At 69.6% G+C, this 56,020-nt stretch carries 60 protein-coding genes (1 of these 60 cut by a window edge); 49 read left to right on the top strand and 11 right to left on the bottom strand.

Going from position 1 to position 56,020, the window contains the following annotated elements; all coding sequences use genetic code 11:
- From ABZ027_RS32005 to ABZ027_RS31940, 14 genes are all read left to right on the top strand, one after another.
- Nucleotides 1–220 carry the 3' portion of a hypothetical protein gene (locus tag ABZ027_RS32005; RefSeq protein WP_356774399.1) on the top strand. It extends 65 nt beyond the left edge of the window, so only the last 220 of its 285 coding nucleotides appear in the window; its start codon lies off the left edge, out of view; it ends in the stop codon at nucleotides 218–220.
- Entirely contained in the window at nucleotides 217–1,413 is a 1,197-nt protein-coding gene (locus tag ABZ027_RS32000; RefSeq protein WP_356774397.1) for a DNA cytosine methyltransferase, read from the top strand. Before ABZ027_RS32005 ends, ABZ027_RS32000 begins: the two co-directional genes overlap by 4 nt.
- Nucleotides 1,410–1,832, top strand: a complete 423-nt coding sequence (locus ABZ027_RS31995) for a DUF4326 domain-containing protein (protein WP_356774395.1) — start codon at nucleotides 1,410–1,412, stop codon at nucleotides 1,830–1,832. The genes ABZ027_RS32000 and ABZ027_RS31995 overlap by 4 nt, the downstream gene beginning before the upstream one ends.
- Nucleotides 1,829–2,383, top strand: coding sequence for a DUF1643 domain-containing protein (locus ABZ027_RS31990; RefSeq protein WP_356774393.1), 555 nt, complete (start codon nucleotides 1,829–1,831; stop codon nucleotides 2,381–2,383). The genes ABZ027_RS31995 and ABZ027_RS31990 overlap by 4 nt, the downstream gene beginning before the upstream one ends.
- Nucleotides 2,380–3,468, top strand: coding sequence for a DnaB-like helicase N-terminal domain-containing protein (locus tag ABZ027_RS31985; protein WP_356774391.1), 1,089 nt, complete (start codon nucleotides 2,380–2,382; stop codon nucleotides 3,466–3,468). The genes ABZ027_RS31990 and ABZ027_RS31985 overlap by 4 nt, the downstream gene beginning before the upstream one ends.
- Before the next feature lie 4 nt (nucleotides 3,469–3,472).
- A complete protein-coding gene (locus ABZ027_RS31980; protein WP_356774389.1) occupies nucleotides 3,473–4,234 on the top strand; it encodes a hypothetical protein in 762 nt (253 codons plus the stop codon).
- The gene (locus tag ABZ027_RS31975; RefSeq protein WP_356774387.1) at nucleotides 4,231–4,629 is read left to right on the top strand and encodes a hypothetical protein; all 399 of its coding nucleotides are present in this window, start codon (nucleotides 4,231–4,233) and stop codon (nucleotides 4,627–4,629) included. The genes ABZ027_RS31980 and ABZ027_RS31975 overlap by 4 nt, the downstream gene beginning before the upstream one ends.
- Before the next feature lie 25 nt (nucleotides 4,630–4,654).
- Nucleotides 4,655–5,041: a hypothetical protein gene (locus ABZ027_RS31970; RefSeq protein ID WP_356774385.1), complete on the top strand. Its 387-nt coding sequence runs from the start codon at nucleotides 4,655–4,657 to the stop codon at nucleotides 5,039–5,041.
- Complete coding sequence (locus tag ABZ027_RS31965; RefSeq protein ID WP_356774383.1) at nucleotides 5,038–5,586, top strand: hypothetical protein; 549 nt, start codon at nucleotides 5,038–5,040, stop codon at nucleotides 5,584–5,586. Before ABZ027_RS31970 ends, ABZ027_RS31965 begins: the two co-directional genes overlap by 4 nt.
- 82 nt (nucleotides 5,587–5,668) lie before the next feature.
- Nucleotides 5,669–7,174: a hypothetical protein gene (locus ABZ027_RS31960; RefSeq protein WP_356774381.1), complete on the top strand. Its 1,506-nt coding sequence runs from the start codon at nucleotides 5,669–5,671 to the stop codon at nucleotides 7,172–7,174.
- A gap of 24 nt (nucleotides 7,175–7,198) precedes the next feature.
- The gene (locus ABZ027_RS31955; RefSeq protein WP_356774378.1) at nucleotides 7,199–7,495 is read left to right on the top strand and encodes a hypothetical protein; all 297 of its coding nucleotides are present in this window, start codon (nucleotides 7,199–7,201) and stop codon (nucleotides 7,493–7,495) included.
- Nucleotides 7,496–7,605: 110 nt separating this feature from the next.
- On the top strand, nucleotides 7,606–7,809 hold the full coding sequence (locus ABZ027_RS31950; RefSeq protein ID WP_356774376.1) for a hypothetical protein: 204 nt from the start codon (nucleotides 7,606–7,608) through the stop codon (nucleotides 7,807–7,809).
- Nucleotides 7,810–7,930: 121 nt separating this feature from the next.
- Nucleotides 7,931–8,398 carry a hypothetical protein gene (locus ABZ027_RS31945; protein WP_356774374.1) on the top strand — a complete coding sequence of 156 codons (468 nt, stop codon included), beginning with the start codon at nucleotides 7,931–7,933 and terminating at the stop codon, nucleotides 8,396–8,398.
- A gap of 162 nt (nucleotides 8,399–8,560) precedes the next feature.
- Entirely contained in the window at nucleotides 8,561–9,940 is a 1,380-nt protein-coding gene (locus tag ABZ027_RS31940) for a LysM peptidoglycan-binding domain-containing protein (protein WP_356774372.1), read from the top strand.
- A gap of 416 nt (nucleotides 9,941–10,356) precedes the next feature.
- Here the strand turns inward: ABZ027_RS31940 and ABZ027_RS31935 are convergent, their stop codons facing one another.
- Both ABZ027_RS31935 and ABZ027_RS31930 read right to left on the bottom strand, forming a co-directional pair.
- Nucleotides 10,357–11,256 (bottom strand): hypothetical protein, encoded by a 900-nt coding sequence (locus tag ABZ027_RS31935; RefSeq protein ID WP_356774370.1) that lies wholly within the window; start codon nucleotides 11,254–11,256, stop codon nucleotides 10,357–10,359.
- Nucleotides 11,257–11,450: 194 nt separating this feature from the next.
- Nucleotides 11,451–12,155 carry a hypothetical protein gene (locus ABZ027_RS31930; protein ID WP_356774368.1) on the bottom strand — a complete coding sequence of 235 codons (705 nt, stop codon included), beginning with the start codon at nucleotides 12,153–12,155 and terminating at the stop codon, nucleotides 11,451–11,453.
- A 1,158-nt stretch (nucleotides 12,156–13,313) separates the two neighbouring features.
- Here ABZ027_RS31930 and ABZ027_RS31925 point away from each other — a divergent pair.
- From ABZ027_RS31925 to ABZ027_RS31910, 4 genes are all read left to right on the top strand, one after another.
- A complete protein-coding gene (locus tag ABZ027_RS31925) occupies nucleotides 13,314–14,099 on the top strand; it encodes a hypothetical protein (protein WP_356774366.1) in 786 nt (261 codons plus the stop codon).
- A 717-nt stretch (nucleotides 14,100–14,816) separates the two neighbouring features.
- The gene (locus ABZ027_RS31920) at nucleotides 14,817–15,641 is read left to right on the top strand and encodes a hypothetical protein (RefSeq protein WP_356774364.1); all 825 of its coding nucleotides are present in this window, start codon (nucleotides 14,817–14,819) and stop codon (nucleotides 15,639–15,641) included.
- Complete coding sequence (locus tag ABZ027_RS31915) at nucleotides 15,634–16,848, top strand: XRE family transcriptional regulator (protein ID WP_356774362.1); 1,215 nt, start codon at nucleotides 15,634–15,636, stop codon at nucleotides 16,846–16,848. The genes ABZ027_RS31920 and ABZ027_RS31915 overlap by 8 nt, the downstream gene beginning before the upstream one ends.
- A gap of 280 nt (nucleotides 16,849–17,128) precedes the next feature.
- Nucleotides 17,129–17,713 (top strand): hypothetical protein, encoded by a 585-nt coding sequence (locus ABZ027_RS31910; protein WP_356774360.1) that lies wholly within the window; start codon nucleotides 17,129–17,131, stop codon nucleotides 17,711–17,713.
- Nucleotides 17,714–17,850: 137 nt separating this feature from the next.
- On the opposite strand, the gene ABZ027_RS31905 is transcribed toward ABZ027_RS31910, so the two are convergent.
- On the bottom strand, nucleotides 17,851–18,024 hold the full coding sequence (locus ABZ027_RS31905) for a hypothetical protein (protein ID WP_356774358.1): 174 nt from the start codon (nucleotides 18,022–18,024) through the stop codon (nucleotides 17,851–17,853).
- A complete protein-coding gene (locus tag ABZ027_RS31900; RefSeq protein WP_356774356.1) occupies nucleotides 18,021–18,803 on the bottom strand; it encodes a hypothetical protein in 783 nt (260 codons plus the stop codon). The genes ABZ027_RS31905 and ABZ027_RS31900 overlap by 4 nt, the downstream gene beginning before the upstream one ends.
- Before the next feature lie 373 nt (nucleotides 18,804–19,176).
- On the opposite strand from ABZ027_RS31900, the gene ABZ027_RS31895 reads away from it, so the two are divergent.
- A complete protein-coding gene (locus tag ABZ027_RS31895) occupies nucleotides 19,177–20,226 on the top strand; it encodes an integrase (RefSeq protein WP_356774354.1) in 1,050 nt (349 codons plus the stop codon).
- Between the two features lie 34 nt (nucleotides 20,227–20,260).
- Here ABZ027_RS31895 and ABZ027_RS31890 read toward each other — a convergent pair whose 3' ends face one another.
- On the bottom strand, nucleotides 20,261–21,724 hold the full coding sequence (locus ABZ027_RS31890; RefSeq protein WP_356774350.1) for a pentapeptide repeat-containing protein: 1,464 nt from the start codon (nucleotides 21,722–21,724) through the stop codon (nucleotides 20,261–20,263).
- Nucleotides 21,725–21,861: 137 nt separating this feature from the next.
- Between ABZ027_RS31890 and ABZ027_RS31885 the strand changes: the two genes are divergently transcribed.
- The 3 genes from ABZ027_RS31885 to ABZ027_RS31875 all read left to right on the top strand — a co-directional run bounded on the left by ABZ027_RS31885 (nucleotide 21,862) and on the right by ABZ027_RS31875 (nucleotide 24,207).
- Nucleotides 21,862–22,956 carry an integrase gene (locus tag ABZ027_RS31885; RefSeq protein ID WP_356774348.1) on the top strand — a complete coding sequence of 365 codons (1,095 nt, stop codon included), beginning with the start codon at nucleotides 21,862–21,864 and terminating at the stop codon, nucleotides 22,954–22,956.
- A 63-nt stretch (nucleotides 22,957–23,019) separates the two neighbouring features.
- The gene (locus ABZ027_RS31880) at nucleotides 23,020–23,844 is read left to right on the top strand and encodes a hypothetical protein (protein ID WP_356774346.1); all 825 of its coding nucleotides are present in this window, start codon (nucleotides 23,020–23,022) and stop codon (nucleotides 23,842–23,844) included.
- A gap of 93 nt (nucleotides 23,845–23,937) precedes the next feature.
- On the top strand, nucleotides 23,938–24,207 hold the full coding sequence (locus ABZ027_RS31875) for a hypothetical protein (RefSeq protein WP_356774344.1): 270 nt from the start codon (nucleotides 23,938–23,940) through the stop codon (nucleotides 24,205–24,207).
- A gap of 138 nt (nucleotides 24,208–24,345) precedes the next feature.
- Here ABZ027_RS31875 and ABZ027_RS31870 read toward each other — a convergent pair whose 3' ends face one another.
- Nucleotides 24,346–24,795, bottom strand: a complete 450-nt coding sequence (locus ABZ027_RS31870) for a hypothetical protein (RefSeq protein WP_356774342.1) — start codon at nucleotides 24,793–24,795, stop codon at nucleotides 24,346–24,348.
- A gap of 95 nt (nucleotides 24,796–24,890) precedes the next feature.
- Nucleotides 24,891–25,556 carry a restriction endonuclease gene (locus tag ABZ027_RS31865; RefSeq protein WP_356774340.1) on the bottom strand — a complete coding sequence of 222 codons (666 nt, stop codon included), beginning with the start codon at nucleotides 25,554–25,556 and terminating at the stop codon, nucleotides 24,891–24,893.
- Between the two features lie 324 nt (nucleotides 25,557–25,880).
- On the opposite strand from ABZ027_RS31865, the gene ABZ027_RS31860 reads away from it, so the two are divergent.
- From ABZ027_RS31860 to ABZ027_RS31850, 3 genes are all read left to right on the top strand, one after another.
- Nucleotides 25,881–26,249, top strand: a complete 369-nt coding sequence (locus tag ABZ027_RS31860) for a hypothetical protein (RefSeq protein WP_356774338.1) — start codon at nucleotides 25,881–25,883, stop codon at nucleotides 26,247–26,249.
- A 173-nt stretch (nucleotides 26,250–26,422) separates the two neighbouring features.
- The gene (locus ABZ027_RS31855) at nucleotides 26,423–27,397 is read left to right on the top strand and encodes a hypothetical protein (RefSeq protein ID WP_356774336.1); all 975 of its coding nucleotides are present in this window, start codon (nucleotides 26,423–26,425) and stop codon (nucleotides 27,395–27,397) included.
- Nucleotides 27,398–27,411: 14 nt separating this feature from the next.
- Nucleotides 27,412–29,250: a zeta toxin family protein gene (locus tag ABZ027_RS31850; protein WP_356774334.1), complete on the top strand. Its 1,839-nt coding sequence runs from the start codon at nucleotides 27,412–27,414 to the stop codon at nucleotides 29,248–29,250.
- On the opposite strand, the gene ABZ027_RS31845 is transcribed toward ABZ027_RS31850, so the two are convergent.
- Nucleotides 29,214–29,459 carry a hypothetical protein gene (locus tag ABZ027_RS31845; RefSeq protein WP_356774332.1) on the bottom strand — a complete coding sequence of 82 codons (246 nt, stop codon included), beginning with the start codon at nucleotides 29,457–29,459 and terminating at the stop codon, nucleotides 29,214–29,216. The genes ABZ027_RS31850 and ABZ027_RS31845 overlap by 37 nt on opposite strands.
- Nucleotides 29,460–29,584: 125 nt before the next feature.
- Here ABZ027_RS31845 and ABZ027_RS31840 point away from each other — a divergent pair, with 125 nt between their 5' ends.
- From ABZ027_RS31840 to ABZ027_RS31830, 3 genes are all read left to right on the top strand, one after another.
- On the top strand, nucleotides 29,585–32,275 hold the full coding sequence (locus tag ABZ027_RS31840; RefSeq protein ID WP_356774441.1) for an ATP/GTP-binding protein: 2,691 nt from the start codon (nucleotides 29,585–29,587) through the stop codon (nucleotides 32,273–32,275).
- 137 nt (nucleotides 32,276–32,412) lie between these two features.
- On the top strand, nucleotides 32,413–33,201 hold the full coding sequence (locus ABZ027_RS31835) for a hypothetical protein (protein WP_356774330.1): 789 nt from the start codon (nucleotides 32,413–32,415) through the stop codon (nucleotides 33,199–33,201).
- Between the two features lie 119 nt (nucleotides 33,202–33,320).
- A complete protein-coding gene (locus tag ABZ027_RS31830) occupies nucleotides 33,321–33,554 on the top strand; it encodes a hypothetical protein (RefSeq protein ID WP_356774328.1) in 234 nt (77 codons plus the stop codon).
- 126 nt (nucleotides 33,555–33,680) lie between these two features.
- Here the strand turns inward: ABZ027_RS31830 and ABZ027_RS31825 are convergent, their stop codons facing one another.
- Nucleotides 33,681–34,940, bottom strand: coding sequence for a hypothetical protein (locus ABZ027_RS31825; RefSeq protein WP_356774326.1), 1,260 nt, complete (start codon nucleotides 34,938–34,940; stop codon nucleotides 33,681–33,683).
- A gap of 164 nt (nucleotides 34,941–35,104) precedes the next feature.
- Between ABZ027_RS31825 and ABZ027_RS31820 the strand changes: the two genes are divergently transcribed.
- From ABZ027_RS31820 to ABZ027_RS31800, 5 genes are all read left to right on the top strand, one after another.
- Nucleotides 35,105–35,776, top strand: coding sequence for a hypothetical protein (locus ABZ027_RS31820; RefSeq protein WP_356774324.1), 672 nt, complete (start codon nucleotides 35,105–35,107; stop codon nucleotides 35,774–35,776).
- 186 nt (nucleotides 35,777–35,962) lie between these two features.
- Nucleotides 35,963–36,754 carry a hypothetical protein gene (locus ABZ027_RS31815; RefSeq protein ID WP_356774322.1) on the top strand — a complete coding sequence of 264 codons (792 nt, stop codon included), beginning with the start codon at nucleotides 35,963–35,965 and terminating at the stop codon, nucleotides 36,752–36,754.
- Between the two features lie 38 nt (nucleotides 36,755–36,792).
- Complete coding sequence (locus tag ABZ027_RS31810; RefSeq protein ID WP_356774320.1) at nucleotides 36,793–37,689, top strand: hypothetical protein; 897 nt, start codon at nucleotides 36,793–36,795, stop codon at nucleotides 37,687–37,689.
- Nucleotides 37,686–38,324: a P-loop ATPase gene (locus ABZ027_RS31805; RefSeq protein ID WP_356774318.1), complete on the top strand. Its 639-nt coding sequence runs from the start codon at nucleotides 37,686–37,688 to the stop codon at nucleotides 38,322–38,324. The genes ABZ027_RS31810 and ABZ027_RS31805 overlap by 4 nt, the downstream gene beginning before the upstream one ends.
- A 150-nt stretch (nucleotides 38,325–38,474) precedes the next feature.
- Nucleotides 38,475–38,870, top strand: coding sequence for a DUF6233 domain-containing protein (locus tag ABZ027_RS31800; protein WP_356774316.1), 396 nt, complete (start codon nucleotides 38,475–38,477; stop codon nucleotides 38,868–38,870).
- A 207-nt stretch (nucleotides 38,871–39,077) separates the two neighbouring features.
- Here ABZ027_RS31800 and ABZ027_RS31795 read toward each other — a convergent pair whose 3' ends face one another.
- Together ABZ027_RS31795 and ABZ027_RS31790 are read right to left on the bottom strand one after the other, a co-directional pair.
- On the bottom strand, nucleotides 39,078–39,467 hold the full coding sequence (locus ABZ027_RS31795) for a hypothetical protein (RefSeq protein ID WP_356774314.1): 390 nt from the start codon (nucleotides 39,465–39,467) through the stop codon (nucleotides 39,078–39,080).
- Nucleotides 39,468–39,765: 298 nt separating this feature from the next.
- A complete protein-coding gene (locus ABZ027_RS31790) occupies nucleotides 39,766–41,070 on the bottom strand; it encodes an XRE family transcriptional regulator (protein ID WP_356774312.1) in 1,305 nt (434 codons plus the stop codon).
- A gap of 222 nt (nucleotides 41,071–41,292) precedes the next feature.
- Between ABZ027_RS31790 and ABZ027_RS31785 the strand changes: the two genes are divergently transcribed.
- The 16 genes from ABZ027_RS31785 to ABZ027_RS31710 all read left to right on the top strand — a co-directional run bounded on the left by ABZ027_RS31785 (nucleotide 41,293) and on the right by ABZ027_RS31710 (nucleotide 55,915).
- The gene (locus ABZ027_RS31785; protein ID WP_356774310.1) at nucleotides 41,293–42,384 is read left to right on the top strand and encodes a glycosyltransferase family 4 protein; all 1,092 of its coding nucleotides are present in this window, start codon (nucleotides 41,293–41,295) and stop codon (nucleotides 42,382–42,384) included.
- On the top strand, nucleotides 42,381–43,085 hold the full coding sequence (locus ABZ027_RS31780) for a hypothetical protein (RefSeq protein ID WP_356774308.1): 705 nt from the start codon (nucleotides 42,381–42,383) through the stop codon (nucleotides 43,083–43,085). The genes ABZ027_RS31785 and ABZ027_RS31780 overlap by 4 nt, the downstream gene beginning before the upstream one ends.
- Nucleotides 43,082–43,828, top strand: coding sequence for a class II aldolase/adducin family protein (locus ABZ027_RS31775; RefSeq protein ID WP_356774306.1), 747 nt, complete (start codon nucleotides 43,082–43,084; stop codon nucleotides 43,826–43,828). The genes ABZ027_RS31780 and ABZ027_RS31775 overlap by 4 nt, the downstream gene beginning before the upstream one ends.
- A 134-nt stretch (nucleotides 43,829–43,962) precedes the next feature.
- A complete protein-coding gene (murA, locus tag ABZ027_RS31770; protein WP_356774304.1) occupies nucleotides 43,963–45,282 on the top strand; it encodes a UDP-N-acetylglucosamine 1-carboxyvinyltransferase in 1,320 nt (439 codons plus the stop codon).
- 69 nt (nucleotides 45,283–45,351) lie between these two features.
- The gene (locus tag ABZ027_RS31765; RefSeq protein WP_356774302.1) at nucleotides 45,352–46,503 is read left to right on the top strand and encodes a hypothetical protein; all 1,152 of its coding nucleotides are present in this window, start codon (nucleotides 45,352–45,354) and stop codon (nucleotides 46,501–46,503) included.
- Nucleotides 46,385–46,834, top strand: coding sequence for a helix-turn-helix transcriptional regulator (locus ABZ027_RS31760; protein ID WP_356774300.1), 450 nt, complete (start codon nucleotides 46,385–46,387; stop codon nucleotides 46,832–46,834). Before ABZ027_RS31765 ends, ABZ027_RS31760 begins: the two co-directional genes overlap by 119 nt.
- Before the next feature lie 362 nt (nucleotides 46,835–47,196).
- Entirely contained in the window at nucleotides 47,197–47,490 is a 294-nt protein-coding gene (locus ABZ027_RS31755; protein WP_356774298.1) for a hypothetical protein, read from the top strand.
- 464 nt (nucleotides 47,491–47,954) lie between these two features.
- Nucleotides 47,955–50,021, top strand: coding sequence for a hypothetical protein (locus tag ABZ027_RS31750; RefSeq protein ID WP_356774296.1), 2,067 nt, complete (start codon nucleotides 47,955–47,957; stop codon nucleotides 50,019–50,021).
- Nucleotides 50,022–50,179: 158 nt separating this feature from the next.
- Nucleotides 50,180–51,367, top strand: a complete 1,188-nt coding sequence (locus tag ABZ027_RS31745) for a hypothetical protein (RefSeq protein WP_356774294.1) — start codon at nucleotides 50,180–50,182, stop codon at nucleotides 51,365–51,367.
- 77 nt (nucleotides 51,368–51,444) lie between these two features.
- A complete protein-coding gene (locus ABZ027_RS31740) occupies nucleotides 51,445–51,810 on the top strand; it encodes a hypothetical protein (RefSeq protein WP_356774292.1) in 366 nt (121 codons plus the stop codon).
- Entirely contained in the window at nucleotides 51,803–52,558 is a 756-nt protein-coding gene (locus ABZ027_RS31735) for a hypothetical protein (protein WP_356774290.1), read from the top strand. The genes ABZ027_RS31740 and ABZ027_RS31735 overlap by 8 nt, the downstream gene beginning before the upstream one ends.
- 251 nt (nucleotides 52,559–52,809) lie before the next feature.
- Entirely contained in the window at nucleotides 52,810–53,478 is a 669-nt protein-coding gene (locus ABZ027_RS31730; RefSeq protein ID WP_356774288.1) for a hypothetical protein, read from the top strand.
- A 346-nt stretch (nucleotides 53,479–53,824) separates the two neighbouring features.
- On the top strand, nucleotides 53,825–54,064 hold the full coding sequence (locus ABZ027_RS31725) for a hypothetical protein (protein ID WP_356774286.1): 240 nt from the start codon (nucleotides 53,825–53,827) through the stop codon (nucleotides 54,062–54,064).
- A 123-nt stretch (nucleotides 54,065–54,187) separates the two neighbouring features.
- Nucleotides 54,188–55,114: an ArdC-like ssDNA-binding domain-containing protein gene (locus ABZ027_RS31720; protein WP_356774284.1), complete on the top strand. Its 927-nt coding sequence runs from the start codon at nucleotides 54,188–54,190 to the stop codon at nucleotides 55,112–55,114.
- A gap of 75 nt (nucleotides 55,115–55,189) precedes the next feature.
- Nucleotides 55,190–55,552, top strand: a complete 363-nt coding sequence (locus ABZ027_RS31715; protein WP_356774282.1) for a hypothetical protein — start codon at nucleotides 55,190–55,192, stop codon at nucleotides 55,550–55,552.
- A 57-nt stretch (nucleotides 55,553–55,609) separates the two neighbouring features.
- Nucleotides 55,610–55,915: a hypothetical protein gene (locus tag ABZ027_RS31710; RefSeq protein WP_356774280.1), complete on the top strand. Its 306-nt coding sequence runs from the start codon at nucleotides 55,610–55,612 to the stop codon at nucleotides 55,913–55,915.
- Nucleotides 55,916–56,020 lie beyond the last annotated feature (105 nt).

Here is a 56,020-nt window from a genome sequence, read left to right as displayed (position 1 = left end):
GCTGGCCGCGCTGCTCGCCGTCCACGTCGGCACGGGCATCGGCAACGTCATCGGCGCCGCATTTCTCACCTACGTGGCGACGATCGTGGCCGTTGCCGTCAAGGTGCCGCTGCAGCTAGTCAAGGTCGTCACCGCCAGCGGCCGGGGCACGGTCATCACCGTCGTCATCACGGCCATCGTGCTCATCGGCATCGCCAAGGCGTTCCGGGGGCTGGCGTGACCACGGCCAATCACCTGTTCACCGGGGGCGGGGGTGACCTCGACGGTTTCCGTGCCGCCGGATTCCGCGCGCGGTCCGCGTTCAACCACGCCCCGCCGGCCGTCGCCACCGTCCGGCTGAACTTCCCCGGCGTCCGCGCCGAGTGCGAGAACGTCCACACGCTCGACATGCGGCGCCTGCCGTACGCACGCGTCCTGGTCGGCTCCCCGATCTGTAAGGAGGCCGCCCCGGCGGGAGGAAACAGCGCCCCGCAGGTGGCCACCCTGGACGACGCGGTCGAGGAAGCCGACGACGTGGTCGAGCAGGACGACCTCAAGGCCCGGCCCGCCATCTGGTCGCAGACCCGAGCCACCGCGTGGGACCTGATCCGCGCCGAGGAGTGCGGCCAGTACGACGTCATCGTCGGGGAGAACGTCCCCGGCTTCGCCACCCGCTGGGACCTGTTCGACGACTGGCTGCGGATCTGGGACAAGCTGGGCAAGTTCCCGACGCTGGTGTCCTTCGACGCCGCGCACCTGGACGGCGAGGACTTCACCGCGGCGCCGCAGCACCGCCACCGCATCGCGTTCGTCCTCGCCCGCAAGGGTCTGCCGCGCCCCGACCTGCGGCCCCGGCCCCGGGCCGTGTGTGAGCACTGCGGCGACGTCCGGGCGATGCAGCAGTGGGCCCGCCCGCGGATGCGGAAGACCGCCACGTACGGCGAGGGGTACCGGTACATCTGCCCGAACCGGCGCTGCGGGCACCGCGAGGTCGTCCCGCTGACACGGCCGATCGGCGACGTCCTGGACCTGTCCGCGCCCACCCGCCGCTTCGGCGACGGAAAGGCGGGCAAGAAGTTCCGCCCGTACGCCGCGACGACCCGGGCCAAGGTCGAGCTGGGGCTGCGCCGGTTCGAGGGCAAGCCGTTCCTGGTCATCCTGCGCAACCACAGCACCGTTCAGAGCCTGGACGAGGCCGCGCCCGCGTTCACCGCCGAGGGCAACCACCACATGTACGTGGAGCCCGCCGGCGCGACGCTCGACGACTGCCGGGTGCGGATGTTCACCAACCGGGAGAAGGCCCGGGGCCAGGGCTTCCCCGACTCCCACCAGTTCGCCGGGACCAGCACCGAGGTCAACCGGCAGATCGGCAACGCCTTCCCGCCCCCGTCCGCCCGCTGGCTGGCCGAGCGGGTCCGGGAGGTGCTGGCATGAGCGCCGCCAAACGGTTCGATCCCGAGATGAACGGCGGGCTGCAGCTGGGCTTCGACCTCTTCGAGGAGGAGCACCAGGAGCAGGCCGCCCCCGCCGGGCCCACCACCGTGGTGTGCCTCAAGGGCCGCCGCGACGACCCCGAGATCAAGGACGTCGTCTACGTCGGCCGCCCTATGTACCAGGGCGGGTGGCGCCTCGCCGGTCACCTGCTGGCCAACCCGTACGTGGTCGGCAAGCACGGCACCGCCGAGGACGTCGTCGCCAAGTACCGCGTGTGGCTCGACAAGCACCGGGACCTGGTCGCGCGCGAGCTTCCCCGGCTCAAGGGCCAGCGGCTGGGCTGCTGGTGCCCCGAGGGTGGGCCCTGCCACGCGCGCGTGCTCGCCGAGCTGGCGGACGCGGCTGAGGTGACGCCGTGACACTGCCCGAGCAGATCAAGGCATGGGCCGCCGATCAGGGTCTGACTCATCAGCAGGGAGCCGCCGGCACCGCCGTGTTCAGCCCCGACCTGGTCCACCGCTACGCCCTGACCCGCACCTGGGCACCCGGCACGCACCGCGTGTACGTCCTGGTCAACCCGTCGATGGCCACCGCCGACCAGGACGACCCCACGGTCCGGCGACTGGTCGGCTTCGCCCAGCGTGACGGCCACGGCGGGCTGGTGCTGGCCAACCTGTTCGCCGTCCGGTCCACCGACCCCAGCATCCTCACCACCGGGCTGCTCGACACCGTCGGCACCGACAACGACGCGCTGCTGCAGCTGCTCGCCGAGGCCGCCCACGACCTCACCGTCGGCTGGGGAGTATGGGGCAGGCTCCAGCGGGCCGCCACCGTCGAGAAGGCCCTCACCGCCCACGGCGCGCGGCTGTGGGCCCTGGGCACCACCAAGGCCGGGCACCCGCGCCACCCGCTGTACCTCCGGGCGAACGCGCCTCTGCAGCCGTACGAGCCGGGCGGGGTGGCCCGGTGAAGAAGCTGACGCTCAAGGCCGAGGAAGCGCTGCTCGGGGCGATGCTGCACCGCCCCGAGGCGCTGCCCTCAATGCGCTGGGTACCGCCGGGCACATTCTCCCGCCCGGACTACGCCGCCTTGTGGCAGACGCTGCACTCGATCGACTTCTCCAAGGTCGCCCCGAACGACGTCCCGGCCGCAGTCACCGCGGCCGTGGCGAAGATCGAGGAGCCGGGCATCCGGCAGACCCTCACCCCGTCACGCCTGTCCAACCTGGCCAACGCCAGCGTCTGCCCGAACCCGCAGACCGCCCCGCTGTACGGCGGGATGGTGCTGGAGGCCGCGATCCACCGGGCGGTCGAGCACGCCGGCGAGACGCTGCGGGACACCGCACGGCAGGCCGAGGTCGACCAGGCACTCAAGGTGCTGGAGCAGGCCGACAGGACAGGGCAGCGCCTCGCCCAACTGGATGCCGCCTGGAAGACCGCACCCGAGACGGTGCGCAACCTGCTCGACACCCAGCCCGTGGAGCCGGTCACCCCGGTGCCCCGCACCGAGCGGGCCCGGATCGACCTGCAAGCCGAGGGCGAGACCGTCGCCTCGCTGCTCTACGAACCCCGCCAGCTGCGCGAGGTCACCGGCTGGCTTGAGGACCGGGACTTCTCCCACCCGCAGTTGGCCGCCGTCTACCAGGCCATGCGCACGCTCGACGAGCGGCACGCCCCGATCGACCCGCTGACCGTCGCGTGGGAGGCCCAGCGCCACCCCGGGCCGCAGCCCAGCGACCAGGTCCTCGCGGAGCTGCAGGAGGCCGGGATGGGCGGCACCGCCGCCTACGCCGCCGAGCAGGTCCTGCACACCGCCGCCCTCGACCGGCTCGACGCAGCCGGTCACGACCTGCGCAACTACGCCCGCCACCCGGCCCTGCCGGTCTCTGCCCTGGTCGATCACGCCGGGCAGGCCCTTGAGCCGGTCCAGGCCGACCACCAGCGCATCCAGCACGCCGAGCGCGAGCCGGAGCTGGCCAGCGACAAGGAGCCCGCCCCAGCGGCTCCCGCCCACACCCCCGACTCCCCCGCCCATCAGCACGAGATGGAGATGTGACCCCATGAACGAGCCCACCCCCTTCGACCCGACCACCTACCTGATCAGCCGCGAGCAGCAGATCAGCGCCCTCTACCTGCCCAGCGTCGAGCCCCTGCCGCCGGTGAAGTCGGCCGGCCGCGTCCTGTGGGAGCACTTCGGCCGCCTCGCGCCCGGACTGGTCACCACCGCGGCGACCGCGCTGGCGTGGGGCTGGCACGAGCAGTTGCCCGACGGCTCGACCCAGCCGCTGTGGATCAGCGGAGGGCTGGCCGCCCTCGCCGCCGCGGCGGGCACCGTGTCGGCCGCCAAGCAGCATGGCGAGGCGGAGACCACCCGGTGCGCGTTCGCCGCCGGCGGGACCCTCGCCCTGCTGGGCGTGGCCGCCTGGACGCCGGACTCCGCGCTGCGCGCCCTGCTGTGGCTGGTCGGCACCGCGGCCGTCTACGCGGTGTGCGCCCCGCTGTGGCGCGGCGACCGCCGTCTGGAGCGCGAGCAGCGCCACGAGCGCGTCATGGCGGAGACCGAGGGTCGCACCCAGGTGGCCGTCGCCATGGTCGAGGGGCAGACCCGCGTTGCCGAGAAGGTGTGGGAGCACCGCACCGAGGTGGCCCGGGTCGAGGCCATCAGCAAGACCGTCGAGGCACTGGTCGCCGCGAGCGACGCCCGCGAGACCCGCGCCGTCGCCCCCGGCGATGAGCTGAACGTCGCCGCCCTGCTCAAGGCCGCCGGACACGAGGCCCCGGTCGAGCTAACCGCCGCCGAGCGCGAAGAGCGGCAGCAGTGAAGCCCACCGCCGCCGTCGGGCGACTGGTCAGGCAGTGGCGCGGCCACGTCGTGGAGGTCTCCCCGAAGGGACTGTCCATCGACGGCCACACCGTCGACCCCAAGCCGCTGACCGAGCGCGACGCCGTGAAGCCCTCCGACGACCCGCGCACCCACCCCTCGCTGCAGTTCCTCGACGGCGGCTCCCTGGTCTACCGGGGCCACGTCCAGGCCGAGATCCACCCCGGCCAGGAGGTCACCGTGCACGGCCCCAAGGGTGCCGAGTGGCCGCCCGAGCCCACCCGTGAACCCGAGGCCGCACCCCGGCCCGAGCGGCGCCTACGACTCGTACGCGACGAACCCGATGCCGGCCCCGCGCCGCCGGAGGTCGACGACGATCTCGACATCGACTTCTGAGACCCCGACACCGGAAAGAAGGGACATGACAGTGAACGACACCCAGACCGAGGACCAGGACGTCCGCACCCACCAGGAGGAGGTCGCCGGGTTACTTCCGGCCCTCGCCCAGCTCGACCGGACCGCCGCCGAGCTGGAGGCGAAGAAGGCGTCCGGCCAGAAGGTCACTCAGGCCGACGTCAACGCCTACCAGCAGCAGGCCGCCCACGCCCGGCACCTGGTCGACGCGGCCGGCGCCGACCACCGCGAGGTCGCCGAGGCGGAGAAGGAACACCGCGGCGATGGCGACAAGGGCTTCGCCTCCCGGGGTCTGGACCACGCCGCCCACCCCCGCACCTTCGAGCCGACCCAGCCCCCGGCCGACAACGGCCAGGACCGCGACCGCGACGACGACGAGGAGATCGACCTGTGAACGGCGAGAAGCACAACGGCGAGCAGCAGCCGGAGCCCAGCGACCCGTGGGCACCGGTCACCGTGCCCGCCGAGCAGGTGGTGGAGCACAGCCAGCTGCAGGATGCGTATCAGCAGACGCTGACGGCCGCCGGATACGGCGAAGACCAGCGCGATCGGTACATCGCGGAGTCGGGCCTGGACCCGGAGCACGCAGCGTGCGTATGGGCCGAGGAAGTCTTGCCCGCAGCCGAGGCCGCCGGCGCGATCCCCGCCAATCCCGGCTACTTCGACCCGGTCGAGCGCGCCACCCTGGACGCCCGGGACGCAGCCGTCGATGAGTTCTGGAAGCAGCACCCCGAGTACGACGTGTTCAGCAACTCCCCGGAGAATCAGGCACTGTTCAGGCAGGCCATGGAGCACGGCGACCAGCGGGCCCGCGAGGTCCTGGGCGACCAGGTCGCCGAGCACCTCCTCAGCCGCCCGCTGGGGCCCACGGAGGAGCCCACCCACCCGGGCGACGCCCCGGAGACCGTCGCAGACGACAGCCTCGACATCGACTTCTGAACCTGAAGAAGCGCAACGAGCCCCACCAACCCCGGCGGAAACCCCGTCGGGGTTGTCGTTGTTGGTGAGTACGGTGATTTACATGGAGATCAACGGGGCGGAGCAGCAGCGAGGACACGTACTACTCATCGCAGGAGACGCTGCCATGCGCCGCCGGACCGTCCAGATCGAGCCCAGCGCCAACTTGGCCGCCCTGTCGATCGTCCCGGTACCCGTCCTACTCGGCAGCGATGTCCCGAGCGACACCACGTATCTGGACGGCGTCCGCGACCAGAACGCCCTGCTGACCCGGCTGCGCGCCGCTGCGGCTACCCCCGGCCCGCTGCTGGTCTACCTCTCCGGCCGCCTCACCGTCGACCGGCGCGGCCACCAGCTCTACCTCGCACTGGCCGGCACGACTGTGTCCACCGCCCGGTACACGGCCCTGCCGTGGGAGTGGCTGGGCACCGAACTGCGCCAGCGCCCGCCGGGCCTGACCACCGTGCTGCTCGACGCCGCAGCCGACAAACGCGCTTGGCCCCTGCTGCAGGAGTACGGCTCCCTGCCCGCCCCCGGCTCCGTCGAGGTGTACGGCACGATCGCCCCGCCCGGGTTCACCAGCAGCGACAGCAGCGTCAGCACCTACACCCGGGTCTGGATCGAGCAGCTGCGCCGCAACCAGCAGCGGCCCACCAACTCCCGGCTGCACGCGCTGACCGTAGGCGCCGCAGCCCTGCCGCCCGGCACGCTCATCGTGCCCACCGCCCCCGAGCTGGCCGCTCCGGAAATCGCCACCCGCCACGCCGCCCAGCAGGCCGCCACACGGCAGCCCCAGACCGTACAGCGCATCCTCGCCGGGGACACAAACTTCACCGAGGAGCTGCGCGAGCGCCGCGCGCCCGCTCCAGCGCCTGCCCCTCAGCCCCAAGCCCCGGTGCCCCCCACCGCGCCAACCCTGGCCGAACCGGCGGGCGCGTCCCTGCAGTTCCCGCCGCCGACCGCCCCGGTCCCACAGCAACGGCAGCACGCCGCCCCCGAGCAGCAGCCGGTCCGAGCCGCCCACCCCCACACGCAGCAGCCCGTCGTGGCGCACCACGTACCGGCCCAGGCCCCGGCACTGATCCAGCAGGCCCCGGTGCCGCTCCAGCAGCCGGTCGTGCACCAGCCCGCACCGGCCCTACAGGACCCGCGCCCCTACGTGTACGGACTTGCGCAGCAGGGGAAGTTCGACGAGGCCGCGCGCCTCGCCCAGGCGTGGGAAACGCACACGCTGCAGACGTACGGCATCGACTCGCCGCAAGCCACCCAGTGGGTGGAGATCCGGGCCGACCTCGCCAAGCAGCAGGGCAACTTCGTGCTGGCGACACAGCTATGGATCAGTGCCGGGCGGACCCGCCTCGCGCACCAGTCGCCCGATGCCCCCGAGGTCCTCAACACCGCCAAGAGCGCCCACTACTGCTGGACGCAGATCAGCGAACCGCGGCACGCCCGCGAGTGCGGGCCCGAGCTGATCAGCCTGCTGCGCGCCCTGCCGTCGCTCGACCGCCGGCACCTGTCGGTGGCACAGCAGCGCCTGGAATACCTGCACAACGCGCCCAGCGGAACCTGACGCACGACACGAGGGGAGGAAGCCATGGACGAGGAGACGCCGGAGGGCGAGCGGCTGTGGTCCGGGGCGTGGGAGGAGATGACCGTCCCCGTGCCGCTGGCCGCCTCTCTGACCTGCCTCAGCCCGCACACCGTCGGGCAGCTCACCGAGGGCGGGCACCTGGTCGCCGAGCGACACGGGAACTACCGCTTCGTCACCCTGGTCAGCCTGTTCGTCTACCGCCGCCGCCACTGGACGCCGGAGCAGGCCGAGAGGTACAACGCCACGCCCGAGGATGACACCACGGCGCTGGACCAAGCCGCGGAGCAGCTGGCCGGATAACCGGCCCTGACCTGGGCTGATCCGGTCCTCTTATAGAAACGGGCCCTCGAATGAGGCCCGTTTCTGTTCAACTCGCCCGCGTCGGGGCGTTGTCCGTACGATCAGCGCTCATGAGCACCGCACGTCGGACGCTGGGCCACGGCCCGCAGCCCCAGGCCCCCGCCGCCCCCGCGCACGGGCCCGAGGCCACCCGCCGGGTCCGCGCCACCGAGGCCGACGTCGAGGCCGCCCCGCTATACCGGCCCGGCGGGCTGGAGCACATCGCCCAGCTGCGCGAGAGCGACGTGCTCGGTCCGGTCACGCCACCCGCGTGAGCTGGGCAAATTCCTGTTTTCCGACCGACGATGAGGCGCTCAGCGCGGAAGCCGACGCCCTCGCCCGGCAGGCAGCGCCCGCCGAGGAATTCTCCAGGCCCAGACGGCGCCGAAGGCAGCGATGTCAGCGCTGGTCATCTTCCACGCACTCACCTCCAAGGAACTCCGCACCACCATGACCACGGACCTGCGCGACGGCAGGCTGTTCCTGCCCACCCGCACGGTGCTGCTCGCCGCCCCGGTCCGAGACCGGATCGCGGCCTACCTGAATTACCGCAACAGCCGGTGGGCCCGCACCCCCAACCCTCACCTGTTCCTCTCCCAGACCACCGCCTGCGGCGTGGAACCGGTCAGCAACGTCTGGATCAACGACGTCCTCGGCATACCCGCCGACCGACTCCGCGTGGACCGCCTCCCCCACGAAGCCGAGGCCACCGGCGGCGACCCCCGCCGTATTTGCGACCTGTTCGGCCTCTCCGTTGGCGCAGCCCTCCGCTACACCTCCATCGTCGATCAGCCCGGCATCGTCGAGTACAACCTCCGCAACGCTGGTCCAGCTCCGAGCCCTCGCACAGACGGCGTCGGCTGACACTGCCCATTCGGCTCAACAGGACGCCCATGGCAATCCCAATTGGGTGCATCCGGAGTGCGGTGCTCATGTGGCGTCCGCAGCGTGGTGTGTGACTTCCACCCCAACCGTCTGATCCCCGCGTGCGGCTGTGCTGTGCGACGTGGGTCCAGGAAGGAAGACATGCCCATACGCAAGAGATCGTCGGTTCGCGCAGTGGCCGCAGCCGCCATATGCGTCACCAGCCTCACCGCGCTCGGCGCAGGCCCGGCCTCAGCGGTGAGAGCCGACGGCCCCGCCCCCAGTGCCAGCCCGCAGCGGGACACGCAGCCGGAACGGACGGACAGCCAGTCCACAGCACCGACACAACAGCAATCAGCCAAGCACACAGTCGTCCCCGGCGACACCCTGTGGGACATCGCCCAGCAGACCCTCGGCAACCCTCTGCTGTGGGAAGAGATCTACACGCCCAACCAGCAGACCATCGAGGACGCGGCCCGTCGGCACGGGTTCGCTTCCAGCGACCGGGGCCACTGGATCTTTCCTGGCACCGTGCTGACGCTGCCCCCGAAAGCGAATCCGCCCAAAGCTCCTGACGAGACCGTCCGCACCAAAGCGAACGGGTCGCCCGCCGCAAGAGCGGCACTGGCGAGACTTCAACAGAACATCAGGAACTACGTCGCCCAGAACACCGGCGTGTACTCGTTCCTCAACCTCTTGGCTGCTGGGCGGGTCGTTCTCATCACCGATGCCCCGGCGAACGTCGTGTCCCAACTGACCAACCTGTCCGGGGCGCCAGAGAGCGAAGTGCAGGCGATTCGCAACATCCTGGTCATCCGTGGGACCGTCGACCTGACATCCCGCGACGCCGATGAGCCACCGTTCAAGGGTGGTGGCGGCATCCAGGCGGGGACCTCCGGCTGCACTGCCGGTTACGCCGTGTCGGACCACGTGGGAGCCCGGTTCATGGTCACCGCCGGCCACTGCTTCGACCACGAAGGCGAAGAAGTCACAACTCTGTCCGGAAGGCCGTACGGCCGGGTCTACGACAAGGAAGCCGCGTTGGACGCGGCGCGTATCAGCGGGGAGAGTTACGCCGGAAGGATTTTCACTGGCGACCGTGACAGCGACACCATCCCGGTGCTCGGCGCCGGGGACCCACGTGCGCTGCCCGAGGGATTCGCCATGTACTGCTTCAGTGGTCTCACAACCGGCGAATCTTGCGGTAACTCTGTGGTCTCCACCGGTGATCAGCTCTGCCCGAAGGATCCGGGTTTCGGATGCGTAGAGGGTGTCACCACCCTCTACGGCATTCGCGGGTCACGGCATGGAGACTCGGGCGCCCCGCTCTACGTCAAGGGCAACGGCGGTGCCTTCATCCGCGGTCACATCCTCGCCGGCACAGCCACGGAGGTTCCTATCCCCGGCACCGGGCTTTCCGTCCCCGGCTTTGTGAGCGTGGCCCTGCCGTGGAGCCAGGTGGCCAACAAGTTCGGCGTCAACATCGTGACCGGATTGGAGGGCGTCGACATGGTGCCCAACTCCGCCGGCACGACCGGTTGAGTCGTCACCCCTCTCACAGCGACGAAGTCAGCTGACCCCTCCAGTAGGGCGGGCCCGGGTGAACCCGGGCCCGCCCACACACGGTTACGGCTGGGCCACCCGTCGGTTCGCCTTCGAAGCCCCTTCGGAAGAGGCGAACCCACGGCCTTTAGCCAGCTGACGGAGGACGTTCAGCGCGGCCAGCGTGTCCCCAAGGGCTTGGTGTCCGCCGCCCAGCGGCAGCCACTCGCGCACGCCCTCCCAGGTCGAGCGAGCCTCCATCACGCAGGACCAGTTCGCGCTCCGGCCCAGGTGTCCCGAGGGCAGCTCCAGCCGCCGGCAGTCGCCGCGTCTCGCTGCCGCTGATAACAAGCCCTTCGGGGGCCGCGGCCGCCGCACGGCAAAAGACCAGGTCAGGCGGCAACAAGAAGAGGGGACTACGCGACGGCGCGCTGACGTTCGGCGTCAACCGCGCGCCGCAGCTGCTCCAGCTTGAGGGGCAGCAGCTGGCGCAGCCCTTCGAACCGCAGCCGGCCGACCCGGTACGAGGTGATCAGCCCGTTCTCCTCCAGCGGCATCCCGGGCGGGCGGATCACCGTGTTGCCCTGGTCGTCGAGGACGCCGTCGTGGTTCATCCAGAGCGACACCCACAGCTTCGAGGTGCCGTGGGCCCGCTGCACCAGTTCTTTGCGCACGTCCAGCCAGCGCTCCAGCGCGGCCCGGGTCAGTGCCGAGGTCTCGACCCACTCCCCCTCGACTGCGCCGCCGCCCTGGGGGCGCCGCTCGACGTACACCGCGGCGTTGTCCTCGCCCAGGTCCGTGGTGCGCAGCTCGACCAGCTCCCCGCTGCGCGCCGCGGTGTCCAACTCGACGGCGAGCAGGGCCGTCAGTCGGGTCTGCGCTGGGGACATGGCCCCGGCGAGGTACCGGTCGAGCTGGCGGGACAGCGCGGACAGGGTGGCCGCCTCCGGCGCGGGCTGCAGTGGGATCTCCCCGCCACCCAGGCGCAGCGCGGGCATTCCCAGCGCCTCGCGCAGAAGGTCGATGCACTTGCGTCGGATCTCGTTGGTCGCCTCAGAAGTGGGCGGGAGGTTCCCGTCAATCCGCCGGTGCCGCAGCACCCCGGACTCGGCGAGCCGTACGTACGGACCGAGCGCCTCTTCTTCCAGGAGTCGCTGCAGGCTGCGCCGGGCACCGACCGGCAGCGCCCCGCGGTCCAGCGCCCGCTCCAGCTCCCCGCGCACCATGTCCAACTGACGCCGACGGGCCGCGCCGGCGCCCAGGCCGTCGAGGAGCTGGTCGAGCGCGCGGACCGAGGGGAACTTCGACGTCTGCACTCGGCGATTGTCGCGTACCAGGCCGAGCCGTACCTGGGTGACGGCCGAGTTCCTACACTTTCTGGACCTCCCTTTGTGCGCACGCGTACGCGCGCGAGGCTGGACATCTCCTCCGGGCCAAGGAGGAGGTGGGGAGACTGGAGCGCCCGGCGGTGCGCCCTGTGTCCGGCCGATGCTGCCGCCGCCGGGCACCGTCAGCGGCCGGCCTGCTGCCGCAGGAAGCGCCGCTCCTTGTACCGGCGTCCCCACTGCCACCGCTTCGTGGCGTACGAGAGGTCCTCTCGGCAGGCGTCGAGGAACACGCCCTGCGCCGCGACTACCACCTCAGCCTGCCGCTGGAATCGGGCGCCGTCCTTTTCGTTCAGCTCAAGGTCGCTGGTCGCGGCGACGAGGTCCTCCGCCGCGGCGATGACCGCCACAGTGCCGCACAGCCGTACGCCGTGCAGCGCGCCGATGAGTTCGCCGCTGACCTCCCACGCCTGGGGCAGCTGGCCCAGCAGCAGCTTGTGCGCCGCCCGGCCCGCCTCGCGCTGCAGGTGGGAGAACTGGAACGCGTAGTTGAACGAGCGCGTTGAGGCGTCCAGCAGCCTCCGGTACGCCTCCGCCCGGTCTTCCTTGCTACCCAGCCGGGGAACGCCCGTGGGCCGGTAGCGCCCGATCAGCGCGGAGGTGACGCTGCCCGTGGCCTTGATGCTGGCAGCGGCGACACCCGACGTTGTGAAGGTCATGCCCGGTTCTACCACCCGGCGGATGCGGCGACGGCCGGGTCGGCGTAGCAGCTGCACCAGGCGGGCCGCCCCGCCCAGCGCGCGGGCCAGTTCGGCGAGCACGGCCAGTCCGCCGTCGGGCACGGCCCGGCCCGCCTGGTCGAGCAGGGAGTGGAGCAGGTCGAGGAGCACGGGAGCCTCCGGGCGTTCGGCAGGGATCTTTCGCCCCTTGCCGAGTCCGGGAGTCCGCGCAGACAGCAGCGGCGCCCGATGTAGTCCGAGTGATCCGGGGCGTCTTCCGTTTCAGGGTGCCCCGCGCCCCATCCGGAGTGTTAATACGGTCGATCTGCCGAGCGGCAGCGCTCTACCCGCGCCCGGCCGTGAGGCATATCTTCAAGAGAGGACCGCACGCGGAGAGCTCGATAATTCGAAGTGCGCTCCTCCAAGAGAGGTGAGTGAACCCTAAAAGCGGGAGAAAAATCCCTCGGAGGAGGGGTTCTTACCGAGCCTTAGCCGAAAACCCCTCCCCCGAGGGTCTTTCACAATCACGCTTGGTGTTTCCTAGTCAGCGCTGGACACACGGCTTTTGGGAGCCCTCGCTCAGCACTGGCCGGCGGCCCATCGGGGGTGGCTCCCCCGAGAAGGCCCCGGCCCAACCCTTTCGACGGTCTCGTTGATGATGCCGCACCAGCAGGCCCCGCCCGGCCACCGGGCGGGGCCTGCTCGGTCCTCAGGCACTCCGAAGCCGTCACTGTGACGCGGCCTTTCAGCGTCCCGGGACGCGGCACTACCGATTCCGCTTATGGCTGTCAGGAGCCACATCAGGTTTTGTCCCTGACTGTGCTTCGGGTTATCTGTTTCAGAGAAATCCCTCCACAGAGCACGAATTGTGGCCGGGTCACACCGATGGCGTAACATTCACGCTCAGCCGGTGACGGACTGTTAGCCGCAGTCCAGATGTCACTGGTCAGAGCGAGGTTCCCAAAAAACCCGCGGTCGAGCTTCGGACATTCGATCGAAGCTCGACCGCCTCTCGAATAGGACACGTGTGTTCAGCGACGTCTACGTCGCGGTCATTCTGATCTTCGGGATCGTGCTGGCCGCAGCCTGTTACGCCGTACGGCGCCTGGAAACCAGGCCCACCCGTATCGCTTCCGTCCTCACTGCACTCGCCCTCCTTATCGGAGCGTTGGTGCCCGTGGTGCGCCTCCTGACTGAGTCGGCGGCCCCGTCCTCCGGAGTCGTCGCCCCGGCGCCACCGACGACAACCGTCTCTCCGATGGCATCCCCTGACTCCGTGTCGACGGTGCCCGGTTCGACCGTCACGCCTCCTGGCACGGGGAGGTAACCATGAGCACCTACCCCACCATCAGCCGGAGACCGAGCGAGGGCAGGGCCATCTCTGAGTTCTTCTCCCTCCACGGCCTGCCGCCCGACTCCGTAGACACCCTCACTGAGGTCTCCCGCCTGCGAAGGCGACCCCGCGGCCGCCCTCTCGTACTCCCGGTCGCGAAATCCGCCTTCTTCCTCGTCGACGGGCGCGTCTCGGAACTCGTGCAACCCGGCAAGGTCCGCCTGTGGCGCGAGCTGATGCTCTTCGAGAGCGTCAGCAGCACCGCCTTGCTCCCCGGTACGTACAGCGAGGAGAGGGCGAACCCGAACCCCAAGAACCTCACCTCCGGGTCCACCCTGTCCCGGTGCGTCTTCGTCGAGGTCCCGAACACCAAGCTGAACTCGCTGGTGATGACGGACCCCGCGATCGCCCTGATGCTCGCGCGCATGGCAGCCAAACGGCACCTCCTGACGGAGCGGATGTACACCGCGAGCCGAGCAACCCCGGCTGCCCGGGTTGCGGCAGTACTGAACTATCTGGCCGAGCCCACTCGGAGAAACGCGATAAAGCCCAGGGAGGACGGCGTCATGGTGATGACGACCACCGAGGAGCTGGTCGCCTCGGGACCGAGCCAGGCTGACCTCGCCGATGCCCTTTGTCTGGGGCGGGCAACCGTCGAGAAGGCGATCGCCGAGCTCCGGCAGGTAAAAGCCCTGAGGTCCTTCGGTCCGGGAGAACGGGCTAACCGCTGCTACCCCATCGAGGACCGGGACCTCCTGCGGCAGATCGCCGTGGGCGGGTAAGGCAGCAGCCGGCGCCGAGCTTCCGACGACTCGGCGCCGACCGGGCCGCTCATGCCTCCGTCTCGCCGAAGAAACAGTCCCGGCGGGTAGTGACTCCACCCCAGTTGGGACAAGGCCTGAATCCTGGAGAGGGCCCGCGCAGCGCCGTCGCTTCCTGTGTCGGCCGTGCCGCATGTACTGCGGTGGCCTCGCAACCAGCGTCGACCAGAGTGCCGGTGTGAAACGGCGAGCGGCCTATCCGCAGCCTTGGTCGCTGATGCTCATGGAGGAACCTGAACAAGGTCTTTCGGTGCCATGTAAAGGATCCGGTGGCCGTACGCCTCTCAGCATGCGTACGGCCACCGCTGCTTCACCGTGAGGCGCTGGGCCGCAGACTGGAGGAGGTCCGCAGCGGCGGACATGGTTCGGATCCTGTGGTTCACCAGCGATAGCAGGGGTGACCAAGCCCCAGACCCCGACCCCGACCCGCGTGCGTGACCGGCCGTGGAGAACATCGGTACAGCCATTCTCGGTAGCGAGTATTCCGCTTAGCGATCGGACGGCCGTTGCGCCAGCCCATCTTGGATTGCACGGCGCGACGACAGGTCGACCTGCCTGCCGCTCCGGAACCAGCGCGCCCGCCACCACACTGGACCGGGCAAATGATGTCTATAAATTAAGTCCTGGTGCTATGTTGATGTCGATTCGGTAAGTGACTAGCTCCTTGGGGGGGGGATCATGGCTGGTGAAATCACGCCGTCGCAGTGGGCCGTTGAGCAGTTCGGTGATCACGCCGCGGAGGTGATACGGCATGTGGTTAAGGGTCTGGCACGTGGTCAACAAACCGCCTACGAGGTACAGGTGGCGGCCCAGAAGGCGGGGGCCGAGGACAAGCGCGCCTACGGCAGCATGTGGGCCACGCGCTACGGACAGGTCGTCAAGCAGTTCGAGCTGGCCGAACTCCCCGGCTATGAGGCCCGCAAGCCCAAAGGGGCGTCGTACAGCCTGGCGGTCGTCAACGGGCGAGTGCTGATCCCCTTTCGGCATGCCGACTCGTTGAAGGAACCGATCTCCCGCGCAAAGCTGAGCACGAAGGTTCCTCACCAGGTCTCCCGCGACAACGGCGTAGGCCCTGCGCAACCTCCACCGACGCTGTTCGACAGCGATTCCGAGACCACCGAGCCGACGGCGGACCCCTCGGTGGCCGAGGCCGCCGCGGCGGCCTCGGCGGAGCAACTGACAGTGATCTACGTCGCGTACGCTGCCAACGCCGACAGCGACAAGGTCCTGGCCGCCTGGTGGGGTACGCCGACGTCGCTGGAGGACGACGGCGCCATGGTGTGGACTCCGGAGCCGCTCGACATGAGCATCGCCACCGCCGAGCAGGACTCCAGCGACTCCCGCGATGACCTGCGCGATGCGGGTACCACTGTCCCCCGCGAAAAGGGCTTCACCGGGGGAGACCTGCCTGTTCTGGGCGTCACGCACCGCTTCGAGGTCGCCAAGCGTCCGTCCGCCGAACAGGAACCAACCATTTCCGACATAGAAAACGGCGATGAGTAAGAACACCCAACCACCGCTGTTCACCGCTCCCGGCAGCCGCGGCGGCTCCGGTAAGGGCCGCACCGACCGGGGTCAACCGTCCCCGGCTGCCGTGCACGAGCTCTTCGACCCCGCCCGGCTGGCCCAAGCCCGCAGCCTCATCGGGATGACGAAGAGGGGGCTGGCCGACGAGCTGGGGGTGACCCCTGCTGCGGTGAGCCAGTACGAGATGGGCACCAACCGGCCGCGCCCCGACCTGCTGCCGCGCCTGGCCGAGATTTTGGATGTGCCGCTGACGTACTTCCTGGCGGGGCGGCCCCACGCGCGGCTGGACCCCTCGGCCGCGCACTTCCGCAGTCTGCGAAGCACCCGGGCCTACCAGCGCGCCAAAGCCGTCGCGTTCACCGAACAGGTCTGGGAGCTGACCTACGCACTGGAGAAGCGTGTCCAGCTCCCCGTGGTCGACCTCCCCGGCTTCGCCGGCGGCGAGGTACACCCGGGCACCGATCTGCCCAGCGAACCTGCCTCCGCCGCCCGAGCCCTGCGAGTCGCGTGGGGGCTGGGCACCGGGCCCATCGCTCACCTGGTCCGGCGCCTGGAAGCGCACGGCATCGTGGTGGTCACCCCGCAGCGCGACGAGGACCTGCGCTCCGTCGACGCCTTCTCCACTTCGCGCCTCCCGCGCCCGTTGATCGTACTGACGCCCAACCGGACCGACGACGTCTACCGGCACCGCTTCAGCGCCGCCCACGAGCTGGGCCACCTGATCCTGCACGGCGACACCAATCCCGGTGACATCACCCAGGAACGCGAGGCCGACACCTTCGCAGCCGAGTTCCTCACCCCCCGCGAATCGATCCTGCCCGAGCTGCCTGCACGGGCGGACCTACACAAGCTTTCGCAGCTCCGCGACAGTTGGGGCGTCTCGGTGCACTCCCTGTTGTACCGCTGCCGAGAACTCGGCCTCCTGTCGGACTCCTCGGCCAGCCGCGCCTACCAGCGGCTGCACGGCCTGCAGGGGCAACCCGGTTTCGCTCCGGAACCCCTGGCTGGCTATCCCGGCGAACAGCCCGCGCTGCTGTCCCAGGCCTTCGCCCTCGCCTGCGACCACAGCCTGACAATTACTGAGCTGGCTCACGAGCTGGCCTGGAGTGCAGCCCAGGTTCGGCGCATGCTCGGTTGCGAGGAAGACCGGCCAGCCCTACGGCTGGTCAGCAGCTCGTCCTGATGGCCTGTTGGCGGGGTCCGGCTGCCGGACCCCGCCGCAGATCAGCCCGCGGGCCAGCAGCCCTCCGGTTCTCCTCAGCGCCGGCCTGCTCCCGCAGGGAACGGCGCTCCCAGAGCCGTCTGGACACCTGCCATCAGCGAGCGACGTAGGCGAGGCCCGCGCGGCAGGCGAAGGCCTGACGTCGAGCGGTGTGGGCCCCTTTTCGTGCCGACTGGGGGACGTTGCAGATGATGTCCCCGTGGGCGCCGGTCGGCCCACATGGGGTGATCAAGGGGCGGGAATGAACTATCTGAACATTGCAGGGTCAAGGGCGATACGCGGCGGGCTGGTGCACGGGCTGGCCGTCACCGCTTGTCTGCTCGCTCTCTCTGCGTGCAGCATCAGCGACGAGCCGCCGGCCAGACGTAGCGACGGCGTGGTCAAGGACTTCGGCCGCGTGACGGCGGCCGACGTGAAGAAGTGGGTGCAGAAGTCCGATCTTCCGCACGAGACCAAGAACCTGGTTGCCCTTTACGTCAGCGAGGTCCACGTCACCGATGGGTTCGCTGGCTGCCCGGCAGAGGGACGCGCCGAACCGCTGATGAAGGTGGAGCTGGCCTATCCCGACCTTGGGCAGTACGACCGGGAGGGCTTGGAAGAGCAGAGCGACTGGAGCCGCCAGATCATCTCTGCGCTGGAGGAGTTCGCGCATACCTTCAAGCCGGGCTACTTCAGCGACGACAGTCTGATCGGTGGCCCCACGTGGGTGACCGACGCCCAGGGGGGCGCCAACTGCAGCGGCAGTATCGAGATGGGCCAGCTCTTGACCCCATCCGCGGGCCTGCAGACGGACTACTCCCAGCGGGAGAACGTCCCAGTGCACTGATGATCGTGTCGCCCGATGAAGCCGCTCTTGGCTCCGCCCCCTCGTTGGCCCGCCGGGCCAGACCGGCCCGGCGGTGCGCTCGTGTGTCCGGCCGATGCTGCCGCTGCCGGGCGCTCAGTCCGTCGGGCCGCCGGCGGTCAGTGGGACGACGGCCCGCCGCCCCCGCTGCCCAGCAGCAGGTAGAGGACCGTCACCACGCCAACGCCGACCAACAGGGCGACGCCGACACTGGGGTGGAGGTACGCGATATACGCCGCACAGGCCCCCGCGAGCAGGAGAACGAGGACGCGCAGGTCGAGGGGACCGTTCACCGGGTCACCGCCGAGCTGACCGACGGGACCACGATGCGGCCATCCGCCGCGAGAGTCCGGGCCCGGCGCCGGACCCGGCTCAGGCGCCGTTCGACCGACTTCCGAGTGGTACCCAGCTTCTGCGCGATCTCCTCCTGCGTGGCGCCGGTCAGCATCGCCTCGCACACCGCCCGTTCGTCCAACGATGCCTTGGCCAGGATGAGGATCAAGGTTTCCCGGAGCACGGTCTGCTCCTCGGGGCCGGGCACGACGGGAGGGCTCCACACCGTGAACCCGTCGTCGTCGGTCCGGTACAGCGAGTTCCCCGAGAGTTCGTACAGGCGGCGCCGGTACTCACGGGCCCAGCGCTGGTAGGCGTCCCGGAAGTGGTGGAGGGCGATGGGCATGAAGAAGGTGGTCAAGTTCCTGCCACCCTCGGGGTCCCACTGCTGCAGGCAGTCGGACAGGTAGTAGGGGACGGCCCTGCTCAGGCAGTCGATGGCGATGTCCTCGCGGACTTCCGCCCGGCGCATCATCTCCTCGACCTCGGTGTACGGCGCCTTGAAGTAGATGTTGCGCTTGCGGCACCGGGCGATGACCGTGCCGTCCTTCATCCAGGACCGGAGCACGTTCCACCCGTATAGCCAGAGCCGCTGTCGGAACATCTCGTAGGCGGGGCCCTCGAACCCGGTGGCCTGAAACTCCGCGAACAGCTCCCGATCGCGGGCCCGCCGCTCTTCGACTCGGCTCAGCTCCAGGGCAAGCGCATCGGCGACCGCCGAACTGACTTGAGTGGACACAGACAAGACCCCATCTCGTACTTAGAAGTCATAGCGCCTCTCTCTACGGTTTGAACAAGCAGTCATCCCCCTCGAATCACGCAGCAACTTTTCGAGATGGGCGAGGAATGAATGTCAGTCGAGCAATCTCGACGTCGCGGCAAGCATGGAGTGGTCGCCGTCCAAACTGATCCGGATCGAAGCGGGCGCGGTCGGGATCACCGTCAGTGATCTCCCTGCACGCTCCGGTCTGCGCCGGAACTCCGTTTTCACCGGTTGCGCGTTCCTGCTCGACGAGCGCGGTGCCGAGTCCGCCGCGCTTCAGTGGATCCGGGATAACCTCCCCATATCCGGAGTCCATAGAGGTGCCCAAACCGGGTGGATGGAGCGCATCATGTCGGACAGTCAGAAGGCGGTCGAACCGGTCGTCATTCCGGCGCCGCCGGCCCGGCCGCAGGAGTACGACGCCGCGACCCGGGCTGCGCTGGAGCACATCGACCACCAGGCCGTGCGCACCGTCGCCGACGGCCGCCCCAAGTCCACCCGCGACGCCTACATCCAGGACTGGGCGAGCTGGAGCAAGTTCTGCAACGAGTCCGGCGTGCCGCTGCTCGCCATCACACCGGGCACGCTGGTGATGTTCGTCGAGTGGCTGTGGGCCCAGCCCGGCGGGAGGAAGGGGACGTGCACCGCGCCGTCGACCATCGACCGGCGGATCTCCGGCACCGTGGTCTCCGCCCGCGCCGAGCACGGCGTGCGGCTGGAGGACGGCGTCGCCCGCCTCGCCCGCAACCGCCTCAAGCAGCTGGTGAAGGAGATGGAGGAGCAGGGGGAGACCCGCGGCCGGGGTCAGGCCCCACCGCTGCTCGTCGAGCACCTGGTGAAGATCAGCGCCGCCTGCCCGGACAACCTCAGGGGCATCCGTGACCGTGCCCTGGTGCTCATGCACTTCGCCGTTGCCGGCCGCGAGCACGAACTGGCCTTCAACCGGGTCCGCGACTACGCCGAAACCCCCGGCGGCATCCAGGCCGACCTGCGCGTGTCCAAGGTCCGCCCCCGCGTCGTGCCGGTCCCCTACGGCTCCCGGCCCTCGATCTGCCCGGTGAGGGCCTGGCAGGCATGGAAGGAGGCCGCGGGCCTCACCGACCCGGACGGCTACGCCTGGCGCCGTCTGCACAACCGCTGGCACACCGTCATGGACAGCGGACTGCAGCCCGAATCCATCGGCGACATCGTCACCCGCGCCGGCGAGCGCGCCGGGATCGAGATCCGCTTCACCGGCCACAGCCCCCGCCGCGGACTCGCCACGTCCTCCCGACTGAAGGGCCACGACCAGATCGTCATCGCCAAGCAGGGCGGCTGGGCCCCGCACTCCAAGGTCCTCGCCGGCTACCTCGAAGTCGTCGACCAGTGGGAGGACAACGCCCTGCTCGGCGTGCTGTAGGGCATCGTGCCCCGACCTGCACAGGGCCACGCACCTACCAGGCAGTGGGCAAAACCAACCCGGCTGGCACGGACCCTCCAGACGACGGCAGCCCCTCCGGGGCAGTCCCGCCAGCCCTTCCGAAATCGACCGCGCCGCCGGTGAACTGCGCGTCGTTGAAGGAGACGTCGCCGCCGGTGAACACCGCGCTGTCGAAGGAGACCGTGCCGCCGGTGAACTCTGCGCGGTTGAAGGAGACGTCGCCGCCGGTGAACTGCGCATCCTCGAAGGAGACCGTGCCGCCGGTGACCCCTGTGCGGATGAAGGAGACGTGGCCGCCGGTGAACTGCGCGCCGTCGAAGCAGACGTGGTCGGCGGTGATCTGTGTGCCGGTGAAGGAGACGCGGCCGGCGGTGATCTGTGTGCCGGTGAAGGAGATGTCGCCGCCAGTGAACTCCGCGTGGTTGAAGGAGACGTCGCCGCCGGTGAACTGTGCGCTGACGAACGAGACGCCGCCGCCAGTGGACCTCGCGTGGTTGAAGGAGACGTCGCCGCCGGTGAACTGTGCGCTGACGAACGAGACCCTGCCGCCGGTGAACTCCGCGCGGTCGAAGGAGATCTCGCCGCCGGTGAACTCCGCGCCGTAGAAGGAGACGAGGCCGCCGGTGAACTCCGCGCTGTCGAAGGAGACCGTGCCGCCGGTGAACCCCGCGCCGTTGAAGGAGACGTGGCCGCCGGTGAACTCCGCGCTGTCGAAGGAGACCGTGCCGCCGGTGAACCCCGCGCCGTCGAAGGAGACGTGGCCGCCGGTGAACTGAGCATCCTCGAAGGAGACGTGGCCGAGGAAGTGCGCATCCTCGAAGTCGCCACCGTCGAAGACCACGCTGGTGAAGTCGAAGCTGTGGTCGCGCCAGGAGTGGGAGTGTTCGACGCCAAGACGGAGATGATCACGGATGAGGCGGATGACGGTATGGCGGACCTGCCGCAGCTCCAGGTAGGAATGACGAGCCAGGGTGTCGCCTGCCGGCAGGTCGGACTCCGCCGTATAGGGCAGGCGCAGGTAGGCGCACAAGACGTCGATGCAGGACTGGCGCAGTGCCCTGGTGGGCGCGTCGTCGGCGAGGTGGGCCAAGGCATGGACGCCGCCAAGGCGGACCGCGGCGGAGTCGTCACCTAGCTGGGAAACGGCGACGGTGAACCGCTCGCTGTGCAGGCGAGTCGCATCCCGCAACGCCCCGTCCTCGTCGACCCGCTGGCGCCGGTAGGCCACTACCAGGGCGACCAGACCGCCGGCCCCGGCGACCACACCGAAAGACAGCTTCACCAGGTCGAAGAGCGTCTTGGAGTCGATGCGCGGTTCGGCCTTGAGTGTCTGGGCACCGAGCAGGTCCCAGCCGGCGTAAAAGACGCTGCTGGCGACTGCCAGCGCGGCGACGAAGGCCAGGGGAAGGACGATCCACACGTGCCACAGACGCAGACCGCGTCGACGCTCCCGGGTACGGGCAAGGAGAGGAGTCACGACCGGCAGGACGACCCAGCCCTCCCGGCGGTTGCGATCTGCGCTGCCTGCGGTCCGACACGGCTGCCACCCGATCACATATGCGGGATGCAGACACTACAAACAGCACTACGAACAAAGGTGCGTGACGGGCCATCATGGAGCAGACCGAGACGAGCACGGACGTATCGCGCATCGTGACGCCCACGCTCGTGCTGCCGGCGTCGGCCGGACCGGCGGGCACCACCGCGGCGACGAACGCCGCGGCGTTCAGCCCCGACGTGCTATCCAAGCTCCAGGAGCTGGAGGAGCGATCCGTCCAGCACGAGAAGAACCTTCGTCCTGCGAACACCACCGACTCCTACGCCGCCGACTGGAAGCAGTGGGAGCAGTTCTGTGCCCTGCTCGAACTCCCCGTCACCGCCATCACGCCCGGATCGCTGACCGCGTTCGTCGAGTGGCTGTGGTGGCAGCCCGGTTGGCGCAAGGGCACCTACACCGCGCCCTCGACCATCGACCGCCGCCTGTCCGGCGTGGTCGTCACCGGCCGCACCGACCACCACCTGGTCCTCGACAAGACCGTGGCCGCCCGCGCCCGCCGAGTGCTCAAGGCCAAGGTGAAGGAGCTGGAGAAGACCAAGGAGACCCGCGGCCGGGGACCCGCGCCCGCGCTGCTCGCCGAGCACCTGCGCGCCACCGTGGTGGCCGCCCCCGACAACCGGCTGGGCATCCGCGACCGCTCCATCGGGCTGACCTGCTTCGCCATCGCCGGGCGCGAACACGAGGTCGCCTTCCTGCGGGTGCGCGACTTCGTCGAGACCGAGCACGGCATGGAGGTCGACGTGCGCGTGTCGAAGATCAAGCCCCGGAAGGTGAAGGTGCCGTTCGGCTCCCGGCCGAGCAGCTGCCCGGTGCGCGCGTGGCGGGCCTGGAAGGCGGAGGCCAACCTGACCGACCCCGATGACTTCGCCTACAAGCCGCTGCACAACAGGTGGCACACCGTCATGCCCGGCGGGCTGGACCCGGAGACGATCGGCGACGTCATCACCCGGCTGGGCAAGTGGGCCGAGCTGAGCTTCCGGCCCACCGGGCACTCCCCGCGCCGCGGACTGGCCACCAGCTCCAAGCGCGCCGGCAACGACCGCAAGGTCATCGCCAAGCAGGGCGGATGGGTCGAGAACAGCGCCGCGATGGAGGGCTACTTTGAGGACGGGGACGGCTGGGAGGAAAACGCCCTGGTCAAGGTGCTGTAGGACGGGCAATCCGGCCCACCGGCCCATGGTTGAGTATCCGGATCACTCGGGGAGGGGAAAGCTATGAACAAGGACGGCCTGGAGTTTGCCGCCACGTTCGACCAGAAGTTCGTTCAACAAAACGGACACCGCGGTCACTTCGGCAGGAACGTGCTGAAGGGGCTGGTGGACGGGATGGACAGCTTCCTGGAGGAGAAGCGGCGCACGCCGGGATTCCGGAGCATGGGGCCGGTGGCGCTGGGCGGCTTCCTCTGGCTCGACGATCCGGAGCTGGCCGCCTGCCTGGCCCGGTTCGACCACACCTGCGTGGTCGTCTCCAAGCAGGGGCGCAGCAAACGCGACCTGGACAAGCTGGGCAAGCTCCAGCCTTTTGCCGACGGCGACAACGGGATGCTGGCCCGTGTCTTCGCCGAACTGACCGATCTGGACTGGCGGGAGGAGGGCCGCGCCAAGGTGCTGGGACCGGGCGCGCCGATGCCCGACGTGGTTATCCCGCCCCTGCGGACCATCGGGTTCCGCCGCCAGCCCAAGAAGGACATGGTGCCCTTCCTCCATACAAAGATGATGCTGCTCGGCGAACTGTGGTGGCACGACGAGGACGCCCTGGGCGGCGTCGCCGACGTCATCGGCTTCCGCCCGGAGCGGCTGTGGGTGGGCAGCGCCAACGCCACCGCACGAAGCAGGCACAACCTGGAGTTCGGGATGTGGCTCGACGACCCGCAGGCCCTGCAGGCCGCGCAGACCTTCCTGGTCCAGCTGATGGCGCACTCCGAGGCGCTCGACCCGGACAGCGACCTGTTCCAGCCGGAGCTGCTGCCCGTGGACTTCGACGACGAGGCGTTCGCCGAGTACGCCGCGGAGTACGGGTGGGGCGACCCCGACGCTTGAACAGCGGCCACTTCCCCGCGGAGCTGACCGCTGGCACGCCCGCCCGGTCCCCTGCGAAGTGCGGCCGGCAGGTGGTGGCCGCACCGTGGAGTCATGGGAATCATCGTCGTCGAGGAAACCCGCAGGCAGATGTCCGAGGACTTCGGGCCGGGGGACGCGGTCGCCTACAACGGAGCCGTGCACGCCGCGCCCGCCGACCCTTCTGTGCCGGGCGACCCGGCGGACACGACGCTGTGCAGCAAGCCGACCCGGGGCATGGAGAAACTCCCCTACACCCCGGCCGGGCCCGGAGCCCCCTGGTACCCGCGAAACAAGCGCCAGTGGGTGTGCCGTGATTGCGACGAGGCGCTGCATTCCGCCTGAACCTCTGCCAGCACGGCACCGGGCGATCGACCGCCCGAGGCCGCGCGCCGTCCATCACGCACGCTGGCCGGGCCCTGCGAGGAGGCGCGGCAGGGCCCCGAGGCGATGTACGCGCCCCGGGGCCCTTGTACTGCCCGGCTACTTCTTCGGCTGGCTGCGCTGGCGCCGCAGCTCCCGGATACGGTCCTGCTCGGCGAACAGCCGCCGGTTCTCCTCCGTCAGCGACAGCCGCTTCGGCTTAGCCGCCCGTTCCTTCTGCTTGGCCGCCCGGCGCTCCACCGTGAACGCCTGCGCCTTCTTCTCGCAGTCAGGGTGAACCGGCTTGCCCCGGCTGGGGCCCTGCTCCCGGCTCACCCACACCTTGCCCTCGATCAGGTCGGCACACATCGCGCACACGGCCGGGCCCCGCCGCCGCGGCGCTGGCGTCGTTTTCCGTGCCGCCTTCGCCGCCCGGGTCTCCGTCGATCCGTCGGCCCGGGTCACCGTCACCGGCGACGCCAGCGAGACGGTGTAGGAGCGCAGGTCGTCCGGAGTCGCCCGGTGCTGCTGCCCCTTTCTGCCCCCGCGTACGGGGATTTTGCTGGTCATGAGCGGAAGCGTAGAGCGCTGGGCACCCGATCCGCGGCAAGGGCGACATGGCGGTGGGCGGGACCAACTAGTCCCGCCCACCGGCGTGATGAAGCTCAGCGAAGCTGTGGAGGCTTCCGGGGCGGTGGAATAGCCGGAAGGATCTCCCACAGCGGTCGCCCGCCCCGGGCCCACTGCTCCAGCACCCGCCGATCGACCAGGTGCAGGCGCTGCTGCCGGGCGAAGTCGCGGGCAGGCCCGGAGATCCTCCCGTTGGTCACCATCACGACGACGTCGCCGCCGTGCACCGGCCGGCCGGTGCCGTTGAGCGTCTGCAGCTCCGGAGTCCCCACAGCCGAACCGTCCAGCCCCTTCCTGCGGTGCTTGCACTGGATCACCCACAGCCGACCGAGCGGATCGTGCCCCTTCACGTCGGCGCCGAGGTCGCCCCGGCCGCCGCAACGCAGCGCGTCGTGGGAACCGTCCCGGGCCAACAGGTCACGTACGGCGTTCTCGAAGGCGCTGTGGTGCATGGCATCCAGCTGGCCGAGCGAGTAGGTCAGGCCCTCGACCCGCAGCTGCGCGGACCGCATCTGGTCAACCTGCCGGTAGATCCAGCCCGCCAGGGCGAGAAGCGCCAGCAGGCCGAGCACGACCAGGACCCACCAGTGCGCCCATACCCATTGTCCGACCTTGACCAGCACCAACCCGACGACCACGAGCCCGCCTAAGGCGATGAGTAGATCGTCGTCGCTCTTGCGCCGCCGCCGACGGGGGCTCACCGGACGACCCCCGCCGCCACGATACGCAGCGCCCCGCGCCCGTCCCGGCCGGTGTGATCGACGTCTTCGTATTCCCTGTTCCCGGGCACATTCCCCCCTCGTCTGCAGCTCCCCGCCGCTTTCATGACAGCACCCGGCACCGACAGTCGGCCCGCCGTTGGGATCACCCGTCTGAAAATCGCTGGCTGTCGCCCAACGGCTGCGCACAGTCGAGGAGTTGGCCGCCCTGGATTGTCAGTGCCGGTGGCTACCGTCGAATGCTGCGCCGAGGAACACCCGGCCCCGCCTGGGGGCATTGCCCCCTTTCACCGCCGAGGACCGCCCGTGACCTACGTACGCCCCCACTACCGCCGTGACGGCACCTACGTCAAAGGCCACAACCGCCGCACCCGGCCGCGCACCGCACAGCCCCATACGGCACCCCGACGCGCCACCCCGCGGCCCCGCCCGGTCTCCACCGGACCGACGACCTACGTCCGCCCCCACTACCGCCGTGACGGCACCCGCGTGCGCGGGCATCACCGGTCCATTAGCCCGCGCACCATCGCCGCGGTCGCGGGCGCCGGGAGCGGAGGGCTACTGATGCTCCTGTTACTGCTGGCCCTGGCCGGCGGACCGGGAACCAGCAGCAAGGCCCCGGCCGGCACCACGCCGTCGCAGTCGGTATCGGTCCCGGCCACTCACCACCGATAGGAATCGACCCGCACAGCGAGCAGAAACAGCACAGGGCCCCGGGCGGAGAGGCGTCCGGGGCCCTGCCGTCTGCCGGGCCGTCAGCCTTTCCTTCCGGCCGCCCGGACGGGTGAATCTCGGTGAAGTGTCAAGGAGTTCATGACACAACATACTGTCAGGGGTATCCTGACAGTATGGAGGAAATGAATGATCCCCCGGAGCGCGAGCGGCCACCGGCCCTTGCCCCGGCCGACGAAGCGCTGCTCACGCGCGCGCAGACTCTCCGCGAGATCACCGACGCTGCCCTGCGTGACATCGCTCAGCGCTACCCGGATGACGACCACGGCAGCCTGCTGCGCGACGCCCTGTTCATGGCTGGCCTCGCCGAGCGGCTTGTCGACCAGGCCGTCGTCATCGAGCGGGAACGCGGCGCCAGCTGGACCGACATCGGCAACGCCGCCAGCAGTTCCCGACAGTCCGCACACGAACGGTGGAACACCACGGTCGGCGCGTGGGTCCTCATGGGCCGCCGGCGCACGGGCATCAGCCGCGGCCCGGCCGACCCGACCACCCACGCCCACTACCTGGACGAGTGGTACGCCGACCTGGTCGGCGAGCAACAGGCAGTCAGTTCCCTGCTGCCCTCCCTGACAGACCAGGCCGCCCGCACCGAGGGCGACGCACGCCGCACCGAGGCCCGCCAACTCCACGACCGGGCCGAGGAGCTGCGAAAGGAGATCGACACCGCATACAACGCGGCGATGGAAGCCACCGGTACCGGCGCGGCCGAGGAGAAACGGGCTCTGTGGGCCGCCAAGCACCTCGCCCGCGCCGAGGTCTACGAACGGCTCGCCGTCATCGAGGAGCCTGTCGCCCCCGAGCACCGCCGCCGCGCCACCACCCAGCGCAGCCTCGCGCAGGGCATCGTCCGGGGCCACGCCCCGGAGAGCCTCCCGGCTGACGACGGGACCCGCGAGCAGGTGTACGCCGCCTACATCAATCTCACCGACGAACAGCGCAGCGGCTCCAAGCGCGCCGTGGCGGAGCTGCTCGCCGAGCGCCTCGACGGCATCACGGCCGCCAGCATCCGCAAGCACCTCGACCCTGTGGTCGAGGCGTACCACCAGGGCACCCAGAACGGCCCCCGCCTCCCTGGCCGGGTCACTTAGAGCGAGGGACCGCGATGAAAGACGCCGACGCCGTCCCGGTCGTGTTGTCCGAGGACGAGCACGGGAAGATCCTGGCGTCGCGGATCCTGCCCGCTTGGACCAGGGACGCCGTCCCGCAGGAGCAGCCCGTCGCCGTGCTGGTCGGCGGACCGCCCGGCAGTGGGAAGTCCACCGCATGCCAGGTGTTGAAGGCGTCGCTCGACCGGCGGGGCGGCGCGGTACTGATCGGCCGCGATCTCTACAAGTCGGATCACCCCGCCTACCGGAGTCTCCTGCACAGCGATGACCGCACTGCGGGTGTGCGTGTACGGCCGGACGTGCTGCGGTGGCAGGCGGAGGTCGAGGAGCACGTGCGCGCGAGACGGTTCGACGCGCTGGTCGAAACCCCTGTGGTTGACCCTGAGCAGGCCCGCGCCTACCGGGATGCGGGGTACCGCGTCGAGGTGGTGGTCGTGGCCGAGGCGGAGGCCGTGACGCAGCTGAGCGTGCTGGAGCGCTACATGGCCCAGATCGCCGAGGACGGCGTCGGCCGGTACGTGTCCTGGGACAACCACGATCAGTGCGTGCGTCGCCTGCCGCAGTCGCTGGAGGTCATCGAGACCGAGCAGCTGGCCGACCGCGTGATGGTGATGCGGCGTGACCTTCAGGTGCTCTACGACAACGAGCTGCCCGGACCCTCGCTGGTGGGCGCGCACCGAGCGCTGCACGCGGCTCGGACGCGACCCTGGACAGCGCCGGAAACCTGGCGTTTCCGCCGCCAGGTGCAGGGCCTGGAACAGCAGCTGCACCCGGCGGAGAGCACGCCGGAACGGCGGCTCGCGGTCGCCGGTGGTCTGGAACGGGCCGCCGCGCTGGCCGAGCCGGTGCGGCGCATCGCCCAGCCGCTCACGGTGCCGCCCGGGGTCGACTACCACCGGCTGTCCGCCGACGAGCACCGCTTTATCTTCGACGAGCTGATCGTGCCGATGCACCTGAGCGACATCACGGCGCACGCCCAGCCGGTGGCGCTGTACGTGATGGGCCCGCAGGGAGCCGGGAAGACCTACGCGGCGCGCACGCTGCGCCGGGTGCTGCGTGCCCGACGCCCCACACGGATCGAGGGTGGGATGTTCAAGGCGGTGCACCCCGACTACCGCCGACTGCTTGAGGAGGAGCCACGCACGGCCTCCGCCCGGATCCGCCCGGATTACCGGGCGTGGCAGGAGAAAGCCGAGGCATACGTGCGCGAGCGCCGCGGTGACCTGCTGATCGAGATCGCCCCGGACGACGTCGCCCACTTCCTTGACGGTGCCCGCCGCCACCATGCGGCGGGCTACCGCGTGGAGCTGATCGTGCTGGGGGGCCGGGCAGCGGACAGCCGTCTGGGCATCGCGACGCGGTGCGCGGAGGTGGCCCGCATCGGTGGCACGCCCCGCTTCACCCCGACGGCCGCCCATAAGGTGTCTTTCCACCTGCTGGCCGACGTGGTCCGCGCGGCCGAGGAGGCGCCGCACATCATCGACTCCGTCTCCGTCATCCGCCGGGACCTGACCGCGTTGTACCGCAACGCGCGTACCCCGGGCGGCGCATGGGCGTCCCCGTCCCGGGGCGGGGACGCCGTAGAGTCGGAGCAACAGCGCCCGTACACCCCGACGGAGGCAGCGCAGTTCCTGGCCACCCTGCAGCGAGTACAGGGTGAACTTCCGCAGTACCGGCAGGATCTCGTCGAGATTGCCGCGCTGGCCTGGCCGCTGATGCCTGCCCATCTGCAGCCGCGCGCCCTCACCGCCACGATCCCGATGTCGGCGCTGCCCGTCCCCCAACAGCAGGGACCCGGCTACTGGCCCTTGAGTTCCTTCATACGGGCCGCGTAGCGGGCCGCGATCTCGGCGACCTCGTTCTCGTCGGCATCCTGCAGGGCCTGCTGGTCGGCGGCGCACGCCGCCAGCTGGTCCCTCAGGAGCTGGAGACGTTCGGCATCCGGAGAGCCGGCACGCCGCTCCTGGATGAGCTGCTCGGAGTACCAGGCGCTGACTTCCTGCACCAGCTGCTCGACGGCCTCGGGGGTCACGGGCTCAGACATGGGGAGGTCCTTCGGGTATCGGTGATGGGCCGTCATTGTCCCTGGCTGAGACGATGCGGCCCGAGACGCATGTTGCCCAAAGCCGCCGCGAAGCACAGGGCGGGGCGCATAGGTTGCTACCGTTGGTGATCTTTCTTGGGGGTGTCGTGGCGCGGGATCTGCGGATGCTGTTCGGGGCGAATGACCGGTCGGTGGAGGCCGAGGAAGCGTTCACGAACCGCCAGGCCCAGTGGCAGGCCGTCGTCGCCGCGCTCACCGATCATCTGCAGCGGGTCGCCAACCCGTCGTTCGACGTCGAAAACCTGGCCAGCCCGCGGCACAACGTCCTGGTCGCCCACGGGGTCGGCGGGATCGGAAAGTCCACGTTCTCCCGCAAGATCGAGGCGTCTCTCGCCCAATCCACCGAGCGACCTGCCCAGTGGACCGCGCCGGCCTGGCCGATCGAGCGGCTGCTGCCGGTGCGCGTCGACCTGGCGCGCTCCAGCGGTATCGACTTCGAGCGGGTGGTGCTGTCGATCCGCCTGGCCGTCGCCGCCCTGGGGCGTCCGATGCCTGCCTTCGATCTGGCCCTGCGCCGGCACTGGGAGCGCAACCACCCAGGCGAGCCGCTGGAGGAGTATCTGCGGCGAGGCGGGATGCTCAGCCGGTTCACCAACGCGGTCAATCTGCCCAACCAGCTGCAGTCCGCGCTCGCGGACGTCGCCCAGGCATTGGCCCTGCCCGGCACTATCGGAGGCGCCGCCGGCCAGCTCGCCACCGCCCTGGTCGGCGCACTGCGCGAGCGGCGCCAGACCGTGCGCGCCCTGGCCGGCTGCAGCCGCCTGGCCGACATCCTGGAGGCCGAGCCGGACCTGGAGACGCTGAGCTTCGCCACTCATCTGCTCGCCTGGGACCTTGCCCAACTACCCGCAGCCCAGCGGGTCACCCCGGTGGTGCTGTTCGACAGCTTCGAGGAAGTCGGGGACCGCACGCACCGCGACTTTGAACGGCTGCTGCAGCGCATCGTGTGGCTGATGCCCAACACCTTCTTCGTCATCACCGGGCGCAACCGGCTGCAGTGGGCCGAGGACGGCCTGCAGGGACAGCTCGACTGGACCGGCCCCACCGCCTGGCCCGGCCTGGCCGGACACGTCCCGGGCGCCCGCGCGCACGGCGGCCCTGAGGTACGGCAGATCCTGGTGGGCGACTTCTCCCCGGAAGACTGCGACGACCACCTCGCCCACCGCCTCGCCCACAACGGCCAACCGCTGATCGGTCCAGAGCTACGCCGCGCCATCGCCGAACGCTCCCACGGTCTGCCCCTCTACCTCGATCTTGCCGTCATGCGGTTCTTGGAGATACGACGCAACGGACGTGTGCCGCAACCGGACGACTTCGGCGACTTCCCCGCCCTGATTTCCCGCACCCTCAGCGACCTGACCAGCGACGAGCGGCACGTGTTGCGTTCGGTGTCGCTGCTGGACGCGTTCTCGGTGCCGCTGGCCACCCAAGCCGCCGGGCTTGCCCATGACGCGGCGGCCCTGCGGCTGACCGAACGCCCCTTCATCCGCGAGGACCTGACAGGGCTGTGGCCCTTCCACCTTCACCAGGTGGTGCGCTCCGCGATCCGCAGCGCCGAGGACCGTAGCGACGACCGGTGGTCCGAGCAGGACTGGCAGCGCGCCGCGCTGCGCGCGCTGTCCGCCCTCGGACAGGAGTGGGCTCATGGTCCACGCCGCGAGCGAACAGTGCTGATCGGCGTGCTGCGGCAAGGGCTGCGCCTGGCCCGCGACTTCAACCTCGACCAGCTCGACTGGCTCACCGAGGCTGCTTTCGCCTACGTCGGCGACTCCGTGTGGGAGCCGCTCGCCCCGCCCGCCCACGGCCATGAGAGCACCGCGCTGTCGACGCCGGCGGAGGCGCTGGTCGAAACTCTCAGCGCCCTGGCCCGCCGTCAACGCGAGCACCGCGCCCGTACCGTGGAGCGGCTCACCGCCGTCATCGACTCCGGTCTGCTGCCCGCCGAGCTGCAGGAGATGCCGGTCTACTACCGGGCCAAAGCCCTGCGCGACATCGGACGCACCGAGGAATCACGCCGCGGGTACCAGCAGGTGGTCGACGGCGGGGGCCGCCTCGCCCAGGCCGCCCGCCGCGGGCTGACGCAGGCCGCCCGTCTCGCTGGCGACTTCCCGACGGCTCTCGCCGCTGCACAGACCCTGGGGTGGGAGGGCCGCCACCAGCGTGTCCTCGGTGACCTGTACTGGATCCAGGGCGAGGTACAGCGCGCGGCCGAGGCGTATCTGGCGGGGCGCCTCGAAGCCGAACAGCACGCCAAAGCGGGCGAGGCCGCACACAACCAGGCACTGCGCGCCCTCGCCCTCGCGTTTCTCGACCCCCGCCAGGCCGACGACGAACTCGACCTGGCCCAGCAGCTCCTCGCCGACCTCGACCTGCGGGCTACGACGATCAACGCTGCCATCGCCTCCGTCATCCGCGACGCCGGCAGCCCCGATCTCGATGACCGAGTCCGCACCCTGCGTACCGAACTTGACGTCGCGGGCCTCACCTCCATGACGCCCACCCTCGACGTCGCCCTCGCCTTCCACCAGGCAGTCCTCGACGACCACGAGGCTCTGGGCGCCACGATCGCCCAGCTGCGCGATCAGACAAGCGACGGCACGTACGCCTACTACACCGACATCGCGCACTTCATGGCCGGCCTGCCGCTGCCGGCCGACCACAGCCCGCCGCGCTGGCTGGACAGCGAACAAGCCACCCGCGCCCGGTGGCGCAGCCTCGTCACCGCACGACGCGAACTGCTGCGCACCGCGCGGTAGCCACCACGTCCCCGGACTCCTATCTCTGACACCAGGGGACAAGTAACAGCAGCCGGAAACGCCTGCGCAGTTCCACCGCCTGAGACACCCTTGAAGCTCAACGCCGGTGGAGACTGGCTGATCTATCGGGAGGGTACGTGGCCACTGACAGACGGCATGGCGAGGCAACGGATGCGATTGATCTCATCGTGGATGAACTGCTAGGCGTGCCGCCGTCAAGAATGCCGCTCGAAGAGGCCGCAGAGACTATGGATCTCGACTATCACGCCTCCCGCAAGCCACCTGATGAAGTGTGCGTCCACCCTCAGGTAGAACGTGTCATCCCTGCCCCACGGTTTGACCCAGAACTCGCCATACAAGTCGCCGTGTGGTCCATCCAAGCTGCGGTTTCCGGTGTCATCGGGAACGCCATCTACGACCGCGCAAGAAGCGCCGTGCGCCGAGTTCTTGCACGTGCGCGCGGCCCCGAGGAGCCTCCTCGGGTTGAAGAGGCTGAGGCCGTCGACATTGCGGTCTTCGCCTGTGCCCTTGCCGGCATCGTCATCTTCCCGTCTCAACCTGCCAATGCGGCAGCCTACGAGCGCCCCGTATCGGAAGTGTCCCGATTCGACGGCCGCGTTCTGGTTCGCTTCATCCATACGCGAGAGCGCAGAGCGGTTGCGGGCCAGGGGCTGGAATCCATTATTTTCCACTGGCATGAGCGCACATTCACAGAGGTGCTCATGCCAGAGCGCGGCGCGTCGACACAAGACATGAGGTGGCGGACTTACGTTCGTCACGACGTCCTACCGTTCGCCACGTTCAGCGCCTCGGATTGGTCGGCGGAGGATGAGCGGCTCACTCAGGAGTTGTGGCCTCGGATGCGTCGAGAACTTCGAGACGAAGAACCTGGTGAGTGGCAGCCCGTTCCGGTGCCCAATCCCTAGTAGGGGGTGACTTCCAGCGCTGGTTACTTGTCCCCTGGTGTCAGAGATAGGAGTCCGGGGCCATCACGGCAGGGGCGGGCGGGATGATGGAGAGCGGGCACCGAGGCGAGGAGCGCCACATGGGCACGACCAGGCACCTCGCCCGGCTGCAGTTCACGGAAGAGGGCCCCGCCGTCGAGGGCGAGTGGACCGTCCCGGGCACTGCTCAGGACCGGTACACGGAGTGGGTCGGGTTGTACGGCGCCGGACCGACCGTGGTGATCCAGCTCATCGAGGAGATTGACGGCCGCGAGCGCGTCGCCAGGAAGTGGACGGCGCAGGGCGAGGTCGAGGGCCCGACGCCTGTACCGTGATGCCGACCGGCCGAGTCACGGAGGGGGCCCCAGATGAGCCTGAAGGGCAAGTTCTACCTGCTGCTCGCCATCATCGTGATAGGCGTGCTGATTGGGATGAACAACCCGCAGCCGGGCCCCTGATCCTCAGTTCCCCGAGCCGCCCCGGTTGTCCTGGTTCGGCACGGACCCCGACGACCGCGGACTGGGCGAGGTGGGCCGGGTCGAGTGGGCCGCGATGCCGCTGCTCGTGTGGGACACGGACGACGAGGTCTGTGCGCTCGCGGGCGCCCGCGAGGCCGAATCCCGGGACGCGTGGGTGTTGATTCCCTGCGTGATGCCGGAAACCGGACGCGTCACGATGGCCGAGGTCTTGGCGCTCGCCGGGTCGTACGCGTCCCGCCGCGCGGCGACGATCTCGTCTCCCATGCCGGGAATCATGCGGAAGATCAACGCGCTCGCGATGATTGCCAGGAGGATGATCGACAAGCCGGAGATGATCGCTGACACGCTGTCATCCGGCCCGCCGCCCGAGAGCGCGGACGCCAGGCGCAGCACGATGACCACGATCGGCTTGATCAGGATGATGGCCGCCATGATGCCCACCCACTTGCGCACGCGGGTCCACAGCTCCTTGTCGACCAGCCCGCTGTAGACGACTGTGCCGAGCGCTGCCCCCACATACAGGAGAGCGGCCCGGATGACCATCTCGATCCAGAGCACACCGGCCGCTGCCATGGACACCATGCCCAGGACGATCTTGACGATGGGGCCGCCGTCCTCATCCTTCTGAGCCTTCAGCGCCGTACTGAAGGCGTCGAAGAACTTCGCGTGATCGCTGCCCCCGGCCAGGGCCTGCGTGATGCCGTCCACCGCGGACACCACGGTGTAGAGGATGAGGGGCGTGAACGCGGAGGCCAGCACGGTCAGCCACAGCAGACCGATCGCCTCCCCGAACGCGGTCGCCATAGGCACCCCGCGCACCGCCCGCTTGATGACCGCCCACAGCCAAATCAGGACGACCAAGAAGGTGCTGGCTGCGAAGACCAGCGAGTACGTCTGCAGGAACTTCGTGTTGGTGAAGTCCACGTCGGACGTGGCTGTCATTGCATCGGAGAGCTTGTCGACGACCCAGGCCGCACCCTCGGCGAACGATGCCGCCAGTGAGCCCATCGGGTCGGTCAGGGACGTCGGGTCGTTCAGGGACGGGGTGCCACCGATGGAACCCCCGCTGGAGCCCCCGCTGTTGTGCTGCTTTCGGCAGGCATCTTTGGCGCTGCCGTAGACGAACTCGCACGGGTCATTCGACGCCGTCGCCGTCGGAGTCGGTGTGGGCGTCGGAGCCGCGTGCGCCGCCGGCGCCGACACGAGCAGCGCCACCAGAAGGCCGACGACAGCGGATATCACCAGACGGGCCGCAGTACGTACGCGCGCGGACACATCAACCCCCAGACAGATCAGGAGGATTCAGCTTCCCATGTCACCGCTGGTAGCGACACCAGACTGCCACTGCAACACCGGCCCCAGATACCGTCACCCGTAACAGGGATCATGACGAACGGGGAGTGGGAATGACCACCAGCGGTCAGCGGCCTGTCATATGGGCAGACATCGACACCGGCCGAGGGTCGGGGCGCCGCCGCCATCGCGCACTCATCATCACCGTGGGCGTGGTCGTCCTGCTCATTGCCGTCATAGCCATCGCGACCCGGGAACGGCCCAGCACGAAGCCGGCCGCCGCCACGGACCTGCTCGCTCCCGAGATACCCCACAGCAGGGCAGGCGCCGAGAGCACGGCCGCCAAGATAGCCAGCGCCGTCGGCAGCGAGGCCATGTTCCGCCCCGATGACCGGCATTACCTGCTGCAGGTCACCGCCGTTCCTGACCAGCGGTCCCGGCTGATCCAGGACTACGACGCCACATACGGCCCGTTCACCAAGCAGCTCGGTCTCGATGCCCAGGGCAACCCACCGGCCGGAGCGACGTTCGTCTCCCGCACCATGCCCGCCGGGACGACCATCCGCGCCTACACCGACAGCACGGCCGAGGTTGACGTGTGGTGCAGCACGCTGTTCGGGCTGACCGGCAAGAACGTCAGCAAGCCGATCCCGGTCAAGACCGGATGGCTCACCATGACCATGACCCTGCGCTGGACTACCGACGGGTGGCGGCTCGCCGACTTCGAGCAGAAGGACGGCCCCGAGCCCGGCGCCGCCAAGTTCGGCGAAGTCCCACAGCTGTAGCGCGCGCCAGCCCCTACAGCGGACACAGGACCCCGGTCGGCGAGAAGTCGACCGGGGTCCTGTGCTGTCCGCACGAACCGGCCAACTCCCCCACCCTGCACCCGATCCGGACATTCGGGGACGCATTCCGGCCGAGGAGTGTAAAGCGACTTGCCATGTAAAGCCGTTTTACAGGACCGTTGTTGTGTGAGTACGAGACGAGACGACGTGATGGCCGCACTGCGGGACTGGTCGAAGCCCGGGCGCCGGGCCGAACTGCTCGCCGCCGCGTGGCAGGCGGGCGAGACCAACGTCTCCGCTCTCGCCGAGGCCGCGCGCATCAGCCGGCCGACCGTGTACGCGGATCTGCGATCGAGGGGCATCGACCCCGACCACCGACCGAAGGGCAGCAGCGTGATCATGAACCTTTCCCAGCTCGACATCGAAGGCTTCACCGGCGTGGGCGAGCGGCTCGACGCCGAGTTCGACGCCGCACTTCGACGCTGGGCGGCCGAGCACCCCACCGCCGACCGCGAGGCGGCGCAGGCCGAGGGCATGCGCCTGGCGGGCCTGATGGACACGACCTACCGCTACGCCGACGTCCGCGACCTGCTGGCCCACGAGCAGGTCGCCCGCGCCGAGCGTGACCGCCTGCTGCACCAGGTGGAACTGCGCTGGGAGGCGCTGAGCACCGCCGCCGCGTGGCTGGCCGCCCACCACGCCTACGTCCTCGCGGTCGACGAGGCCCGCATCGCCATCGACATGTGGCGAGAGCGTGCCGAAGCGGCCCTGCAGCGGCCGTTCTTCTGCTCCTCGCCCCGGGACGAGGCCGCCTACTGCCAGATCCAGGAGGCCGGGCACCCCGCGCTGGAGCAGGCGATGGCCGACCTCGACCGGACGCCGGCACAGACCGCCGAACGGCTGCGCGCCAACCTCGACCAGGCCCACGAGCGCCGCATCGAGCTGGCCGCCCCGACCCTCGCCCAGTCCGCCCAGTGACCGCACCCGCCGACCCGCAACGGAAGAAGGAGCCCACCGTGTTACCGACCGCCCAGAAGCAGCAGACCGCCCGCGCCCGCCTGCTCGCCGAGATGGAGCGCCTGTTGGCCGACGACGCCGGTCTCGGCGTCCTGGTGCCGTACAACGGCCGCCCGGACATGACCGAGGAGGCCAAAGACGTGCAGATGGCTTGGGCCCGCGCCCTGGTCGCCGTGCACGGCCATGACCGGGCCGCCTCCGTCTACACGGAGTACGCCAGCCGACGCCAGCGCACCGTCACCGAGTCCATCGGTTCCTGGGACAACCTGGTGCTCACCGGCAGGCCCATCCCTCGCTGGGACCGGGACATCCATGGCTTCCTGTGCTTCTCCTGCCTCGACACCTTCGCCACCGTCATCGCCGCCGACGGCGACCCGCTGTGCAACCGCTGCGCCCGCGAGCACAGCCCCGTGGAAACCACCCGCCCACAGTGGCACGCTTACAGCCACAGCCAGTTCACCTTCCCCGGCCTGATGGGCGAGGAGCGCAAGACGGGCGAGACCAAGCTGCTCATCCGATACCAGGACGACGAGGAACGCGCCTACGTCACCGGCGAGGCCGGACTGTTCACCGAGGAGATCAGCCCCCTGCCCGGCTTCATCTCCGTCTCCGCCCAAACCCACGGCGACAGCCGCGACACCATCAACCTCACCGTCGAGGCCCGCGCCGAGCGCCTGCGCCGCAGCGTCGAGATCCTCGCCACCTTCACCTACGACCCGGAGCCCGAGAGGTACGACGGCCACGACTACGGCTTCCGCTTCGTCTCCGCCCGGCTCACCACCCGGTCCCGGAAGCTGGGCCAGCTGGACACCGCCGACCCGACCGTCACCGAGCACACCGACCTCTACCAGCTGCTCGACACCCTGATCACCCACCTGCACGGGAGCCAGAAGTGACCGACAGCGCCACGACGCACGACGTCGGGCCCCACGACGCCGAGGGCTGGAAGCTCCACGACGACGGCACCCGCGTCCACCGGTACAACTGCACGATCCACGACGGCCAGGGCTGCGACGGACACTGCGGCCCCGCCCCCGCGTGCCTGGTCGACGAGACGGCTGCGCCGCAGCCGGACGTCACGATCGTGTCCATCGGCCGCCTGCACGACGCGGACGGGGGCGAGTGGGCCGACGTCCTGCGGCGCGCCACCATCGCGCTCGACCTGCGGGCGCACTTCCGAGACCCGCACGCCATCAGTGCCGACCTGCGCCAGCTCACCGCCCACGACCAGGTTGTGCGCGACACGGTCATGGAAACCCCGGGCGTGCGCGAGGTCCTCGCCGCGACCGCGCTGCAGGTCCAGGGCTACCTCGCAGGACCGACGGCCGCGCCGCTCACCGTGGTGACGCATTGCGCCGGCGGACGCCACCGGGCAGCTACGACGGCCATGGCTCTGCGCGCCGTGATTGCTGGGGACGTCGAGCAGGCCGCCGCGTACGGACTGGCCGACGCCGCCAAGCAGTTCGTCGACCGCGACCTGGTCGTGGACCTGGTGCACCGCGACCTCGACAAGGACGTCGTCGACCGCTGACTGTCCGGCAGTCCGTAAAGGGCGCCCGCAGCCATTCGAGCTGGCTGCGGGCGCCCACGTATGAGGGTACGGGCCCGCGTGGCGGGGACAGCCGGTGATGGCAGGCGGGTGGCTAGAGGCGTTCGCGCTCCCGTGACTATTATCGAACGCATGTCCGAACAGTTGGCCCCCCGCGTGACCGTCACCCTTCCCGGCGGCAGCATCGCCCGCGGCCACCTCCACTCACGACGGCAGGACACCCAAGGCCGCTGGTGGTACGAGGTGTCGCTGACCATGCCTGCCGCAGCTGTCCACCCTCAAGAGGGCGAGGACTACTCCACCGTCCCGACGGAACGCGCCGACAGCCCCGCATGGGTGTTCCAGGCGCTCCCGAACGACGCCCCGAAACAGCGCTCTGTCATCCTCCACCGAGGCGGCTGCTGGGCAGGGCAGGGACGGCTCACCTCCGCCAACGACACCCAAGCCCGCATTTTCCTCCGCGAAGGGTGGGCCACAGCCTGCGACGTCTGCCATCCGGCACCAGGGACCGGCACTGAAGACAGCTAGTCCTCTTGGTGGGGGGAGTCCAGGCGACGCAGGCGGAGTTCGAAGGTGGCCCGGGTCATCGGTTGCCCCGTTCGTCGGCCGGAGAAGAGCCGTCGGGCCCGGTACGGCTCCGGAGATCACCCGGAGTCTGGTTGGCGTTGAGATTGATTTTCGACGCCTAGGTGCGCGCCGTCAGTGCCGCGACCAGGGCAGCCAGGATCAGTTTCTTCACCAGGACTCCCGGTCGCCGATGTACTTGGTCGTGTCGCAGGCCACGCGACTGATGCCCTTGAAGTGCACGCACATCTTCACGTCGGTGCCCTGCTGGAAGCTGGACCATGTGTAGCTGATCGTTTCCCCCTTCCGCCGGGCCGTCTGGGTGTTGCCCAGGCGGTTGCCGTCCTGGGTCAGCCAGACCTTGCGGGTCTTCGCGGACTTCGGTGGGTTCGCCCAGATCGCCGTGACGCTGTTCCAGCCGTTGCGGCCCTTCATGCGGATGCACACCTGGGGGCCCGACCAGTGGTGTGTGCAGGAACTGGTGTCTGCCGCCGCCGGCGTCGCGGCCGGGACGATGCAGCCGAGGGCCAGCGCTGCACTGAGACTGATGATCCTTCTCATGGTCGGCCCAACTGACGTGCCGGGCTTCCCGGGACGCCGAGCGCGAGATGATCACCCGCCCGGGTGAACAGCCGTGGCGCCGGACCGGCTGAGTCCGGCCTCGGGACGGGTGGGCTCGCATGTTGCGGTGTCGCGTATTCGCATCTGATGCAATTGGCGTCGGTAGGAACATCGGTACAGCGGCTAACGCTAAGCCGGTGATCTTGGTCAGGCCGGAGCTCCGAGGTCGGTGACGCCGTTGGGGAAGTCCAGGTGGCGAAGGCGTAGTTCGAAGGTGGACCGGGTCATCGGGCCGCTGCTATACGGCGAGCTGGAGGAGTTCCGCTACGCCCTGAGCCTGCTGATAGGGCTGGAAGCGAGGGAGGAGTTCCTCGACGAGACTGACGCAGCGGGGCGCCCCGGTGCTGCGGGCCAGGAGCAGGGACCGGGTGGCGGTGGACGCCGCAAGTTCGGGTTCTTTCAAGTCGAGATGGCTGGCGGCACGGTAGGCGAGGAACACGCCTCGGGTCTTGTCTCGGGTAGAGGGAAGAAGGCGTTCGCCCTCGGTGATGAGCCGGTGGGCGCGGCCGGTGTCGCCAAGGTCCAGTAGCGCCTGGCCGGAGTCCACTGCCAGGTCGGCCTCGGATACCCAGGCACACCAGGTGGGCCGGTCAGCGCCGGCATCACTGAGGTGCTGCTCGGCTGCCTTGAGGGAGCGCAGTGCGGCACGCCCCTCGTTCCGAGCGGCGAGGGTGCGGGCGAGACGCAGCTGCAGCAGGCAGCGGGCGGCCGGGTTGCGGGCGCGGGCCAGGGCGTGGGTCAGGATGTCCGCCGCGGTGGTGTGGTCGTGCCGCCAGGCGGCCTGGTAGGCGAGGTCGCTGAGGAGACCGGCGCCAAGGTCGTGGTCTCCGAGCGCATGGGCGTTGTGCAGGCCTGCGATCCAGTACTGGCTGGCCAATGTATGGCGGCCCAGGTCGAAGGTGTCCCAGGCGAGGGTCTGGGACAGGGAGGCCGCAAGGGTATGCAGGCGCAGCCCCATCGCGGGTCTGTAGCGGCCGTGCTCGATCAGGTTGGTCACGGTGGTCAGGGAGGCGTCGAGCAGCGTGGCGGTGTGCTGTCGCTGCTCGACACCAAGGCCGCTGAGCTGCTGGGTGATGTTCTCCAGCAAGGTGACGAAGTCCTCGTCGACCGGTTTGCCGTCGTGGGCCTGGGTCAGCGCGCCCGTGGTGCCCAGGGCCCAATTAGCGGCCAGTCCGGACAGGGCGGCGCCGGATATCGTCAGGAAGGTTCGGCGGTCCATCGCTGTTCGCAGGGCCTCTCTCAGGGCGGGCACGGAACTGTGGGGTCCGAGCGGGACCACGCCATCGGCGGTGAGCGGCAGCCAGTTGGGCCAGTCGTCGGCGCGGACGATATCCGCGGGCAGGACGAGCGCTTCGGCGATGTAGATCTGGGATTCCTCGTTGGGCCTTACGCCGCGTTGCCACTTGCGCACCCGTGCCTCGTCAGTTCCTGAGCGCAGACCACGCCGACTGGCCGCGGCGCGAACTCCAGCAGCGAGGTCCTTCTCCGTCATGCCGCGAGCGATGCGCGCTGCGGCCAGCGGATGACGGGCGGTCTTGTCCACATCAGCATCCAATCACTGAGGGCACATGATCGGTGACTCCTCTCGGATGCGGGACCTATGCGGGACCTGTTCCAACTTGTCGACGGGACCCGCGAGTTGACCCACTCTCGTCATGTCGCAGTCCACAGGCGGCGGCAGGACGCTCCTGCGGCTCAGCCGCAGACGATCAAGGTTGCACTTCCCTGAGGAGGCAAAGTGGTTCCGCACGTTGTCATTTCCTGGGTGACCACCGCACGAGGCGGAGCGGAGAACTCCGTTGTCGAACTGGCGGGGCAGCTAGCCCGGCTGGTGCCCGGCGTGGACGTGGTGTGGTGGCGCCAGGGCGGGCCGGCCGCCGGCCACTGTGGCTCCGCCCGCTTACACGAGGTGACGGACTGGAACGGCTACCAGCAGGCGCTCACCAGCGTCTGCTCTCCGGCCGACGGCCGCCCTGTCGTGGTGATCTCCAGCCACCGCACCATGGCCGCCGATGTGTTGCTCGCTCCTCACGCCCGCGTCATCCCCGTTGTCCGGCACGTCGTCAACGCCGAACAGGTGCTCCGGGTGATCGACCCCGACAGCGGCGCCATGGTCGAGAGCACCATCGGCGACCTCCCATGGGACCTGCTGTCCGCAGTGCCCGTCTGGGTGGGCATCTCGCACGCGTCGTCGGCCGCGCTGCGCACGCACGCGCCCAAGGCGCGGTTCGTCAGCACCATCCACAACGGCGTCGCCATCCCGGCCACGGTTCCCGCCCGCACCAGACCGCACACGGGCAGGCTCATGGTCGCCTCGGTCGCCCGCACGGTGCCGTGGAAACGGACCGACCACCTGGTACGCGCGGTCGCCGACCCCCGCCTTTCCACCGCGGTACACCTGGACGTCTTCGGGGAGGCAGGGTCCCACCAGGGCGAGCTGGAGAAACTCGCGCGCGAACTCACCGCACCGGTCCGCTTCCTGGGATACGAAGACGACCTGCCCCAGCGCCTGGCCGGGTACGACCTGCTGGCCACCGCCTCAGTCCAGGAAGGGTTCGGACGCGCCGTCATCGACGCCGCCGGCGCTGCGATCCCCGCACTTGTGCCGAACGCCGGTGCCAGCCCGGAGCTCGTCATCGACGGCCTGACCGGCATGGTGTACGCCCCCGACGAGCCCGGTGAGCTCGTGGCCGCCCTCACAGAAGCCTTCCTCGACCGCAAGATGCTGGTCACGATGGGCAGCGCCGCCCGCGCGCTGGCGGAAGCCTGGTACACCCCCGGCCGCTGCGCCGCCCAGTACCTGAAGCTGATGATCGGGCAGCGCCCGGCCCCCCGAGCTCTGGAAGCCCTGCGGTGAGCAGCGCAGGCCCTGCCCTGGGCGATGTGCTGTGCCTGTCCGACGACCCGTTCCTGAAGGAACTGGGCGCGGGCGCCCTGGACGAGCAGCCCATCGCATCCATCGGCGACATCTCCGGCGCCGTGTACGACCTGGTGTGCGCATCCCTCGGCGATCGGCCGCGCATCCACCCCGACGCTTGCGTGTCGCCTCTGGCGAACGTGGCTGACGACGTCGTGATCGGCCCCGGCACGCGGGTCTACGAGTACTCCACCGTGCGCGCAAGGACGGTGATCTCCTCCCAGGTGCACGTCGGGTACGGGTGCGAGATCTCCCGCAGTCTCATCGGCGAGCACAGCATCCTGTCCCATCGGGCCACCGTGGGCTGCTGCGTCATTGGCCGGCACTGCTACTTCTCCGCAGACCTGCTCACCGCGGCCTGCGTGATGACCAACGGCGACATGCTCCGCCCGGACAAGCCCATCAGCTTCGCCCTGCCGGGCGGACGGATGAGCACCGGCGAGGCGAAATGGTCAGCCCTGATCGGTGACCACGTCCGTGCCGGATCACGAGTCACGGTCGGCCCGGGCGCCGTCGTCAACGCCCGCTCGGTCCTGGCTGCGAACGTCACCGTCGCCACCCAGTGGATCCCCGCCCGCAGCCGGGTCTTCGGTCCCGAGCCCGGATGCCGGATCGCCACCCCTACAGGAGGACACGCATGAGGTACGAGACCGAACGCAGGCACCTGGCCAGCGTCATCGAGGACCTGCGCACCTGGAAGCTGCTCAACCCGGCCGGCGGCGCAGTGTCGGTCCGCCTGCCGGACGGGAACATCCTGATGTCCTGCACGCGGCTCGCGTTCGACCGCTGGAAGGTGAGCCAGCGGGACTTCATCGTCCTCACGCCCGAAGGGGCGATCGTCGAGCAGACCGGCGGGCTGGGCGCCTCGGGCACCCCGATGCACCTGGACCTGTACCGGATGCTTCCCCGCGCCGAGGCCCTCGTGCACACCCACGCCCCCTACACGCTGGCCTTCGCGTCGCTGGGCCTGCCCGTGCCGAGCGTGACCAACCGCGCCGACACCTTCGGTGAGATCCCCTGCCTGGCGGCCGACGACAGCGCCGTGAAAGCGGACTTCCGGGCCAACCCCGTGCCGCTGGACCTGCCGGAGGGGATGGTGCAGCGGCCCGACGTCGCCGCCGTCAACCTTCTGGAGTACCGGCCGCAGCTGGAAAAAGTCATCGCCCCGCGCGCAGACGAGCTCGAGCGCCACGGGCTCGCCTTCACCCTTTACCGGCACGGCGCGTTCACCATCGGCCGGCATCTCGAAGAGACGGCCGACCTGATGCTGCGTCTGGAGGAGAGCGCGCAGACCGCTCTGCTCCAGGGGCAGCTGACCGGCGGGACCGTCTACCCCAATCGCCTGTACCGGCCCGAGTTGCTGGCTTCGGGGGTGCAACCCTGAGCACGCCAGTATCGTCGTATCTCACTGAGCGGGATTTGATCTAGAAGATTCAGGGAAAATCCACCCCTTAATGACCCAAACTGCGGAACGGGAAACATCACCGAATGAATAACGTCACCTCTCAGGTGCGCCCCATGGCCGCCGACCGCCACAGCTACCGCATCACCGGCGGAGTGCCACTGCACGGCAGCATCGACGCGTCCGGCGCGAAGAACGCCGTCACCAAGGAACTCGTCGCCACACTGCTGACCGACGAGCCCTGCGTGCTGCACGGCGTGCCCCGCATCCTGGAGGTCGACCTGGTCCTCAGCATGCTCGCCGAGCTGGGCACCGAAGTGACCTGGCTCGGCGACCACACCGTCCGCGTGCACACCCCCAAGGTCACCAGCACATCGCTCTCCTCCGCCTACTCCGGCGTCAACCGCATCCCGATCCTGATGATGGGGCCCCTCCTGCACCGGCGCGGAGAGACAGTCGTGCCCCTGCCCGGCGGCTGCACCATCGGCAAAAGGCCCATTGATTTCCACCTGCAGGGCCTCAGCCAGATGGGCGCCGACATCGTCGACCGCCCCGGCTCAGTCAAAGTCACCACCGACCGCCTCGCCGGGGCCCACGTCCACCTGCCGTTCCCCTCGGTCGGAGCAACCGAAAACCTGCTGCTCGCGGCAGTCCTCGCCAAGGGCACAACGGTCATCTCCAACGCGGCCGTCGAACCCGAAATCATCGACCTCGTCCTCATGCTCCAAAAAATGGGCGCCCTCATCACCATCGACACCGACCGCACACTCACCATCGCCGGCGTGCCCACCCTCCGCGGCGTCGAGCACCACACCGTGGCCGACCGCATTGAGATCGCCAGCTTCGCAGCGGCCGCCGTCGCCACCAACGGCCGGATCGAGGTACGCGGCGCCCGCCAGGACCACCTGATCACCTTCCTCAACGTCCTGCGCCACGTCGGCGGCGAGTTCAACGAAACCGAGCAAGGCCTGGAGTTCTTCCGGGCCCGGCCGCTGACCGCCACCGACGTCGAGACCGGCGTCCACCCCGGCTTCATGACCGACTGGCAGCAGCCGATGACGGTCCTGCTCACCCAGGCGACCGGCACTTCCGTTGTCCACGAGACGATCTACGAAGATCGCTTCGGCTACGCCCAGCAGCTCAGTGATTCCATGGGCGCCGGCATTGAGCTGACCACCCGATGCCTGGGAGCCGCCGCCTGCCGATGGCACAACCGCGACTTCCAGCACACCGCCAAGATCAGCGGCCCGACCCCGCTCAAGGCCGCCGACCTCGTCATCCCCGACCTGCGCGCCGGCTTCGGCTACGTTCTCGCAGCCCTCGTCGCCACCGGAACCAGCACCATCAGCGGCACCCGCTACCTCGAACGCGGCTACGAAGAACCCGTCGCCAAGCTCGCCGCCATCGGCGCCCGCATCACCACCCAACCCGCCTGACCATCCGTGCTGCCCGCCGCCCACGCCCGGACGGCGGGCAGCACGGCCCTGGCCGAAAGGACCAAGCCCGTGCGGACTCCCTTACCGCTCCTGCCCGCCCAGCGCGTGTGGGAGCCGGTCATCGACCAGCACGAAACCTGGCTCGCGGTCAATCCCATCCAGGGATGCCCCAAGGGGTGCGGATACTGCTACCTGGTCGACCGCGGCCAGACCCTGGTGAAACCCAACGAACTGGCAACCCCACAGCGGACCGTAGACCTGCTCCTGGCGAGCCCCTACTACCACCCGCAAGCCCCCCTCGCCCTCTACACCTGCACGGACGCCCTCGCCACGCCGCCCAACCGCGCCCATCTCATCGGCCTGCTCGGCGAACTCACAGACAGAGGCGTACGGAACCCCGTGTGCCTGATCACCAAGTGCACCGTCACCCCGGACGTCATCGACGCCATCCTCAATGCCCGCACGGCTGGCCTCCCCGTGATCGTCTACCTCAGCTACTCCGGACTGGGCCCCGACATCGAAAAAGGCATCAACCACACCGCGCTCCGTGACACCTTCCCTCGCCTCCACGAGCGCGGCATCCCGGTCATCCACTACTGGCGCCCGCTGACCCCGGCCAACGCCGCACCCGAAACGATCGCCCACGTCCTGGACTGGGCCGCCCGCTACTCCGCCTGCTCCGTCGCCGTCGGCCTCAAGGTCAAACGCGGCGCCCGCGAACAGATGACCACCCTGTGGCCCGAACTCCGCGACGAGAACCTGCCCCTCGAAGCAGCCGACGCCGTATGGCCCCGCCAGACCTGGGAGCTCCTGGAGTCCCTTCCCACCCGCTACCCCAGCCACCCGATCTACCAGACCAACTCATGCGCCCTGGCGTACGTCCTCGATCGCCCAGACACCCACCGCATCCACGCCACCCCCACCTGCGCGGCGAACCACTGCCCGACCAGCCAGCGCGAACGGTGCGTTACCGCGGTGCCGTCGCCCGTCACCACCGACGACATCCGCAGCCGCCTCGCATGGCTCGGCCTGCCCTCCGTCCGCTCCGTCGAATGGGACGCCGAGCAGCGCACCGCAACCGTTCAGGAAGCCCTCGACCTCCGTGACCGCAACAACGTCGCCCAGCGATTCGGCATCACCGTCCGAGCCCCACGAGACGGGGACGACACCTACTGGTCCGGTCGGCTCGAAGGCAGCCAGCCGCTCATCATCGACTCCTAAGAGCCCCGCCCAACCGGCCCAGGAGCAAGGCGCAGCAGAAGGTGCTCACGACGAATCAGCGGCACGGGAGCGCTACGTCGAATGCTTCAGGGCTGATCTGGCATGCCTGCTTCTCGAACTGCGCAGGAACCGCGACTGGTCGGTCTACGACCTGGAGCGTCACACAGGCGTCAGCCGGTCGACACTGTCGCGGATCGAGCGCGCGGTGACCGAACCGTCGATGGCCGTCCTGGTCAGGGTGTGCCTGGCATACGGCTACCCCATCTCGCGTCTCGTGGCCGAAGTCGAGGCCCAACAGCCCGAACCTTGGCCTTCCTGCGCGACGCAATAGGCGACCCTCACCCTTGCCTTCCTGCACAAGCGCGTCACGGGATCCCGATCCAACCGCGCTGCGTCGTGTCGAGCAGGAGGCACCACAGGAAGCGCGGCGCCCATCGCTCAGGGCGCTCACATCGGATCTACGGGGTCGAGTAGGAACGGAGCAGCGACGGCGGGGCCGACCACGTCCGCCCCGGCAGGCCATTCAACCTGTGCCAAACTCCGAACCCTTCGAACTGATGTGATGGGTCGTCACGTCGCTGACGCCCATCATCATGGGATCGCGGGAGGTAAACACCTGCGTCCCAAAAAAACTCCGGCGACACACCCCAACGGAGTTGTGTACGTGAACCGCGATGCGGTTGGATTGCGATCATGGCTAGGCCCTACGGATCTCGGAACGCCCAGGAGCGCGACTACGTCACGCCGATGGTGCACAGCGACCGCAAAGGGATGGTCCGCCTCACCGGAATGGTTCCTGCTGATCTGCACGCCATGGCGTATCGGAACGCCAAGGCTGCGGGCATCACGATGGGTCTCTACCTCAAGAGGCTCGTCGAACAGGATCAGCTCAACGAGGACGGCGTGCCGCTGTGGCGGATCGCCGAACTCGACTCGGAGAGCGCGGCCGACGAGCAGGAGGGCGAACAGCTCCGCCTGACCGGCTAGCCCGCACGACCGTCGGAGGACAGCAAAACGCCCCGGCTTACCCAACCGGGGCTTCGCTATTCCGACGTACAAGGGACTCAGCTACGCCTCCACAGCCGCTGAATCCCGAAATGCAGTTGTCGCAACACCCAGGTGATCAGCTCCCCAGCTGTCCACACCGGCCCCACAACCGGCGGTCGACCGAGTTCCCGCTCGATCGGACTGCCTGAGAGAACCAGGAGGTGAAGCACTCCCCAGACCGCCCCTAACCCGACGTCCCGGCCCTTCCTACTGCGGGAGGGCCCGGCGGTGTCTGTCGTTTTAGAGACCCCATAAGGAGTTCCCCCATCGTAGCGGAAGGCTGCGGTGTCGGTCAGCCCATGCCTGCTGCCGGTGTGTCCAACGGCACAGCCATGCACAGCCCGTCAACTGCCCCGATTCACAACCCTCATACCGGAGTTCTGCCCACTCCCAGGGCTGCGCGCGTGGACCTGCAGAAGCTCTTTCTGCAGCTGTCCCCGCGGCTGTCGGTGCGCGTCGACACCCGTTCCTCCGAGGGCAAATGGCTGCACAAGTACCTCGATCTGCGCTTCCTGCCGAAGACGCCGCCGCGCGGCCCGTACGCCGTGTATCTGTCGTCGGTGTGGCGCCGGTACCGCTGGCTTCTGTTCGACCTGGATGACAAGCGTGGCGAGGTCGGTCCCGACCTCGCAACTCTGCTGCGCTGGTTGGAGGAGGCCGGGCTGACCTACGTGGTCGCCGCTTCCGGCTCCGCCGGCGGACGGCACGTGTGGGTGGCCGCCGAGACACTGCTGGAGTCGACGCTGGTCGAGTCCATCGCCGTGGCCGCCGCGAAGCGCCTGCCCACGCTCGACTACGGCCTGCTCAAGTCCAGTACGGGCGCCGCCCGGCCCATCGGTGCCCCGCACCGCAACGGTGGCCGCAGCGAGCTGATGAGCCCGGCGGACCCCCGCCGCGCCGCCGACCTGCTCACCCCGGCCACCTGTGGCAATCCGTCCGACGCGTTCCTCCGGTTGCTGCTCATCATCGACGCCGTCCCGGCCCGCGCGGACTTCCGCCCCAAGATGGTCGGCCAGGACCAGTTCGCCGAGGTCCTCGACGACAAGCTGGGCCCCCGTCTCGACGGCACGCCCACCACCGTGCTGGACCGCGAGACCATGGCGCTGCTCACCCGCCGCCCGCCGGCTGACCGGGTCAGCGAGGTGTGCGGCTCCCTGCTGACCCGGCTGGCCCTGCGCCGCTGGACGCTGCCGATGGTCGAGCGGCTGATGGACGACCGCCAGTACCGCGAGGGCGGGCTGCTGCACGTGTGCACCGCGCCCGGCGTCGGCACGCTGCGCGTGACGCTGGACGAGATCGACGCCGAGGAGAAACTGGCACGCCAGTGGGCCCGTTGCGTGGAGTACGCGAGCAGGCTGCCGCACACCGAGGAGGCCCTGCAGCGCACAGAGACCGTCGCTGAGACCGTCGCCCTGGTCGAGCAACTGCAGAAGGGTGCTGACGCCTGCCCAGAGCGCTGGGCCATCGAGTCCGGTCCCGCCGACCGGGCCGCGCTGGACCTGTTCTGTCTGCTCGCCCTGCAGTCCGGCAGCACCGTGCTGAGTCTGGACGTGCGCCGGGCAGCCATCGCCACCGGCACCGGTCGCTCGACCATGCACCGCGCGTTCGGCCGCCTGCAGCTCGACAGTTGGCTGGGCAGCGCCACCGACGCCGGCCCGGCCGGTACCTACGAGCTGCTCCCCGTCACCGCTTCGCACCCTGCTTTCGCCTCCGTTGCACGGGGTGGGACACAAGGAACCCCGCCCCCCCTGAGGGGAACCCGCACCACCCTGACCTCCCACCTTCAAAAACGCCTCGCCGCAGGCCAGGCCGACGTCTTCTCCCACGGTCGGGCCACCAAGAAGCACGCCGGCGGGCTGGGCCACCACGCGGGGCGGGTCTACCAGCAGCTGGCCGAGCACGCGGACCGGTCCCTCAGCCTCGCCGAGATCTGCCAGCGCACTGGATACAGCAGCCGGACGGTCGCCAAGCATCTCGCGCGGATGCGGGACCTGCTGGTCGCCACGCGCGCGGTGATGACGGTCCATCACGAGTGCCCGACCTGCCAGGCCGCCCCGGGGGAACGCTGCCGTACGGCCGCAGGAGCCGTTCTCCGCCGTCGTGGAGCCGACCAGCACACCAGCCGCCAGGCCCTCGCCGCCGAGCGGTCCAGCACCCCGTATTACCGCCCCCGGCTCGGCTCCCTGGTCGCCGCGGCGAAGGCCCTGGGAACCCACGGCCGACTCGCCGCCCGCGTCAGCCGGTACGCCGTCGAGACCGAGCTGTACCGGTGGTGGCGCCAGGAGGAGGAGTGGATGCGCGCCCCCAAGGCCGGAGTGCGCACGGGCGTCCAGACGCACGAGGAGCAGACCGCCCTGGTGCTCACCACGCTCGCCCGCCAGCCCCGCCGCCGCTATCCCCGCACCGCCGACGGCCGAGGCGACCACGCCGCCGCCAGGGCCCGTCTCGAGCGCCGCATCGCCACTGCCTGACCCCCGGCGTAGCCGCGTTGGTCGTTCCTGCGCTTTGGATCGGACGACCACCGAAGGGCTTGTTATCAGTTCCAGCCAACCTACTGTCAACCAGTTGCCGCTGATCTGAGGCACCGTCAACCTATTGACGTCAGACCGAACTCAGCAAGGAGAACTGGATGAGCAACGAAGCCATGTCAGTGCCGCAGATCGAGGTGGCGACCTACCGGGCGCCGAGGGTCACCGTGACGCCCGTGGAGCAGGTGATCCCGTCGGATCCTGTCCCCGGTGCCCGTGCACCGGGGTGCTACCAGCACGTCCTGCTGAACACCGTCACCGGCGAGCTGAGCTTCCACGAAGGCACCGAGCACCGCGAGCCCTGGAACCCCGCCTGGACGGCTATCAACGACGTCCCGCGCGAGACCTGGAAGCGCTGGCACCCGGGCACGCAGTACCTGCCCGGGGCCGGACCTCACATGTGGTTCAAGCCGGTCCCTGAGTTGCTGTGCTGGACCGTCGACTCCGGCTTCACCGGGCACCCGTACCTCAACGTCGAGGCCGCCAACGCCCTGCTGGAGCTGGTGACGCCGCACGCCCAGGAGCTGCTCGACGGCTTCTTCGAGGCAGCAGGCGAGTTGGACTGGTCGGCCGCCTCCGCGCGCGCCGGCCGCAACCTGTGCCGCCTGACTTCCCGCCACCGCGAGGCAGCACGGCCCGAAGTCGACGCCGACCTGGTCGACTTCGCCGCAATCGTCCAGCGCTTCCCCCAGATCTACCGGCCCGAGCTGCTGCAGTTGTCCCTCGACAAGCTGGCCGAGGCGTGCGAGCACCAGACGCGGTACATCGGAGCGAACGAGCACTGGCACCAGGAGGTCAAGAAGATCTTCGGCACCCCGTACCGCGACGTCAGCGGCGTGGGTCTGCAAGTGCTGGGCGTGCGCTCCTGGTACCGGACCGTGCTGCTGGACGGAGACCCTCGGGAGCCGCGCGACTTCGCGGACTGGGACGCCGCGCACGGCAGTCTGAACGGCAGTGGCATCACCTCGGAGTCCACCGACGCGGCCCTGGACTCCTGGATCGAGCGTGAGCAAACGCGCGCCGCGCAGCAGGGGCTGCGCCTCTTCGGTACGAGGGAGGCCGCCTACAGCCACCGGGCCCAGCTGCGCAAGCAGGACTGGGACCGCCTCGCAGTGGTCGGCGCCGAGTGCGTCCGACTGGAGAAATACCTCACCGAGCGCCGACAGCTGGTCAACCGGGCGATCGCATGGGGCCACGGAGACTCCGACATCGCCGGGCGGGCCCGCGTGTCACGACAGGCCGTGAACAAGCTCCGCGAGAAGACCGAGGCCGCCGCCGAACTGGCGTGACACGCCACCTGACCACCGCGGTGGCCGGAGCCATTCGAGCTGGCTTCGACCACCGCTGTCCCCTCCGGAAGGACCCGATGAGCACCACCGGAACCGACCCCTTCGCGCTGCTGCGCGCGACCGCAGCCGTCGAGCGCCTGGACGACGAGCTGACCGTCCACCCCGGCGACCGGCAGCGCGAACGCGCATACCTGGTGCACCGCGCCGCCCTCGCCGACCGCGCCGCGCCGGCCCTCGCCGAGGTCGAGGACCCCGCAATCAGCGAGCAGGACGCCGAGGACACCGCTGGGCGCCTCCTCCAGCACGACCGCACTCACGGCACCGGACGCGGGCCCGTGCCAGCCGCCGACGCCCGGTGGGACGCCGACCCGCGCGGCTACGCCCGCCAGGAGCACGCCGCCGCCGTCCGCGACGACCTCGACCAGGAGCACGCCCGTGACTGAGCTGCACATGAGTCCCGAGGTGCGAGGCCTGCTCGGACCCGAGGGCCTCGCCCGCGCCGCCGAAGTCTCCCTGGCCACCGGCCAGTGCGTCACCTGCAGCGAGCCGCTGACCGGGACTGTGAACATGGTGGTGCGCACGGGCGGCACATACACGCACGTCGTCTACGTGCACGAGCGGTGCGGACCCTCCGAGGTCATCCAGATGGGACCCGACTTCGCGCCGGCCACGCCCGCCGACGGCTACGCCATGACGATGACCGCCTCCGTCCTCGACCACGGCGGCGCCGACCTACCGGTCCTGGTCGCCGAGACCGTCGGCAAGGTGTACATCGTCAACGACGGCCCCGGCGAGCTGACCAACGTGGTCGCCAGCCACCTGCTGGGCCAGGGCTTCCACCTGGTCACCCAGTTGCGCCAGGCCCCGCCGCAGGCCGACGAGTGGCTCGGGGTGCTGCTGCTCGGACACGGCCCGGCCGGCGAGGACGGGCTGCTGGTCCTCGACCCCGAGGGCGGACAGCTCTTCACCGGGACCGTGGACCTCCCGGACGGCTGGCTTACCCAGGCCGGCCGCTACGGCTGGGCAGTGCTCTACGCCGGCAACGTCGGTCTGCCCGACCCGCGCTCCCGCGACCACAAGGCCACCGCGAGGGCACTGTGCGCCGCGGCACAGGCCGGCCAGCTGGTCGGCGCCCGCATCGCCGTCGGAACACCGTCCGCACCAGCTGACAGCGCCCCACAGATAGAGTAAAGTATGAGATGCCGCACAGGGTGCGGCATGCGACGCACGCCTGCTGATCGGTCCCCGGCTGGGACGGGGACCGCCCCTGCAGGCAGCGGCCGTTCGTCCGTCGGCCCCTCCCTGCGCCTGCCCGCGCACACAAAAGGCCGGCGGTCATCGGGCAGATACCGCCGGCCTCACGCCGGACCCAGAACCCCGGACGACACGCGTCCAAGAAGCCCGGCCAGGACAGTCTAGGCCCGACCGTCAGGACACCCGCCATGACCGAAGACGAGGCCCGCGAGCTGCTCCAGCAGCGCCTCGCCGCCCTCGGTGAGCACATCACCCTCGCCGACATCGCCGCAGCCACTGGACGCACCGCCCACTACGTCCGCCACTACTGGGCCAACACGACCGAGCAGGAGTTCCCCAGTTCACGGGGCGCCCGCGACGACGGCGCCAAGGAATTCAACCGCGACCAGGTCGCCGACTGGTGCCGCGCCCACGACATCGGGGTCCAGCTGCACGCCGCCGAAATCGACGACAACCGACGCGACCAGGTCACCACCGCCGAGATCGCCGAACGGCTCGGCCTACGCGACCGGTCCGCGGTGCGCTACCACGCCCGCAAGCACCCCGCCGGCAGCGCCGACCCCTACCCCGAACCCGACGACGACGGCCGCCGCTACTGGCCCGACGTCCTCGCATGGCACCAACGACACGAGAAGGCACCCCGCACCAAGCCCGGCAAGAAGCCCACCGACGGACTCACCCCCCGACTCCAGCGCGTCCAGCTGCTCGCCGAGGCCGCACGAGAGCGCGGCGAGACCCTCACCGCCGGCAACCTCGCCGCGGAGCTGAACATCCACCCGGACAGCGCCTACCGACTGCTCCGCGACCTCGCCACGGCCAACGAGAAGCGATCGGAAGGGTCGGGCACACGGCCCTGAAATCGCGGGGCCCCTCGAACCTTGACAGACCCGCCCCACAGGCCGCACGGGCAGGCCACCCCAGGAGGCAAGGGGGCTCCGCCCCTCCGCGCAAGCGCGGACCCCCTGGTGCGGCCTACCCGCACAACCAGCGAAACAGATCAGTAAAGGCCCGAGCCCACGATGTCAGGACCGCGCACCCTCGCGCCGCCCCCAACCAACCGCCGCACCTCACACCCCAAAAAACCCGCCCCCACCTGCGGAAACACCTTGACCATCCACCCCAAGAGGAGTAAATTATGAGGTGTCGGAACGGGAGGGCAGACCCGGACCGGCGGCACAGAACCCCGAACGAAAGAGGAAGACCATGTTCCTGGTCGACATCCACCCCGAGCACGGAGTCGTTGCCGCACCGGCGGACCTCGACAGCATCGACGGCCCGACCGTCGACCTGCTGCACGGTCGCGGTTTCCGGTGGAACGACGACGAGGAGATGTTCGCGGCCCCCGTCGCGGACGCCAACGGTGAGGCCGCAGCGGACCTTGCCGTATGTGTCGCCGCCGCCCTGCTCATCTCCGGGCACAACGTAGCCATCATCTGCGGCTGACACCCCCTGTGGGTGCCCCCATCCCAGCCGGGGGCACCCACGCCCAGCATGAGGAAATTATGAGGCGCAGGACCGGGAGGGCAGACCCGGACCCGCGCCGACAGAACCCGAAAGGCACACGGCATGACCACCAAGACTCGCGGCACCCGCCGCACCCGCCGCACTCGCCGGACCTCGCCCGAAGCGACCCGCGCCGAGGTCGCCGACCTCAAGGCCAAACTTGACGAGCAGGTCACCAGCCTCACCGACTCCGAGGCATGGCGAGCCATGCTCCGCGCCGCAGTCGGTATCGGCCGGTACTCCTTCCGCAACATCATGCTGATTCTGCTGCAGCGCCCCGACGCCACCCACGTCGCCGCTTACGGCGAGTGGCAGAAGCGCGGTCGCCAGGTCCGCAAGGGCGAGCGCTCAATCCGCATCCTCGCGCCCATGGCCCTGCGCCGCCGGGACGACGAGGAAGGCCCGGACGCCGAGCAGGGCGACGACAAGCCGCGCGTGATCTTCCGGCCGATCGGCGTGTTCGACATCAGCCAGACCGACCCGATCGAGGGCGAGGCCGACGCCGACGACGTGCCCGACTACGAGCCGCTCACCGGGGCCGCGCCCGAGGGACTGTGGGAGGTCCTGGAGGCGTACGCGACCGCCCAGGGCTACACCGTCGAGCGCGGAGACTGCGGCAGCGCCGAGGGGTGGACCAACGCGGAGACCCGCACCGTGCGGATCAGCGGCACCGAGCAGGACGCCGCAGCAACGCGCGTCCTCGCCCACGAGGTCGCCCACATCGGATGCGGCCACCTCGACGCCGCTCCCGGCGAGTACCGCCGCCACCGGGGCCGCATGGAGACAGAGGCCGAGTCCGTCGCTTACATCGTCGCCGCCTCCCACGGTCTGAAGACGTCCACCCAGTCCGCCCACTACATCGCCGGTTGGGCCAGCCACGCCGACGCCGACGACCCCCGCACGGTCCTGCAGGAGACCGGCCAACTGGTCATCACGACCGCGCGCGCAATCCTCGACGCCCTTGCCGACAAGGCACCCGCCACCACCTGACCGACACCCCGCCGGGGGCCCGCCACCGGGCCCCCGGCCCTCACCCCTGAACGCGCACACCGAAAGGAACACAAGGTGTTCACTCCCCACCGCATCGGACCGACCCTGGTCGACGCACTACCGCACGTGCTGGCCAAGAACCTGCAGCCTGGCGACCTGGTCGCCCACCGAGGCCGCCCCGGATTCGACGAGGCGGGAGGCCGCCCCGTCATCCGCATCGACCCCTCCGAAGAGGAAGGGCGAGTCCGCATCATCCAGCCGTTCCTCAACCCCCGGTACGAGGGCGAGGAGTCGCCCCTGGGAGCGGGCGCCGACCAGCCCATCGCCGTACTCCCGCCCTACTGGCCGATGGGTGAGACCCGCGAACTCACCCTCGCCGACGTCACCGCCGCGCGCGACCACATCGGCACCCGCGCCATCGAGGCCCCCCGCACCTGATCACCCAGCCGGGGGCCGCCCACCGGGCCCCCGGCCCGCACGAAGGGAGAAACAGCCGTGACGGACGACCCAGCCGAGGACAACAGGACCCGGGCCTACTGGGGCTTGTGCGCCCTGGAAGCGTTCGCCAGGAAAACCGGACAGGGCGACCTGTTGGACGGAACGCTGAACATTCCCGACGACATCCTGATGGAGGTTGGCGGAGATCTCCTGTGCGACCTCTTCCACCTTGCCCGCCTCAACGACGTAGACCCCGACCAGCTGACGGACCGGGGCCGCATGCACTACGACGCCGAGGCCGCCGAAGAATGGCCCGACGCTTACCAGTACAAGGCCATTGACCACGACCCCTCAGAAGAGTAAATTATGAGGTGCAGGAACGGGGAGGCGCTGCGGGACATGCTGGGCAGGCCATTCGGATCGGCGAACGTCGTGTACGTTCCCACGGCATCACTCGCTGAGCCCGGG

It is taken from the genome of Streptomyces sp. NPDC006332, assembly GCF_040612855.1.
GTDB lineage: Bacteria > Actinomycetota > Actinomycetes > Streptomycetales > Streptomycetaceae > Streptomyces.
Note: the sequence above shows the minus strand (reverse complement) of the source record. Positions and strands in the feature narration are given on the sequence as shown.

What these genes read in the sequence shown, in the direction of transcription:
- ABZ027_RS31920 (WP_356774364.1), top strand. Translation starts at nt 14,817, where the DNA reads ATGGCTGGTGAAATCACGCCGTCGCAGTGGGCCGTTGAGCAGTTCGGT.
- ABZ027_RS31850 (WP_356774334.1), top strand. Translation starts at nt 27,412, where the DNA reads ATGAAAGACGCCGACGCCGTCCCGGTCGTGTTGTCCGAGGACGAGCAC.
- ABZ027_RS31740 (WP_356774292.1), top strand. Translation starts at nt 51,445, where the DNA reads ATGAGCACCACCGGAACCGACCCCTTCGCGCTGCTGCGCGCGACCGCA.
- murA (WP_356774304.1), top strand. Translation starts at nt 43,963, where the DNA reads ATGGCCGCCGACCGCCACAGCTACCGCATCACCGGCGGAGTGCCACTG.
- ABZ027_RS31725 (WP_356774286.1), top strand. Translation starts at nt 53,825, where the DNA reads ATGTTCCTGGTCGACATCCACCCCGAGCACGGAGTCGTTGCCGCACCG.
- ABZ027_RS31925 (WP_356774366.1), top strand. Translation starts at nt 13,314, where the DNA reads ATGAGCACCTACCCCACCATCAGCCGGAGACCGAGCGAGGGCAGGGCC.
- ABZ027_RS31830 (WP_356774328.1), top strand. Translation starts at nt 33,321, where the DNA reads ATGGGCACGACCAGGCACCTCGCCCGGCTGCAGTTCACGGAAGAGGGC.
- ABZ027_RS31730 (WP_356774288.1), top strand. Translation starts at nt 52,810, where the DNA reads ATGACCGAAGACGAGGCCCGCGAGCTGCTCCAGCAGCGCCTCGCCGCC.
- ABZ027_RS31720 (WP_356774284.1), top strand. Translation starts at nt 54,188, where the DNA reads ATGACCACCAAGACTCGCGGCACCCGCCGCACCCGCCGCACTCGCCGG.
- ABZ027_RS31995 (WP_356774395.1), top strand. Translation starts at nt 1,410, where the DNA reads ATGAGCGCCGCCAAACGGTTCGATCCCGAGATGAACGGCGGGCTGCAG.
- ABZ027_RS31885 (WP_356774348.1), top strand. Translation starts at nt 21,862, where the DNA reads ATGGAGCAGACCGAGACGAGCACGGACGTATCGCGCATCGTGACGCCC.
- ABZ027_RS31800 (WP_356774316.1), top strand. Translation starts at nt 38,475, where the DNA reads ATGTCCGAACAGTTGGCCCCCCGCGTGACCGTCACCCTTCCCGGCGGC.
- ABZ027_RS31915 (WP_356774362.1), top strand. Translation starts at nt 15,634, where the DNA reads ATGAGTAAGAACACCCAACCACCGCTGTTCACCGCTCCCGGCAGCCGC.
- ABZ027_RS31945 (WP_356774374.1), top strand. Translation starts at nt 7,931, where the DNA reads ATGTCAGCGCTGGTCATCTTCCACGCACTCACCTCCAAGGAACTCCGC.
- ABZ027_RS31820 (WP_356774324.1), top strand. Translation starts at nt 35,105, where the DNA reads ATGACCACCAGCGGTCAGCGGCCTGTCATATGGGCAGACATCGACACC.
- ABZ027_RS31875 (WP_356774344.1), top strand. Translation starts at nt 23,938, where the DNA reads ATGGGAATCATCGTCGTCGAGGAAACCCGCAGGCAGATGTCCGAGGAC.
- ABZ027_RS31940 (WP_356774372.1), top strand. Translation starts at nt 8,561, where the DNA reads ATGCCCATACGCAAGAGATCGTCGGTTCGCGCAGTGGCCGCAGCCGCC.
- ABZ027_RS31755 (WP_356774298.1), top strand. Translation starts at nt 47,197, where the DNA reads ATGGCTAGGCCCTACGGATCTCGGAACGCCCAGGAGCGCGACTACGTC.
- ABZ027_RS31880 (WP_356774346.1), top strand. Translation starts at nt 23,020, where the DNA reads ATGAACAAGGACGGCCTGGAGTTTGCCGCCACGTTCGACCAGAAGTTC.
- ABZ027_RS31960 (WP_356774381.1), top strand. Translation starts at nt 5,669, where the DNA reads ATGGAGATCAACGGGGCGGAGCAGCAGCGAGGACACGTACTACTCATC.
- ABZ027_RS31970 (WP_356774385.1), top strand. Translation starts at nt 4,655, where the DNA reads ATGACAGTGAACGACACCCAGACCGAGGACCAGGACGTCCGCACCCAC.
- ABZ027_RS31795 (WP_356774314.1), bottom strand. Translation starts at nt 39,467, where the DNA reads ATGAGAAGGATCATCAGTCTCAGTGCAGCGCTGGCCCTCGGCTGCATC.
- ABZ027_RS31845 (WP_356774332.1), bottom strand. Translation starts at nt 29,459, where the DNA reads ATGTCTGAGCCCGTGACCCCCGAGGCCGTCGAGCAGCTGGTGCAGGAA.
- ABZ027_RS31855 (WP_356774336.1), top strand. Translation starts at nt 26,423, where the DNA reads ATGGAGGAAATGAATGATCCCCCGGAGCGCGAGCGGCCACCGGCCCTT.
- ABZ027_RS31745 (WP_356774294.1), top strand. Translation starts at nt 50,180, where the DNA reads ATGAGCAACGAAGCCATGTCAGTGCCGCAGATCGAGGTGGCGACCTAC.
- ABZ027_RS31950 (WP_356774376.1), top strand. Translation starts at nt 7,606, where the DNA reads ATGAGCACCGCACGTCGGACGCTGGGCCACGGCCCGCAGCCCCAGGCC.
- ABZ027_RS31870 (WP_356774342.1), bottom strand. Translation starts at nt 24,795, where the DNA reads ATGACCAGCAAAATCCCCGTACGCGGGGGCAGAAAGGGGCAGCAGCAC.
- ABZ027_RS31910 (WP_356774360.1), top strand. Translation starts at nt 17,129, where the DNA reads ATGAACTATCTGAACATTGCAGGGTCAAGGGCGATACGCGGCGGGCTG.
- ABZ027_RS31895 (WP_356774354.1), top strand. Translation starts at nt 19,177, where the DNA reads ATGTCGGACAGTCAGAAGGCGGTCGAACCGGTCGTCATTCCGGCGCCG.
- ABZ027_RS31775 (WP_356774306.1), top strand. Translation starts at nt 43,082, where the DNA reads ATGAGGTACGAGACCGAACGCAGGCACCTGGCCAGCGTCATCGAGGAC.
- ABZ027_RS31955 (WP_356774378.1), top strand. Translation starts at nt 7,199, where the DNA reads ATGGACGAGGAGACGCCGGAGGGCGAGCGGCTGTGGTCCGGGGCGTGG.
- ABZ027_RS31980 (WP_356774389.1), top strand. Translation starts at nt 3,473, where the DNA reads ATGAACGAGCCCACCCCCTTCGACCCGACCACCTACCTGATCAGCCGC.